Annotated in this window: 60 protein-coding genes and 1 riboswitch (2 of these 61 only partly in view); of the genes, 31 read left to right on the top strand and 29 right to left on the bottom strand. The window is 60.2% G+C overall.

The genetic code is table 11. The features are described from left to right. The 13 genes from FGKAn22_RS12360 to FGKAn22_RS12300 all read right to left on the bottom strand — a co-directional run. On the bottom strand, positions 1-425 hold the 5' portion of the coding sequence (locus FGKAn22_RS12360; protein ID WP_212785938.1) for a ubiquinone biosynthesis accessory factor UbiJ. It extends 148 nt beyond the left edge of the window; 425 of the gene's 573 nt are visible here — the first part of the coding sequence; the start codon lies at positions 423-425; its stop codon lies off the left edge, out of view. A 10-nt stretch (positions 426-435) separates the two neighbouring features. After that, positions 436-1,281, bottom strand: coding sequence for a Tim44 domain-containing protein (locus FGKAn22_RS12355; protein WP_212785937.1), 846 nt, complete (start codon positions 1,279-1,281; stop codon positions 436-438). Between the two features lie 53 nt (positions 1,282-1,334). Further along, on the bottom strand, positions 1,335-1,940 hold the full coding sequence (locus FGKAn22_RS12350) for an RluA family pseudouridine synthase (protein WP_212785936.1): 606 nt from the start codon (positions 1,938-1,940) through the stop codon (positions 1,335-1,337). Positions 1,941-1,962: 22 nt separating this feature from the next. Further along, positions 1,963-2,793, bottom strand: a complete 831-nt coding sequence (locus FGKAn22_RS12345; RefSeq protein ID WP_212785935.1) for an alkaline phosphatase family protein — start codon at positions 2,791-2,793, stop codon at positions 1,963-1,965. Beyond that, a complete protein-coding gene (locus tag FGKAn22_RS12340) occupies positions 2,790-2,987 on the bottom strand; it encodes a hypothetical protein (RefSeq protein ID WP_212785934.1) in 198 nt (65 codons plus the stop codon). The genes FGKAn22_RS12345 and FGKAn22_RS12340 overlap by 4 nt, the downstream gene beginning before the upstream one ends. An 11-nt stretch (positions 2,988-2,998) precedes the next feature. After that, on the bottom strand, positions 2,999-3,340 hold the full coding sequence (locus FGKAn22_RS12335) for a zinc ribbon domain-containing protein YjdM (protein ID WP_212785933.1): 342 nt from the start codon (positions 3,338-3,340) through the stop codon (positions 2,999-3,001). A gap of 186 nt (positions 3,341-3,526) precedes the next feature. Beyond that, positions 3,527-4,258 carry a bifunctional demethylmenaquinone methyltransferase/2-methoxy-6-polyprenyl-1,4-benzoquinol methylase UbiE gene (gene ubiE, locus FGKAn22_RS12330; protein ID WP_212785932.1) on the bottom strand — a complete coding sequence of 244 codons (732 nt, stop codon included), beginning with the start codon at positions 4,256-4,258 and terminating at the stop codon, positions 3,527-3,529. A gap of 91 nt (positions 4,259-4,349) precedes the next feature. Then, on the bottom strand, positions 4,350-4,712 hold the full coding sequence (locus FGKAn22_RS12325; RefSeq protein ID WP_212785931.1) for a gamma-butyrobetaine hydroxylase family protein: 363 nt from the start codon (positions 4,710-4,712) through the stop codon (positions 4,350-4,352). Further along, complete coding sequence (gene rfaE2 / locus FGKAn22_RS12320) at positions 4,709-5,194, bottom strand: D-glycero-beta-D-manno-heptose 1-phosphate adenylyltransferase (RefSeq protein ID WP_212785930.1); 486 nt, start codon at positions 5,192-5,194, stop codon at positions 4,709-4,711. Before rfaE2 ends, FGKAn22_RS12325 begins: the two co-directional genes overlap by 4 nt. Beyond that, positions 5,194-5,760, bottom strand: a complete 567-nt coding sequence (locus FGKAn22_RS12315) for a BON domain-containing protein (RefSeq protein ID WP_212785929.1) — start codon at positions 5,758-5,760, stop codon at positions 5,194-5,196. Before FGKAn22_RS12315 ends, rfaE2 begins: the two co-directional genes overlap by 1 nt. A 2-nt stretch (positions 5,761-5,762) precedes the next feature. Further along, positions 5,763-6,350, bottom strand: a complete 588-nt coding sequence (locus tag FGKAn22_RS12310; protein ID WP_212785928.1) for a phosphoheptose isomerase — start codon at positions 6,348-6,350, stop codon at positions 5,763-5,765. 160 nt (positions 6,351-6,510) lie between these two features. Beyond that, positions 6,511-6,852, bottom strand: a complete 342-nt coding sequence (locus tag FGKAn22_RS12305; RefSeq protein WP_212785927.1) for a YraN family protein — start codon at positions 6,850-6,852, stop codon at positions 6,511-6,513. After that, positions 6,849-7,985 carry a penicillin-binding protein activator gene (locus FGKAn22_RS12300; protein WP_212785926.1) on the bottom strand — a complete coding sequence of 379 codons (1,137 nt, stop codon included), beginning with the start codon at positions 7,983-7,985 and terminating at the stop codon, positions 6,849-6,851. The genes FGKAn22_RS12305 and FGKAn22_RS12300 overlap by 4 nt, the downstream gene beginning before the upstream one ends. On the opposite strand from FGKAn22_RS12300, the gene rsmI reads away from it, so the two are divergent. Next, a complete protein-coding gene (rsmI, locus tag FGKAn22_RS12295; protein WP_212785925.1) occupies positions 7,977-8,852 on the top strand; it encodes a 16S rRNA (cytidine(1402)-2'-O)-methyltransferase in 876 nt (291 codons plus the stop codon). The genes FGKAn22_RS12300 and rsmI overlap by 9 nt on opposite strands. A 52-nt stretch (positions 8,853-8,904) precedes the next feature. Here rsmI and FGKAn22_RS12290 read toward each other — a convergent pair whose 3' ends face one another. After that, positions 8,905-9,357 carry an RT0821/Lpp0805 family surface protein gene (locus FGKAn22_RS12290; protein ID WP_212785924.1) on the bottom strand — a complete coding sequence of 151 codons (453 nt, stop codon included), beginning with the start codon at positions 9,355-9,357 and terminating at the stop codon, positions 8,905-8,907. Positions 9,358-9,498: 141 nt separating this feature from the next. After that, positions 9,499-9,843, bottom strand: a complete 345-nt coding sequence (locus FGKAn22_RS12285; protein WP_212785923.1) for a DUF488 domain-containing protein — start codon at positions 9,841-9,843, stop codon at positions 9,499-9,501. A gap of 202 nt (positions 9,844-10,045) precedes the next feature. Here FGKAn22_RS12285 and FGKAn22_RS12280 point away from each other — a divergent pair, with 202 nt between their 5' ends. The 16 genes from FGKAn22_RS12280 to FGKAn22_RS12205 all read left to right on the top strand — a co-directional run bounded on the left by FGKAn22_RS12280 (position 10,046) and on the right by FGKAn22_RS12205 (position 25,913). After that, entirely contained in the window at positions 10,046-10,465 is a 420-nt protein-coding gene (locus FGKAn22_RS12280; protein ID WP_212785922.1) for a DUF2141 domain-containing protein, read from the top strand. A 7-nt stretch (positions 10,466-10,472) separates the two neighbouring features. Beyond that, on the top strand, positions 10,473-11,174 hold the full coding sequence (locus FGKAn22_RS12275; RefSeq protein WP_212785921.1) for an ABC transporter ATP-binding protein: 702 nt from the start codon (positions 10,473-10,475) through the stop codon (positions 11,172-11,174). Next, a complete protein-coding gene (locus tag FGKAn22_RS12270) occupies positions 11,171-12,433 on the top strand; it encodes an ABC transporter permease (protein WP_212785920.1) in 1,263 nt (420 codons plus the stop codon). Before FGKAn22_RS12275 ends, FGKAn22_RS12270 begins: the two co-directional genes overlap by 4 nt. A gap of 10 nt (positions 12,434-12,443) precedes the next feature. Next, positions 12,444-13,184 carry an outer membrane lipoprotein-sorting protein gene (locus FGKAn22_RS12265; RefSeq protein WP_212785919.1) on the top strand — a complete coding sequence of 247 codons (741 nt, stop codon included), beginning with the start codon at positions 12,444-12,446 and terminating at the stop codon, positions 13,182-13,184. Positions 13,185-13,198: 14 nt separating this feature from the next. Next, a complete protein-coding gene (locus tag FGKAn22_RS12260) occupies positions 13,199-14,386 on the top strand; it encodes a hypothetical protein (protein ID WP_212785918.1) in 1,188 nt (395 codons plus the stop codon). A 21-nt stretch (positions 14,387-14,407) separates the two neighbouring features. After that, complete coding sequence (locus FGKAn22_RS12255; RefSeq protein ID WP_212785917.1) at positions 14,408-15,403, top strand: sensor histidine kinase; 996 nt, start codon at positions 14,408-14,410, stop codon at positions 15,401-15,403. Continuing rightward, positions 15,400-16,140: a LytR/AlgR family response regulator transcription factor gene (locus FGKAn22_RS12250; protein WP_212785916.1), complete on the top strand. Its 741-nt coding sequence runs from the start codon at positions 15,400-15,402 to the stop codon at positions 16,138-16,140. Before FGKAn22_RS12255 ends, FGKAn22_RS12250 begins: the two co-directional genes overlap by 4 nt. Before the next feature lie 134 nt (positions 16,141-16,274). Next, positions 16,275-17,417, top strand: coding sequence for an efflux RND transporter periplasmic adaptor subunit (locus FGKAn22_RS12245; RefSeq protein ID WP_212785915.1), 1,143 nt, complete (start codon positions 16,275-16,277; stop codon positions 17,415-17,417). Positions 17,418-17,426: 9 nt separating this feature from the next. Then, on the top strand, positions 17,427-20,564 hold the full coding sequence (locus FGKAn22_RS12240) for an efflux RND transporter permease subunit (protein WP_212785914.1): 3,138 nt from the start codon (positions 17,427-17,429) through the stop codon (positions 20,562-20,564). Continuing rightward, entirely contained in the window at positions 20,557-21,957 is a 1,401-nt protein-coding gene (locus tag FGKAn22_RS12235; RefSeq protein WP_212785913.1) for an efflux transporter outer membrane subunit, read from the top strand. Before FGKAn22_RS12240 ends, FGKAn22_RS12235 begins: the two co-directional genes overlap by 8 nt. Further along, positions 21,954-22,580: a CerR family C-terminal domain-containing protein gene (locus FGKAn22_RS12230; protein WP_212785912.1), complete on the top strand. Its 627-nt coding sequence runs from the start codon at positions 21,954-21,956 to the stop codon at positions 22,578-22,580. Before FGKAn22_RS12235 ends, FGKAn22_RS12230 begins: the two co-directional genes overlap by 4 nt. A gap of 82 nt (positions 22,581-22,662) precedes the next feature. Continuing rightward, positions 22,663-23,175: a hypothetical protein gene (locus FGKAn22_RS12225; RefSeq protein WP_212785911.1), complete on the top strand. Its 513-nt coding sequence runs from the start codon at positions 22,663-22,665 to the stop codon at positions 23,173-23,175. Positions 23,176-23,245: 70 nt separating this feature from the next. Next, positions 23,246-24,280: a dihydroorotase gene (gene pyrC / locus FGKAn22_RS12220; RefSeq protein ID WP_212785910.1), complete on the top strand. Its 1,035-nt coding sequence runs from the start codon at positions 23,246-23,248 to the stop codon at positions 24,278-24,280. 50 nt (positions 24,281-24,330) lie between these two features. Then, entirely contained in the window at positions 24,331-24,810 is a 480-nt protein-coding gene (locus FGKAn22_RS12215; protein ID WP_212785909.1) for a chemotaxis protein CheX, read from the top strand. A gap of 10 nt (positions 24,811-24,820) precedes the next feature. Further along, positions 24,821-25,360 carry a gamma carbonic anhydrase family protein gene (locus FGKAn22_RS12210; protein ID WP_212785908.1) on the top strand — a complete coding sequence of 180 codons (540 nt, stop codon included), beginning with the start codon at positions 24,821-24,823 and terminating at the stop codon, positions 25,358-25,360. Between the two features lie 238 nt (positions 25,361-25,598). Beyond that, complete coding sequence (locus FGKAn22_RS12205; protein WP_212785907.1) at positions 25,599-25,913, top strand: DUF2288 domain-containing protein; 315 nt, start codon at positions 25,599-25,601, stop codon at positions 25,911-25,913. A 23-nt stretch (positions 25,914-25,936) separates the two neighbouring features. On the opposite strand, the gene FGKAn22_RS12200 is transcribed toward FGKAn22_RS12205, so the two are convergent. From FGKAn22_RS12200 to sixA, 5 genes are all read right to left on the bottom strand, one after another. Continuing rightward, a complete protein-coding gene (locus tag FGKAn22_RS12200) occupies positions 25,937-27,292 on the bottom strand; it encodes a leucine-rich repeat-containing protein kinase family protein (RefSeq protein WP_212785906.1) in 1,356 nt (451 codons plus the stop codon). Positions 27,293-27,428: 136 nt separating this feature from the next. Continuing rightward, the gene (locus FGKAn22_RS12195) at positions 27,429-28,256 is read right to left on the bottom strand and encodes an HDOD domain-containing protein (protein WP_212785905.1); all 828 of its coding nucleotides are present in this window, start codon (positions 28,254-28,256) and stop codon (positions 27,429-27,431) included. 191 nt (positions 28,257-28,447) lie between these two features. Further along, positions 28,448-29,410, bottom strand: a complete 963-nt coding sequence (locus FGKAn22_RS12190; protein ID WP_281411913.1) for a cytochrome-c peroxidase — start codon at positions 29,408-29,410, stop codon at positions 28,448-28,450. A 173-nt stretch (positions 29,411-29,583) separates the two neighbouring features. Then, the gene (pap, locus tag FGKAn22_RS12185) at positions 29,584-31,071 is read right to left on the bottom strand and encodes a polyphosphate:AMP phosphotransferase (protein WP_212785903.1); all 1,488 of its coding nucleotides are present in this window, start codon (positions 31,069-31,071) and stop codon (positions 29,584-29,586) included. 11 nt (positions 31,072-31,082) lie between these two features. Next, the gene (gene sixA, locus FGKAn22_RS12180; RefSeq protein WP_212785902.1) at positions 31,083-31,535 is read right to left on the bottom strand and encodes a phosphohistidine phosphatase SixA; all 453 of its coding nucleotides are present in this window, start codon (positions 31,533-31,535) and stop codon (positions 31,083-31,085) included. A gap of 82 nt (positions 31,536-31,617) precedes the next feature. On the opposite strand from sixA, the gene FGKAn22_RS12175 reads away from it, so the two are divergent. Further along, positions 31,618-31,965 (top strand): hypothetical protein, encoded by a 348-nt coding sequence (locus FGKAn22_RS12175; RefSeq protein ID WP_212785901.1) that lies wholly within the window; start codon positions 31,618-31,620, stop codon positions 31,963-31,965. Here the strand turns inward: FGKAn22_RS12175 and ppk1 are convergent. Both ppk1 and FGKAn22_RS12165 read right to left on the bottom strand, forming a co-directional pair. After that, positions 31,962-34,049 carry a polyphosphate kinase 1 gene (gene ppk1, locus FGKAn22_RS12170; RefSeq protein WP_212785900.1) on the bottom strand — a complete coding sequence of 696 codons (2,088 nt, stop codon included), beginning with the start codon at positions 34,047-34,049 and terminating at the stop codon, positions 31,962-31,964. The two genes, FGKAn22_RS12175 and ppk1, sit on opposite strands and share 4 nt — an antisense overlap. 11 nt (positions 34,050-34,060) lie before the next feature. Further along, positions 34,061-34,333: an oxidative damage protection protein gene (locus tag FGKAn22_RS12165; protein ID WP_212785899.1), complete on the bottom strand. Its 273-nt coding sequence runs from the start codon at positions 34,331-34,333 to the stop codon at positions 34,061-34,063. A gap of 250 nt (positions 34,334-34,583) precedes the next feature. On the opposite strand from FGKAn22_RS12165, the gene FGKAn22_RS12160 reads away from it, so the two are divergent. Beyond that, positions 34,584-36,752, top strand: a complete 2,169-nt coding sequence (locus FGKAn22_RS12160; RefSeq protein WP_246487410.1) for a TonB-dependent receptor — start codon at positions 34,584-34,586, stop codon at positions 36,750-36,752. 50 nt (positions 36,753-36,802) lie between these two features. Here FGKAn22_RS12160 and FGKAn22_RS12155 read toward each other — a convergent pair whose 3' ends face one another. The 5 genes from FGKAn22_RS12155 to thiC all read right to left on the bottom strand — a co-directional run bounded on the left by FGKAn22_RS12155 (position 36,803) and on the right by thiC (position 41,418). Then, positions 36,803-37,627 carry an undecaprenyl-diphosphate phosphatase gene (locus tag FGKAn22_RS12155; RefSeq protein ID WP_212785897.1) on the bottom strand — a complete coding sequence of 275 codons (825 nt, stop codon included), beginning with the start codon at positions 37,625-37,627 and terminating at the stop codon, positions 36,803-36,805. 38 nt (positions 37,628-37,665) lie between these two features. Continuing rightward, positions 37,666-37,863: a DUF1289 domain-containing protein gene (locus FGKAn22_RS12150; protein ID WP_212785896.1), complete on the bottom strand. Its 198-nt coding sequence runs from the start codon at positions 37,861-37,863 to the stop codon at positions 37,666-37,668. 37 nt (positions 37,864-37,900) lie between these two features. Further along, on the bottom strand, positions 37,901-39,184 hold the full coding sequence (locus FGKAn22_RS12145; protein WP_212787232.1) for a nucleotide sugar dehydrogenase: 1,284 nt from the start codon (positions 39,182-39,184) through the stop codon (positions 37,901-37,903). A 92-nt stretch (positions 39,185-39,276) separates the two neighbouring features. Continuing rightward, the gene (locus FGKAn22_RS12570) at positions 39,277-39,537 is read right to left on the bottom strand and encodes a YkgJ family cysteine cluster protein (RefSeq protein WP_246487503.1); all 261 of its coding nucleotides are present in this window, start codon (positions 39,535-39,537) and stop codon (positions 39,277-39,279) included. A gap of 9 nt (positions 39,538-39,546) precedes the next feature. Next, entirely contained in the window at positions 39,547-41,418 is a 1,872-nt protein-coding gene (thiC, locus tag FGKAn22_RS12140; RefSeq protein WP_212785895.1) for a phosphomethylpyrimidine synthase ThiC, read from the bottom strand. A gap of 23 nt (positions 41,419-41,441) precedes the next feature. Next, positions 41,442-41,535, bottom strand: a riboswitch (TPP riboswitch). Between the two features lie 111 nt (positions 41,536-41,646). Here thiC and FGKAn22_RS12135 point away from each other — a divergent pair. The 6 genes from FGKAn22_RS12135 to rfbD all read left to right on the top strand — a co-directional run bounded on the left by FGKAn22_RS12135 (position 41,647) and on the right by rfbD (position 47,175). After that, positions 41,647-42,300 (top strand): protein-L-isoaspartate O-methyltransferase family protein, encoded by a 654-nt coding sequence (locus FGKAn22_RS12135; protein WP_212785894.1) that lies wholly within the window; start codon positions 41,647-41,649, stop codon positions 42,298-42,300. Positions 42,301-42,372: 72 nt separating this feature from the next. Further along, a complete protein-coding gene (locus FGKAn22_RS12130) occupies positions 42,373-43,695 on the top strand; it encodes a TolC family outer membrane protein (protein ID WP_212785893.1) in 1,323 nt (440 codons plus the stop codon). Positions 43,696-43,797: 102 nt separating this feature from the next. Beyond that, on the top strand, positions 43,798-44,865 hold the full coding sequence (rfbB, locus tag FGKAn22_RS12125; RefSeq protein WP_212785892.1) for a dTDP-glucose 4,6-dehydratase: 1,068 nt from the start codon (positions 43,798-43,800) through the stop codon (positions 44,863-44,865). Beyond that, positions 44,862-45,743 carry a glucose-1-phosphate thymidylyltransferase RfbA gene (rfbA, locus tag FGKAn22_RS12120; protein ID WP_212785891.1) on the top strand — a complete coding sequence of 294 codons (882 nt, stop codon included), beginning with the start codon at positions 44,862-44,864 and terminating at the stop codon, positions 45,741-45,743. Before rfbB ends, rfbA begins: the two co-directional genes overlap by 4 nt. Continuing rightward, positions 45,740-46,282, top strand: a complete 543-nt coding sequence (gene rfbC / locus FGKAn22_RS12115; RefSeq protein WP_212785890.1) for a dTDP-4-dehydrorhamnose 3,5-epimerase — start codon at positions 45,740-45,742, stop codon at positions 46,280-46,282. Before rfbA ends, rfbC begins: the two co-directional genes overlap by 4 nt. After that, positions 46,279-47,175, top strand: a complete 897-nt coding sequence (gene rfbD / locus FGKAn22_RS12110; RefSeq protein WP_212785889.1) for a dTDP-4-dehydrorhamnose reductase — start codon at positions 46,279-46,281, stop codon at positions 47,173-47,175. The genes rfbC and rfbD overlap by 4 nt, the downstream gene beginning before the upstream one ends. A gap of 15 nt (positions 47,176-47,190) precedes the next feature. On the opposite strand, the gene waaA is transcribed toward rfbD, so the two are convergent. Beyond that, positions 47,191-48,462, bottom strand: a complete 1,272-nt coding sequence (gene waaA, locus FGKAn22_RS12105) for a lipid IV(A) 3-deoxy-D-manno-octulosonic acid transferase (protein ID WP_212785888.1) — start codon at positions 48,460-48,462, stop codon at positions 47,191-47,193. Then, a complete protein-coding gene (waaC, locus tag FGKAn22_RS12100; RefSeq protein ID WP_212785887.1) occupies positions 48,455-49,420 on the bottom strand; it encodes a lipopolysaccharide heptosyltransferase I in 966 nt (321 codons plus the stop codon). Before waaC ends, waaA begins: the two co-directional genes overlap by 8 nt. Before the next feature lie 417 nt (positions 49,421-49,837). Between waaC and pseB the strand changes: the two genes are divergently transcribed. The 6 genes in view from pseB to FGKAn22_RS12070 are tightly spaced (at most 26 nt apart) and all read left to right on the top strand, a layout consistent with a single transcriptional unit that may run on beyond the window. Continuing rightward, a complete protein-coding gene (pseB, locus tag FGKAn22_RS12095; protein ID WP_212785886.1) occupies positions 49,838-50,836 on the top strand; it encodes a UDP-N-acetylglucosamine 4,6-dehydratase (inverting) in 999 nt (332 codons plus the stop codon). A 5-nt stretch (positions 50,837-50,841) separates the two neighbouring features. Beyond that, positions 50,842-52,008, top strand: coding sequence for a UDP-4-amino-4,6-dideoxy-N-acetyl-beta-L-altrosamine transaminase (gene pseC, locus FGKAn22_RS12090; RefSeq protein ID WP_212787231.1), 1,167 nt, complete (start codon positions 50,842-50,844; stop codon positions 52,006-52,008). Next, on the top strand, positions 52,005-52,868 hold the full coding sequence (locus FGKAn22_RS12085; RefSeq protein ID WP_212785885.1) for an aldo/keto reductase: 864 nt from the start codon (positions 52,005-52,007) through the stop codon (positions 52,866-52,868). Before pseC ends, FGKAn22_RS12085 begins: the two co-directional genes overlap by 4 nt. A 26-nt stretch (positions 52,869-52,894) precedes the next feature. Beyond that, positions 52,895-53,773, top strand: coding sequence for a Gfo/Idh/MocA family oxidoreductase (locus tag FGKAn22_RS12080; RefSeq protein ID WP_212785884.1), 879 nt, complete (start codon positions 52,895-52,897; stop codon positions 53,771-53,773). Further along, the gene (locus FGKAn22_RS12075) at positions 53,760-54,557 is read left to right on the top strand and encodes a cytidylyltransferase domain-containing protein (protein ID WP_212785883.1); all 798 of its coding nucleotides are present in this window, start codon (positions 53,760-53,762) and stop codon (positions 54,555-54,557) included. The genes FGKAn22_RS12080 and FGKAn22_RS12075 overlap by 14 nt, the downstream gene beginning before the upstream one ends. Positions 54,558-54,579: 22 nt before the next feature. After that, positions 54,580-54,795: the 5' end (the start) of a glutamate-1-semialdehyde 2,1-aminomutase gene (locus FGKAn22_RS12070; RefSeq protein WP_212785882.1), read on the top strand. It continues 1,149 nt past the right edge of the window; the window shows 216 of its 1,365 coding nt (coding positions 1-216); it begins with the start codon at positions 54,580-54,582; its stop codon lies beyond the right edge, outside the window.

Genomic DNA, 54,795 nt, shown 5'->3' with positions numbered 1-54,795 from the left:
AGGTTCAGCGCTGCATCGCGTAACTGCTGCCGCTTGTGCTGCACGGTCTGCACGATGCGCTCGGCGGCGATGTCGCCGGTGACGCGGCTCAGGTCTTCAGCCGCATCCCAGCGCAGGTTGCGCGACAGGAAGAAGATCTCCGTGAGCAGTGCGGCATCGCCCTCGGTGCGGACCTCGGCATGCGCCTTCTCGTCGTGCAGCGCGAGGCGCGGCAGCAGGGTGGGCGGAATCATGCACACCGCATCCGCGCTGGTCGTGGCACCGGCGCTTTGCAGCATGCCGTCTGGAAGGATGGTGTAAGCGAAGGAGAACGGCGCGATGTCGAAGCGTGCCGTCCGGCCCGCGAAGCGCACCAGCCGCTGCTGCGCCCAGTTATTCTGCTGGAGCAGGTGGTTCAGCGCGGCGGCGGACGGCTGGGCGAACATGGCTCAGTGGTTAGTGCAGGGTGGTTTGCTGGATGCCGGCGAGCAGCCACACCGACTTGTCGTCGGCCAGGTTCTTCTGCACGTGCCAGATCTCGTCAAAGCTTTCCGGCGCGCCGTTATTCTCGCGCAGCTGGCCGGTCATGCGCACGCTGGCGATGGCTTGAGTGCCTTCGTTCGCCACTTCCAGCAGGACGGTGTCGATGGCGACCACGTCGGTCTTCTGGGCCGCGTCGCCGCGTTCCTGCATCTGCATCGAGATCTCGGCGAACATCTCCGGTGTGGTGTATTCGCGGATGTCGTTCAGGTCTTTGCGGTCGTTCGCGGCCTGCAGACGGATGAAGGTGGTCTTCGCGCCGCGCAGGAAACTCTCGACCGGGAAATCGGCGGGGATGTTGCCGGTTGCCGCTGCTGCCGGAGTGTCTGCGCCGCCGCTCAACGGTTGCGTTGCGGGTTGTTGTGTGCCGCCGTAAGGCGCGCCTGCACCGGCGTATTGCATCGCGGGTTGCTGCTTCTTGCGCAGCATCGAAACCAGGAACATCACCGCCACCACGGCGAGCACGATCATCAGGATCATGCCCATGCCTTCGCCCAGCCCGAAATGGGAGAGCAGCGCAGCCAGACCCACGCCGGCGGCCAGACCGGCCAGAGGGCCGAGCCACTTGTTGCCCTGCTTCGGCGGGGTCGCGCCCTGAACCGGTGCGGGAGCTGCGGCAGGTGCCTGCTGTGCCTGTTGCGGAGCCATCGAACGTTGTTTGCCGACGCTGCCACCGCCGCCGAAGCGCTTGGCCTCGGCCGTCGCGGCGAACAGGGACAAACAGGTCAGGGCAATGGTCAACAAGGTCAAAAAGCGTTTCATGCGATTCCTCTAGGGGTTAAAAACAAAACGGCTGGAAGTATAGCATCGGCTGCCTAAAACGGAGCTTCGCTCGCCAGAGACAACTGCTCTCCGCTGAGTGGGTGCACAAAGTCCAGCGAACAGGCGTGCAGCAACAGGCGCGGGGCGCTGGCAGCGTCGCCGTAAAATACATCGCCCAGGATCGGATGGCCGATGGCCGCCATGTGTATGCGCAACTGATGCGTGCGGCCGGTGACGGGTTCGAGTTCGATTCGCGTAGTGTCATTGTCGTGGTTTAGCAATCGATACCGCGTAAGCGAGGGCTTCCCCAGATCGTGGTCGACCTTCTGCAACGGCCGGTTGGGCCAGTCGCAGATCAGCGGAAGGTCTATCTCGCCGGCTTCCTGTTCCACCCGTCCGGCCACCACCGCCACGTAGCGTTTTGAGACCAGGCGATCCTGGAACAGCAATGAAAGCTCGCGCTGCATCTTTGCGCCGCGCGCGAACAGGATCAGGCCGGAAGTCGCCATGTCCAGCCGATGCACGATGAGCGCGTCGGGGAATTCCTTCTGGATGCGTGCGGACAGGCAATCCTGCTTGTCCTCACCACGCCCGGGCACGGCCAGCAGCCCGGCGGGTTTATTCGCCACCAGCAGCGCTTCGTCGAGGTGTATCAACATCCTTTTGGGCTTGAGCTTTGTGTCAGGGTTTCTTGGCGGATGCGCGCCAGATGCCTGCGATCGGCTTTGCACGCGCACTTTCGCCGAGATATGGCAGGCCATACATCCCGGATATCGTGCGCAGCACGGTGTAATGGTCGATGCGCCGTGCGGACGTGCCGGGTTTGACCATCGCGCCAACGAAGATGGTGGCGACGCGATTGCCATTCCAGCCGTTGTCCTCGTCCCACGTCACGATCAGCAGGCTGTTGTGCGTCATCGCCCATTGCGCATATGGCCTGATGTTCTGCGCCAGCCAGGCGTCCCCCTCGGCGATACTGCCATCGTGCATGTCGTGCCGCTGGTCGGGCACCACCAGTGCGACGGCCGGCAATTGCGAGTAGTCCTGCGGAAATGCGCTGAACGGCTGGTTGTATGCGGCCAGCTCCTTCCAGTTCGCCGCCGGGTTGTGTTTGCGCCAGTATGCGCCATGGATGCAGCCATCGAACCCCGCTTCCGGCATGGACTCGGCATAGCTGATGAAGCTCAATCCCTTGGCGAGCAACACACCGGCGAGGTTGTCGCCCTGCAGCTCCAGCGGGCAGGCATTGCTGCCGATGCCGCGCGTGGAGCCGGAGAACAGCGCGAGGTAATTGGGCTGGCTGGGATGCGTGACGCCGTACGACTCGGTGAACAACACGCCGCCCCGGGCGAGCTCATTGATGTAAGGCGCATCGAGGTTCTCGATGATCTGCGAGTACGCCTTGTTCTCCATCACCACAATGACGACGTGATCGGGGCGCGGCAGCGGATCGGCAACCGCACTTGTAGCCAGTGGCGCGAACAGCAAGGCGAACAGGGCGAACATTCTCATTCGGAAGGGTTCTCCTTACTGACATCGGGCGCGGCATCGCCGTCTGCCGGCGGCTTCTTCGGACGGTTCTTGCTGTCGTCCGCGAAACGGAAACGCCCGGACAGCACGCAACCTTTCATGCCGATGTCGCACGGCTTGTTCAGCACCTTCTGGCACTTGCCGCCGACTTCGTGCGGACAACCCCAGCCGCTCATCTTCTAATCCGTTAAGCCTTCTTCACGAACTCGGTCTTCAGCTGCATCGCGCCGATGCCGTCGATCTTGCAGTCGATGTCGTGATCGCCATCGATCAGGCGGATGTTCTTCACCTTGGTGCCCACCTTCACGACGGAAGACGAACCCTTGATCTTCAGGTCCTTGATCACCGTAACGGTGTCGCCGTCTACCAGCACGTTGCCGAAGGCGTCCTTAAACACCTTCGCCTGCTCGCCGGCCTCGGCGGGCGCGTCCTTGGACCACTCGTGCGCGCACTCGGGGCAGACGTAGTTGCTGCCGTCTTCGTAGGTGAATTCGGAACCGCATTTAGGACATTTTGGCAAACCGCTCATGGTGACTCCTGTGATTATTAGTAATGGTGAAAATTCTGGAAAAGACAGTGGGGAGGGTAAAGAGTTTCGATACCCGATGATAATTTCAATGGGTATCGCGTCACTGGGTTAATTTCTCGCGAGGCTTGCTTCGTAGAGAGTTGCGTAGCGTCAATTGCACCTCCTTCGAGGTGAGCAATTATGGCATTACAGTTTATATCCCCGATGTACCGCCACCACGCCGCCCGTCATGTTGAAGTATTCGACGCGCTCCAGGCCGGCGTCGATCATCATCTGTTTCAGCTCTTCCTGTCCCGGATGCATGCGGATGGATTCGGCGAGGTAGCGGTAACTGTCGGCATCCCCGGCGATGAGCTGGCCCATCTTCGGCAGCAGCTTGAACGAATACAGGTCGTAGACCTTTTCCAGCGGCTTGGCGACCTTGGAGAATTCCAGCACGATGACGCGGCCCCCCGGCTTGAGTACGCGCTTCATCTCGCGCAGCGCGGCGTCCTTGTGGGTGACGTTGCGCAGGCCGAAGGCGATGCTGACGCAGTCGAAGTAGTTGTCAGGGAAGGGAAGGTGCTCGGCGTCGCATTGCGTGGTGGGAGTGGCGATGCCCTCGTCGAGCAGGCGGTCTCGGCCCACGCGCAGCATGGCGTTGTTGATGTCGGTGAGCACGACTTGGCCGCTTGGGCCGACTTCCTTGAGGAACAGGCGCGAGAGGTCGGCCGAGCCGCCCGCCACGTCGAGCACTCGCTGCCCGGTGCGCACCCCGCTGACGCTGATCGCGAAGCGCTTCCAGATGCGGTGCAGGCCGACCGACATCAGGTCGTTCATGATGTCGTATTTGCTCGCGACGGAAGTGAATACGCCCGCGACGCGCTTGGCCTTGTCTTTTTCGTCTACGGTTTCAAAACCGAAGTGGGTTTCTGCCATTTTTTTGCTCCATTGATCCATTCGGGCTGAGGTACGAAGCCCCAGTGAATTCGGGTGTTCGTGGTTCGATACCTCGCCACGAACGGTGTTTTTATCTTGCCGGTTCGCGCGATGCGTCCGCTTTTTCCAGACGGCTCAGGTAATTCTGCCAGAGTATCTCCTGGTCGCGCCCGAGGCCGTACAGGTAGTCCCAGGAATACAGCCCCGAATCGTGGCCGTCGTCGAACGTGATCTTGATCGCGTATTGGCCGACTGGCTCGATGCCGCTGATGCCGACGTTGCGCTTGCCGACCTGCAGCACTTCCTGTCCTTCGCCGTGGCCGCGCACTTCGGCGGAGGGCGAATACACGCGCAGGAATTCGGCCGGCAGCGTGTAGCGTGCGCCATCGTCGAACGCGACTTCCAGCGTCTTCGACTTCTGGTGCAGGGTGATTTCGGTCGGAGTGGCGGTCATAGCGAGCGTATCTTCTTCAGCAAAGATGTTGTCGAGCGTTCATGCAGGAACGGGATGCTGTGCACCTGGCCGTCCCAAGCCAGCACTTCCTTGCTGCCGACGATGTTCTCCGGCTTCCAGTCGCCGCCCTTAACCAGCACATCGGGTTTGCAGGCGAGGATGAGGTTCAGCGGTGTGTCCTCGTCGAATGTCACGACCAGACTGACCGACTCCAGCGCGGCAAGCACTTCCATGCGGTCGTCCTGCGGGTTGATCGGGCGGTCGCCGCCCTTGCCCTGTCGCTTCACCGAAGCGTCGCTGTTGACGCCGACGATCAGTGCGGCGCCAAGCGCGCGCGCCTGCGCGAGGTAGGTGACGTGGCCGCGGTGCAGCACGTCGAAGCAGCCGTTGGTGAACACCAGCGGACGCGGCAGCAGCGCGGCCCGCTCGGCGAAGTTCTCGGGCCGGCAGAGCTTATGTTCGAAGGCGGGACCTGGATACATCAATCGAGGTATTCGAACAGGCGCACCACGCGCTGCACGCCGCCGGTGGTGCTGGCGACTTCGGTGGCGGCATCGGCTTCGGCGTGCTTGACGATGCCCATCAGGAACACCGTGCCGTTTTCGGTGATGACCTTGACGTGGTCGGCATTGAAGCGCTTGTCCTGTACGAAACGCAGCTTCACGTCCGAGGTGACCAGGCTGTCGCTGCTGCGCGAGGTTAGCGAGCTGACGCCGGAGACCGCCAGTTCGTTGTTGACGTTGCGCACGTTCTCGATACCCGCGACCAGCTTGCCGATCTCGGCCTTCACCGTTTCGCTCGGCACTTCGCCGCTGATCAGGACGTTGCGGTTGAAGCTGGTGACGTTCACGTGCACTTTGTCCTTGTAGATCTTGCCGATGCGGTCGAATGCCTTGGTCTCGATCGCCTCGTCCTCGACGTAGGCGCCACTGGTGCGCCTGTCCTGGGCCATCATCACGCCCGCGCCGACTCCGGCGGCGACCACGGGAAAGCAGCCTTGCAGCGAACCCGCCAGCAGCGTCAGCAACAACAGGGAAACAATCCGCATCCTCATTCTCCTAACAATAAGTAATCGATCACATCGCAAAGGCAATGCAGGGCAAGCAAATGGACTTCCTGGATGCGCGCGGTGCTCTTCGCATCCACGCAGATCAACACGTCGTTGGCGTGCAGCGCGCGCGCCATCTCTCCGCCGTCGCGCCCGGTCAGGGCGACCACGCGCATGTTGCGCTCGTGCGCGGCGTGGATCGCGGCGACCACGTTGGGCGAATTTCCGCTGGTGGAGATCGCCAGCAAACTGTCGCCGGGCAGGCCGAGCGCGCGCACTTGCTTGGAGTACACCTGGTTGAAGTCGTAGTCGTTGGCGATGGAGGTGAGCACCGAACTGTCGGTGGTCAGCGCGACCGCGGCCAAGCCGGGGCGCTCCTTCTCGAAACGGTTCAGCAGCTCCGCTGCGAAATGCTGCGCATCGGCCGCCGAGCCGCCGTTGCCGCAACACAGGATCTTGCCGTCATTGGCGACGCAGTCGAAGAACAGTTGCGCACCCTCTGCGATGGGTTGCGCCAGTTCGTCCTTGACCTTGAGCTTGAGTTCGGCGCTGTCCTTGAAGTGCTTGATGATGCGTTTGCTGATATCCATAAAATCCATTTTCCGGGCGAATCGCGGTGTCGCGTGCTCGCTCATTCCTCGTCTATCTTTGAGATATGCCTCGTCATTTGCTGCGCGGCTCCTTGCGCTTCATCCCGCAAAATGGATTTTAGACGCCCGCAATTTGTAATGAGCGCGAATATTAACCCAATCAGGTTTCGAACGCATTTCGGAGCCACTGCGCGTTGCGTCCCTGCGCATCATCCATCAGCAGGGCATCGAAGCGGCACGGCGGAAGTCGGGGGAGGCTTGCGAGATATTGCTGCGCGGTGCGGATGAGACGCTGCTGCTTGTGCGCATCGATGCTGGCCGCCGCGCCGCCGAAATCGCCGTTGCGCCGCAGGCGCACCTCGACGAACACCAGCGTCGCGCCGTCCCGCATGATCAGGTCGATCTCGCCGAAGCGGCTGCGGTAGTTGCTCTCGACCGGCTTGAGCCCCTGCCGCTGCAGGTATTGCGCCGCCCATTGTTCGGCCAGCGCGCCGTCGTTCATTGCGGGGGAGCAGCCTCGGGAACGGCCGAAGTCGGTACCAGGCCGGGGAACATCGGCGCAATGGGGACGACCGGTGCGTCGGGAAGCTGCGCATGCCCTTGCACGAACACCGCGGGGATCGCCGTGCGCAGGAAGGTGTGGCCATCGAGATCGATATGCCCGCTCACCCCGTCCAGCGGCATGGAAATCTCGGCTTTTTTGGCAATCAGCAACTGGACCAGGCGGAAGGCGTCGATGCCCAGCGCGTAGAAGCGCTCATGGTCAGCGGGCAGCGGGGGGGCGGCGCGCGGATAGCTCATCACCGCCGCATGGTCTGGTTCCAGCAGCCAGGGCATGTCGACGAAGCGGATGCCGTCCAGATCGTAATTGATGAGCGTCTCGGTGTTGCCGACGAAGATCTGCGAGGTGGCGTAGATGGGCAGCCTGTTCGGGAGGTAAGGGCGGATCTGCCGTGCCGTTGCCGCATCGGCGGCGAGGAACACCAGGGTGTCCGGCTTGACGGCGACATCGGCGAACACCACCGGGTCGCTGTTGAATTCGATCTCGCGCAGGATCGCGCCACCGTCCGTGACCCACTTCTCTTCGAAGGCGAACTGCAAGCGCTTGGCCAGTTGCGTGTGGGTGGTGATGACGATGACCTGGTGCAGGTTCTGGCGCTTGGCCAGATTCGCGATCTCTCGAGCTTCCGCTTCCACCGCCATGCCGAAGAAATACAGTTGCGGCGCGGCAGCCTGATCGGCCACGTTCAGCGCCAGCGTCGGGACGATAAGGTCTTTTTCTGCGGCCAGCGTGTTGACGCCCTTGCGTGTCAGCGGCCCGACCACGGCTCGCGCGCCGTTGGCGATGGCGCGGCGGTACATCGTCACGATGTCGTTGCCCTCGTCGAAACAGCCATACACGCGCACGGGCAGACTCTGCGGATTGGTGATCTCCACGCCTGCCGCGGCGAGGAAGCCCTGCTGCACCGCATCGGCGGCGGGGCCGAAAGTGGCGGACTTCAGCGGCAGCAACAGTGCGATGTGCGGTGCGGGTTTTTCGTCTCCTGGCGGCAGTGGCGGCTCGGTGGCGCAAGCAAAACCGCTCACGTATAGTGCGAGCAAAGCCGAAAACCAGAGGAATACGCGTTGCATCATTCACATCCACAAAAATTGGAAGCCGCATTATATGTAGTTGCCACCCCGATTGGGAATTTGCGCGACATCACCTTGCGCGCGCTGGAGGTGCTGGGCGCGGCGGACGTGATCGCGGCGGAGGACACGCGCAACACCGCGCACCTGCTGTCTCACCACGGCATCAGCGCGAACCGGCTGATGGCGGTGCACCAGCACAACGAGCGCGGCGCGGCTGAAAAGATCGTCGCGCTGTTGCAATCCGGGCAGAGCGTGGCCTTCGTCAGCGATGCGGGCACGCCCGCGGTCAGCGATCCCGGCGCGTTGCTGGTGCAGGCCGTGCTGGAGGCGGGGCTGCGAGTCGTTCCCATTCCCGGCGCGAGTGCGGCGGTCTCGGCGCTGTCGGCCTCCGGCCTGAACAGCCCGCATTTCCTGTTCTACGGCTTCCTGCCCAACAAGGCAGCCGCGCGCCGCAGCGCGCTGCAACCTTTGGCAGAGCATCCCTACACATTGGTGTTCTACGAAGCTCCACACCGCATTCTCGAATGCGTGGCCGACCTGCAAGCCGTGTTTGGCGCGGAGCGCGAGATCGTCTTTGCGCGCGAGGTTACCAAGCTGTTCGAGAGCATCCATCGTTGTGCATTGGGCGCGGCGCTGGACTGGCTGAACCGCGACCCGAACAACCAGCGCGGCGAGTTCGTGCTGCTGGTCTCGGGTGCCGTGCCGCAGGAGGGCTTGTCGGCCGAAAGCCGCACCACGCTGTCGCTGCTGCTCGAAGAGTTGCCGCTCAAGCAGGCGGCTCAGCTGGCCGCTAAGATCACCGGTGCCAACCGCAGCGAGCTGTATCAGCTCGCGCTGCAAATGAAAAAAACAACCGAAGAAAATGACTAGGGGGAGCCTCGCGGCCCCCCCCGGTTTGCGCCTCAAATGGGCCTGGTAGAGCTTAGTTGATCACCTTCCATGAGCCGTTCGGCTGGCGGCAGGCGGTTCCATAAGCCTTTTCCTTCTTGCCGTTGACCGTGACGGTGGTCTGGTACTCGCGACAGTTTTCGCCGCTGGCGGATTGGTAGGTACTGGTCGGCGTTGCGGAAACATCGGCACCCGTGTTCGGGTTATGCCAGGTGCTGGACTGATGGTCGCGGTTGTATTCCAGCGCGGACTCGGCCTTGCGATTATCGTTCTCGTCCATATAACGCCCCATCTCGCTACCCACGTAGGCTCCGAGCAGCGTTCCGGCGATGATGGCGGCGGTTCGTCCTGATCCTTGTCCAACCTGGTTCCCCAGCACCCCGCCCAAAACGCCGCCTACGACGGCGCCGCCCTGCTCCTTAGTCTGGCAGGCAGACATGGTTACTGCCAGGATCGCGATGAAAAGCATGGTCAGAAATTTTTTCATGATGACACCTCCTGTATGAACTTCGTTGGTTCCGTATGTGAATGCTGTGTCGGCCTATAGGCGGCAATTAGCGCAGTCCCGATCATAGAAAGTTTCTATCCAGAAAGATATTCGTGTAATTGCGTATTTTTCCGTGGAACGTCAGGGCTGGAGATACTCCAGCAGGGCCTGCGCGTTGCTGTGCTCGGTATCTTTGGCCGCATAAAGGAGCGTAGCGCTTCCCTTGCCGAGAGCGGCCCGCAGTTCGGCGACAACCTCCGGGTGCCGGTCGAGTTCCGCGAAGTAACGGCGCCGGAATTCCGGCCACCGCTCGGGCTCGTGCGCGTACCACTGCCGCAGTTCGGTTGAGGGCGCGACGTCCTTGAGCCAGAGATCTATGGCTGCCTTGTCCCGGCCCAGGCCGCGCGGCCACAGGCGGTCCACGAGAATCCGGGTGCCGTCGGCTTTTTCGGGCGCGTCGTAGGCGCGCTTGATGTGCAGTTTCATGGCGGTGGCTGGAGGTTGTTTCGGCTCCACCTTAAATGGAATCGATGTCCGGGAAAATACGCAGAAAGCCGTAGTGGGGTCTGCGAATATTCCGGTGTCACAAGCGGTTCGCTCCCTGTTTCATGCGGTTCGTCGCATTATTCTCCCGTTGAAGGATGGGGACGCCTAGAGTGTGAGCTATCCGATAACCACTGGAGAACCCATGAAGCGGCTGGCTATCCTTGCCATGTTACTGATTGCGACCTATACCCAGGCAGGAGAACTCAAACTGGAGCTTTATGGCCAGGGGCTGGCCGGCAGCCAGATACGGGTAGCGGTCTATTCCGCCAATGCGCCGGAACAATTTCCCCGCGGCGAGAAGTTTTATCGTGGCACGGCAAGCGAGGCCTCGAGCGACCGGCTGATCGTATTGTTGCCCGATCTGCCGTCGGGGAGATATGCCGTGGCAGTCTATGCCGACAACAACCGGAACGGCAGGCTGGACAGGAACTTCCTGGGCGTGCCTACCGAAATCTACGGTTTTTCCAACAATGCGCGCGGCCGGTTCGGGCCGCCCGGTTTTGCCGAGGCTGCATTCGAGCTGGGCGATGGCACGGTTGCGCAATCCATTCATTTGAAGTGAGGCCGATATGATCGAAAGCCATCCTCCCATACTCAGATTGCGCAACATCCGCCGCCGCTTCCTGCTGGGCGAGACCACCATCGATGCGTTGCACGGCATCTCGCTGGACATCCATGCGGGCGAGTTCCTTGCGGTGTGGGGGCCGTCCGGCAGCGGCAAATCCACCTTGATGAACATCATCGGCCTGATCGACTCGCCGACCGAGGGCGAGGTGCATTTCGACGAGCAGGACACGTGCGGCTTGGCGGACGACGAGCTCACCGATTTCCGCGGACAGAAGATCGGCTTCGTGTTCCAGAACTTCAATCTCGTGCCGGTGCTTTCCGCGCTGGAGAACGTGATGCTGCCCTTGCAGATACAGGGAGTGGCCGAACATGAAGCGCGTAATCGCGCGTCAGCGGCTCTGGTGGATGTGGGACTGGAGAGATTCATGAAGTCGTTGCCCGACAAACTTTCCGGCGGCCAGCGCCAGCGTGTCGCTATCGCACGGGCGCTGGTAGTCGAACCCAAGCTGGTCATCGCCGACGAACCGACGGCGAACCTGGACTCCGAAAACAGCCGCATGGTGGTGGACCTGATGCGCGAGATGAATCGCGCACGCAAGGTGACTTTCGTTTTTACCACACACGACCAGCGCCTCCTTGATCATGTGGACCGGAAGATCCTGCTGCGCGACGGCAACATCGTGAGCGATGAGGTGACGGTATGAGGAACCTGTTCAAACTTGCCCTGCGCGGACTTCTGCGCAACCGCCGCCGTTCCCTGGTGACGCTGTTGGCCATCGCCTTCGGTTTTTCCGCCATCGCGTTGTTCGCCGGTTACACACACAACGTCTACGACGGGATGGCGCGCGGAGCCGTACACAGCGAGATGCTGGGGCACCTGACCCTGAACAAGCGCGGCATGCGCAAGGAAGGCAAGCTCGACCCCGAGCGTTACCTGCTCACCGCGAATGAGGTGGCGACCATCACCAGACTGCTGAAGGACGAACCGCATGTGGTGTTGGTTGCGCCGCGACTGGCGCTGAGCGGCCTGGTTAGCAACGGGCGCGCCAGCACCATCTTCATCGCTGAAGGCATAGCCCCGTCCGCGATGGAATACCTGCAGAAGGACGTGTTGACCGAGCGCGAAAAGAAGAGCGGTTTGTACGACAACTTCAAGAAGAAGCTCGATCCAGCGCATTCCGAAGTGGTGGCGCTGAGCGAAGGGCTGGTCGAGATGCTGCATCTCTCCGGCGGTGAACAGGCGCAGGTGCTGGTGAATACCCTGACCGGGCAGGCCAACGCGCTCGACGTTACCGTGGGGCATACCTTCAATACCGGCAATGCGGGCAGCAACGACAAATTCGCCTTCGTGTCGCTGGCGTTGGCGCAATCGCTGCTGGATGCCGAAGGGCGTGCGGATCGACTGACCATCCTGCTCGATGATATGGCGCAGACCGAAGCGATGCGCACCCGTCTGAGCGAAAAACTGCACGCTGCCGGATTCGATGTCGAGATCATGACCTGGCAGGAGCTTTCGGATTTCTACAACCAGGTACACGGGATGTTCGACATGATCTTCGGTTTCATCTTTTCCATCGTGTTGACCGTGGTGGTAATGAGCGTGGCGAACTCGATGGGCATGACCGTGGTCGAGCGAACCCGAGAGATCGGAACCCTGCGCGCCATCGGCCTGAAGCGCAGCGGCGTGGTGCGCCTGTTCACCACCGAATCGATGCTGCTCACGCTGATCGGCTGCACCGTCGGGTTGCTCATCACGCTGGGCGTGCGCTGGGGCATCAATGTCGCCAATATTTCCTATGTGCCGCCCAATAGCGCCAGCCCGGTTCCCTTGCTGGTGGACATGGACTACGGACGGGTGCTGTTCACCTTTGCCCTGATGGGCACGGTAGGAACGCTGGCAGCTTATCTGCCCGCCAGACGTGCGGCCAGGCAGGCAATCATCGATGCGCTGGGACATGTATGAAGGAATCCCAATGAAATCTATTCTGAGAAACCTGCTCGCGGTGCTGCTGTTCAGCGTCAGCCTTTCCGCTTTCGCCGCGCCGGACGCGCAATCCCTGCTGCAGCACGCCGACCGCGCGCGCGGGGGCGGCTTGCCGGGCATCGTCTGGGAAATCAGGCTGGTGTCGCGTGACGGTGCCAAGGTGTCCGACGAGCAGCGCCTGGAAGTGCGCGCGGTGGACGATGCCAGCGTGGCCGAGACGCTGGAGCCGGTGCGCTTCAAGGGCTCGAAGCTGTTGCAGGTCGGGCGCAACATGTGGCTGACCCGTCCCGGCCTGTCCAAGCCCATTCCCATCTCGCCGCGCAAGCGCATGAGCGGACAGGCTTCCAACGGCGATATCGCCGCCACCAATTACGCGGGCGATTACGAGGCGCAACTGGCAGGGGAGGAGACAGTGGACGGCGAAGCATGCCACGTTCTGGAACTCACGGCGAAACACAAGCGCGCCACCTACGACCGCGTGCGCTACTGGGTGTCGGCCAGGCGCGAGGTCGGCGTCAAGGCCGAGTTCTATTCGCTATCCGGAAAGCTGCTGAAGACCGCGCGTTTCGATTACGGCAATACCATCGAATACGAAGGGAAGCGCATCCCCTTTGTTAGCCGCATGACCATCCGCGACGCGTTGATCGATGCCGAAACGACGATGGATTTCGGCACGGTAAAGGTACGCAAGATTCCCGCTGCCGAATTCGATTTGGGGCAGATGCAATGAGGGTGGGGGTCGCCATGCTGCTTCTGCTCCTGGTGCCGGCGGCATCCGCAGAAGAGCCAGAATGGCGTACTACGTGGGACGGCACACTGTATGGCTACGCGAACAGCACGAGCCTGCGCGGCGACAGCGTGCTCAATCCGGGTAACCGGATCGCTCGTCTGCCGCAGAACAGTGCCACCGCTGAAGGGCGCTTCAACCTCAAGGCCGGGAACGACACCCTGCGCGTGACCCTGCGCCCGGTCCTGCTGGCGCAGGACAATCGCAACGCTTTCGGCAGTCAGCGTCAGAACGAGGCTTACCTCAGCCAGTGGCAGGTGCGGCTGCGCGCTTCGGAAGCGTGGAGCGTGGCTGCCGGACGAGAGGTGCTGAACTGGGGGCCGGCACAATTCCGCTCGCCCTCCAGCCCGTTCTATTTCGATAACGGGCGCAGCAATCCGATGCGCGAACTGTCGGGCGTGGATGCGCTGAAACTTTCCTGGACACCGGACATGGAACGCACACTAGCGCTGGTACGCATCACCGGCTCCGGTCATGTCGCGCAGGATATCAGGCGCAACAGCTGGCTGCTGAAAGCAGACCGGCGCGGCGGCGACTGGGTGGGCGGACTGGCGCTGGCGCACACGCCGGGGCAGGGCGCGTTCCTCGGCGCGCACGGCCAGTTCACCGCCAGCGATGCGTTGCTGCTGTATGCCGAAGCCTCATCTTCCAGCCGCGCCGCTGCGCTGCAATCGCCTGCCGATGTTGCGTTGCCGTTCAGCATCGCCGCAAGATCGCCGCGCCGGACGGATGTGCTGGCTGGCGCAGCCTGGACCTTCGACAACGGACAGTCGCTCAACACCGAGTATCTGCATACTGGCCACGGCTATCGCGCGGCGGAGGAAGGCGCATACTTTGCGCGTGCCGCAGCCTCGCCGCTATGGGCCGGACAGGCACTGGCCTACTCGCCGCCGTTGCTGGGGCGCGACTACCTGCATCTGGTGTGGCAAAGCAACCTGATGGAGACCGGTGGCTACTGGCGCGCGATGGCGACGCACAGCTTCACCGATAACGGCAACGAGCTGTCCGGCTACGGCGAAATCGCGCTGACCGGGCACGTCACGGCTTTTGCGCTGGCCATATTGCCGATGGACGGCGCGCGTCAGGAATTCTCCAGCCTGCTCCGGCGCAGCGTGACCGCCGGGTTGAAGATTGCCCTGCCATGACCCTGAAGCCATAATCCTTCCATGCGACACAACCTCTTCATTTCCACCATCATCTCGCTGCTGTTCAACACAGCCATCGCCGGACTGTTGACCCTCATCAGCTTCGAGGAAAGCTTCTGGATCAATCTGGTGTTCTCGCAGTGCATCGGGTTGTCCATCTATGGCATCAACGCCACGCTGATGTGCCGCATCGCCGACAGGCGCCGCCGCTGGTTGGTACTGGCGCTGACTTTCCCCGGCAGCATCGTGTTCGGCATCACACTGGCATCATGGATCACCGGCGTCGGTGACTGGAGCGACCCGCGTGCCTGGGTATCGGTGGTGATCGGCCTGTTCTTCGGCGGCATCGGTGGCATCACCTATTTTCTCAGCGAGCGCATCGAACGACTGGATGCCGAGGTGAAACAGCACCAGTTGATCAGGAGCGAGACCGAGAAGCGCGAACTGGAAGCGCAGCTGAAACTGCTGCAGGCGCAGATCGAGCCACACTTCCTGTTCAACACGCTTGCCAATGTCGGCAGCCTGATTGAAACCGATCCGGCGCTCGCGAAAAAATTGCTGGAACGCCTCAACGATTGGCTGCGCGTGGCTCTGGCGCGGGCGCGCAGCGAGACCGCCACGCTGGGCGACGAGCTGGACATGCTGGAGAACTATTTGCAGATATTGAGGGTACGGTTCGGCGAACGGTTGCGCTGGCAGATCGATGCCGAAGACGCAGCGCGGAAGGCACCGTTCCCGCCCATGCTTCTGCAGCCGCTGGTGGAAAATGCGGTGCGCCACGGTATCGAACCTAAGCTGGGGGGCGGAGAGGTCGTCATCCGTGCCGGCACTGCGGACGGCAAGTTACGCATTCAGGTCTGCGACAGCGGTACAGGGCTGGGCGGAGAACCGGGAGCGGGCGCCGGCTTGAGCAACGTGCGGGCGCGGTTGGCTGCGTTGTATGGCAGTGGCGGGCGGTTTGCGCTTGAAGGCAATGCCGGTGGAGGCGTGACCGCTGTGCTGGAGATCCCGCGATGAAGGCCATCATCGCCGATGACGAACTCCATCTGGCGGACGATCTGCGACGCCGTTTGCTGCGGCTATGGCCCGAACTGGAGATCGCTGCCGTCGTACATGATGGACTGGCTGCTGCAGCAGCGTTGGCGGAAATCAGGCCCGATATCGCCTTTCTCGATATCCGCATGCCTGGCCTGAGCGGGCTGGAAGCAGCGCGTGAGGTGCCGCCCAATTGCCGCGTGGTCTTCGTCACAGCGTATGACGAACATGCCGTGGCGGCCTTTGAGCAGGCGGCGGCGGATTACCTGCTCAAGCCGGCCAGCGATGAACGCCTCGCACGTTGTGTGGAGCGGCTGAAGCGGCATATCCAGGCGGCGCCGGACGAGTTGCTGGTGCGCTTGCAGAAATTGCTCGCCGCGCCCGGCAAGCCGGAGCCGTTGCGCTGGGTGCGCGCGCAGGTGGGGCAGGCGGTGCGGCTGGTGGGGGTGGAGGAAGTTTGCTATTTCCAGTCCGCCGACAAATACACGGCAGTGTTCACGCGCGATGCCGAACTGCTGCTGCGCACGCCGATCAAGGAATTGACGGGGCAACTCGATCCCGCGGAATTCTGGCAAGTGCATCGCGGCACGGTGGTGAACGTGCGGCAGGTCGTTGCCGCGCATCACAATGCGCTGGGGCGGGTGACGCTCACCCTGCGCGATCGTCCCGAAACGCTGGCGGTGAGCCGCAGCTACGCCCATCTCTTCCGGCAGATGTGATCCCTGATATTGCATGAGTTGTTGCATTTCAAACAAGCGTTTGATACGCTTGTTTCTCGTTTGCCGTCGGATAACCATCATCGCCGGGCGCGCCCGGTAAGCATCGCAATCGCACAATCATTTCGAGGTTCTTCATGAATACCCTTGCCAAATCATTTGTTCCAACCCTCTTGCTGATCGCGCTGCTGACAGGCTGCGGCGGCAAGGACAAGGCCGCTGCGCAAGGAGCACCGGGCGCGGGGATGCCGCCGCCCGAGGTGGACGTGATCACGGTGGCGACAGGGAACGCGACGCTCACGCAGGATCTGCCTGGACGCCTGCAGGCTTACCGCACGGCACAGGTGCGCGCGCGTGTCGAGGGCGTGGTGGAGAAGCGGCTGTTCCAGGAGGGTAGCGAGGTGAAGGCGGGCCAGTCGCTGTACCACATCGATGCGCGCACCTACCGCGCGGTGGCGGAAGCGGCAAAGGCCGACCTGGCGAGCGCGCGGCAGACCGTCGAACGCTACAAACCGCTGCTTGAGATCAAGGCGGTGAGTCTGCAGGAATACGACCTCGCGGTGGCCAAGGCCAAGCAGGCCGAGGCCGCACTGATCCGCGCCGAGGAAGATCTGGACAATGCTTCCGTGCCGGCGCCCATCGCGGGGCATATCGGCCGTGCCGCGGTGACCGAGGGTGCGCTGGTCGGCAAGGGCGAAGCCACGCTGCTGGCGACCGTCGAGCAGCTCGATCCGATCTATGCCAACTTTACCCAGTCCGGCAGCGATTTGCTGCGCCTGAGGCAGGCCGTGGCCGGCGGAAAACTGAAGCGCGCCGATTCGGTCAAGGTTGAGCTGGTGCTGGAAGACGGCAGCGTCCATGCGCAGCCGGGCAAGATATTCTTCACCGACATGGCGGTCGATCCGGCCACCGGCGCAGTGTCGTTGCGCGCCGAATTCCCCAATCCCAAGCGTGAGCTGCTGCCGGGCATGTTCGTGCGCATCCGTTTCCCCGAGGCGATGGCGGAGAACGTCATCCGCGTGCCGCAGCGAGCGGTGCAGGGCGGGGCGCAGGGCCAGTTCGTGATGGTGGTCGGGCCTGAGAGCAAGGCGACGCCGCAGCCGGTGAAGACCGGCGGCATGTCGGGCACCGACTTCATCATCGCCGAAGGGCTGAAGGGCGGCGAGCAGGTCATCGTCAACGGCCTGCAGAAAGCGCGTCCGGGCACGCCGGTGAAGCCGGTGCCTCTGGCCGAGGTGAAAGCACTGAAGATGGAAGACAAACTGTCTTCTTCCAAGTAGGGCCGCGCCATGTTCGCCAAATTCTTTATCGACCGTCCCATCTTCGCCTGGGTCATCGCCCTCATCATCCTGCTCGCAGGCGTACTGGCTTTGCGGAGCCTGCCGGTCTCGCAGTACCCGGCGGTCGCGCCGCCGGCGTTGTCGGTGACCGTTACTTATCCGGGCGCGTCGGCGCAGGTCGTCGAAGAGACCGTGATCGCCCTACTCGAACAGGAGATGAACGGCATCGACAACCTGCTGTACATGGAGTCGGCGGGGGAGCTGGGCAGGGGTAGCATCACGCTGACCTTCCAGACCGGAACCGATCTCAACTTCGCCTCGGTGGAAACGCAGAACCGAATCAAGCGCGTCGAGGCGCGCTTGCCTGAGGAAGTGCGGCGCCTGGGCATCACCGTGGCGAAATCGGCGCGCAATTACGTGATGATCGTCGCGATGATCTCGCCGGACAAGACGTACGACAACGTCGCGCTGGGCAGTTATGCCGCGGCCAACGTGCTCGACAGTATCCGCCGCGTGCCCGGCGTGGGCGAGGCGATGCTGTTCGGCACGGAGTATTCGATGCGCCTGTGGCTCAAGCCGGAAAAGCTGCAAGGCTACGGCTTGTCGCCCGCCGACGTGTCGCGTGCGGTGCGCGCGCAGAACTCGCAGCTGGCCACCGGCGAACTGGGCCAGCTCCCGAACGCGCCGGGTCAACAACTCAACGCGGTGATCGTCACCAAGAGCCGGCTGTCCAGCCCGGAGGAATTCGGCAACATCATCGTGCGCACCAACCCCGACGGTTCGTCGCTGCGCGTGAAGGACGTGGCGCGCGTCGAGCTGGGCGCACAGGACTATTCGACCAGCACCCGCGTCAACGGCCAACCGGCGGCGGGTATCGCCATCCGCCTGACGCCGGATGCCAATGCGCTGGAAACCGTCAAGGCGGTCAAGTCGCGCATGACGGAGCTGGCGAAGTTCTTCCCCAAGGGCGTCGACTGGGTGGTGCCGTATGAGACCTCGCAGTTCATCGATATCTCCATCAAGGAAGTGGTGAAGAGCCTGGTCGAGGCGCTGGTGCTGGTGTTCCTGGTGATGTACCTGTTCCTTGGCAACCTGCGTGCGACCGTCATTCCCACCATCGTCATTCCCGTGGCGCTGGTCGGCGCGCTGGTCGGCCTGTACCTGCTGGGCTATTCGATCAACGTGCTGACGCTGTTCGCCATGGTGCTGGCAATCGGCATCGTGGTGGACGACGCCATCGTGGTGGTGGAGAACGTCGAACGCATCATGACCACGGAGAACCTGCCGCCGCGCGAGGCGACGCGCAAGGCGATGGACCAGATCGTCGGCGCGATCATCGCGATTACGCTGGTGCTGTCGGCGGTGTTCATCCCGATGGCGTTCTTCTCGGGCTCGACCGGCGCGATCTACCGCCAGTTCGCCGTCACGCTGGTGCTGACCATGGCGTTCTCCGCGCTGATGGCGCTGACGCTGACCCCGGCTTTGTGCGCGACGCTGCTCAAACATCAGGCGGGTAAGGACGATCTGCTGCCTGCAACCGGCTTCCTCGGCTGGTTCAACCGCATGTTCATGAACACCACGCAGCGTTACACCGGCAGCGTGGCGAAGATCGTCAAGAAGACGGGTCGCTACCTGCTGGTCTACGCGGTGATCCTGCTCGCGGTGGGCGGGCTGTTCGCCAAGCTGCCGGGCAGCTTCCTGCCCGAAGAGGACCAGGGCTACTTCATCAGCGTGATCCAGTTGCCGGCGGGCGCGACGCAGGAGCGAACCCTGGAAGTGCTGTCGCAGGTCGAACAGTTCTACCTCAAGCAGCCCGAAGTCGAGCGCGTGGTCGGCGTCGCGGGCTTCTCGTTCTTCGGGCGCGGCCAGAACGCGGCGATCACCTTCGTGCGCCTCAAGGGCTGGGATGAGCGCAAGGCGGCAGACAGTTCTTCGACTGCATTGGTGCGCAAGGCCAACATGGCGATGTTCCGCATCAAGCAGGCGATGATCTTCGCGATCAATCCGCCGCCCATTCCCGAACTCGCGGCGGTGGGCGGCTTCGACTTCCGACTGCAGGACCGTGCCGGCCTGGGGCGCGAGAAGCTGCTCGAGGCGCGCAACATGGCCCTCGGCATGGCGATGCAGAACCCGGCGTTGACCGGCGTGCGTCCCGAAGGTCAGGAGGCCGGACCGCAGCTGTTCCTCGACATCGATCGCCTGAAGGCCGAGACGCTGGGCGTGTCCATCACCGACCTGAACGAGACCCTGCAATCGCTGCTGGGTGCGGCGTACATCAACGACTTCGTGCGCCAGGGGCGCGTGCTGCGCGTGCAGATGCAGGCGGAAGCGGACACGCGCCGCACGCCCGAGGACATCCTCAAGGTATCGGTGCGCAACAACCAGGGCGGCATGGTGCCGCTGTCCGAACTGGCCACCGCGAAGTGGATCGCAGGTTCGCCCAAGCTCGACCGTTACAACGGCCTGCCGGCGATGAAGATCTCCGGCAGCCCCGCGCCCGGCCACAGCACCGGCGAGGCGATGGCGGCGATGCAGCAGATCGCGGCGAAGCTGCCGCCGGGCTTCGGCTTCGAATGGTCCGGCACCTCGCGCGAGGAGATACAGTCCGGCGCGCAGGCGCCGCTGCTGTTCGCCGTGTCGCTGATCGTGGTGTTCCTGTGCCTCGCCGCGCTGTACGAGAGCTGGTCGATCCCGTTCGCGGTGATGCTGGTGGTGCCGCTGGGCGTGTTCGGCGCGGTGCTGGCCGTCACGTTGCGCGGCCTGCCCAACGACGTGTATTTCAAGGTCGGCCTGATCGCGATCATCGGCCTGTCGTCGAAGAACGCGATCCTGATCATCGAGTTCGCGCGCAAGTTGCAGGACGAGGGCATGGGGCTGATCGAGGCGACGCTGGAAGCCTGCCGCCTGCGCTTCCGCCCGATCCTGATGACCTCCATCGCGTTCATTGCCGGCGTGTTGCCGCTGGCCATTTCCACTGGCGCGGGCGCGCAGAGCCGCCACGCCATCGGCACCGGCGTGATGGGCGGCATGCTCGCCGCCACGCTGCTCGCCGTGTTCCTGGTGCCGGTGTTCTTCGTGGTGGTGCGCCGCATCTTCCCGGGCCATGCGCGCAAACACGTCGAGCATGAGGAGAGTCACCATGAGTAAGAAATTCGCAATTGCCGCCATTACACTGGCGCTGGCAGGATGTTCGCTGGCGCCGACCTACGAACGTCCCGGCGTACCCGTTGCTGCCGCCTGGCCTGCGAACGCCAAGGCGGGTGGTGCGCGCAAGGTCGCGGATACCGGCATCGCTCAGTACTATCCCGATCCGCGCCTGCAGGCACTGATCGCCGCCTCGCTGGAGCATAACCGCGACCTGCGCATTGCCACGGCGCGCATCGCCGAGGCGCGCGGGCAATACGGTATCCAGAAAGCCGACCGTCTGCCCAATGTCAGCGCGAACGCGGGGCGCAGCGCTTCGTCGTCGCCCGCCAGCACCTCGTTCACTGGACGTCAGTTCAAGTCGCAGCGTTATGACGTGAGCCTGGGCCTGCTGGCGTTCGAGCTGGATTTCTGGGGGCGTGTCGCCAGCCTGAGCGAAGCGGCCAAGGCGAGCTACCTCGCCACCGAGTCGGCGCAGCGCGCATTCCGCCTGTCGCTGATCGCCGATGTGGCGAACGCCTACCTGTCGGCGATCGAGCTGCGCGAGCGAGTCCAGCTTGCCGCATCGACCGCGAAGACCCGCGCCGAATTCAGGGAGCTGACCTCGCGACGCCGCGACGTGGGCGTGGCGGGAGATCTCGATTTCCTGGCGGCGGAGGGGGCCTATCAGGCCGCAGTGGCCGAGCAGGCCAGCCTTGAGCAGCAGCAGGCCGCCGCAGAAAATCTGCTCGACGTGCTGGTCGGCCAGCCGGTGGCGCAGATGAAAAACCTGCCCGCCGGGCGCAGCCTGGCGGAGCAGGGTATCGCGCCCGACCTGATCGCGGGCTTGCCCGCCGAGGTGCTGCTGCAGCGTCCCGATGTGCTCGCCGCCGAGCAGCAGCTGATCGCGGCGAACGCGAACATCGGCGCGGCGCGCGCGGCGTTCCTGCCGCGTATCACGCTGACCGGCAGCGTCGGCACCGCCAGTCGCACACTCGCGGGACTGTTCGGTCCGGGCAGCGATGCGTGGAGCTTCCAGCCCTCGCTCACTCAGCCGCTGTTCGATGCGGGGCGCAACTCCGCCAGTCTCGATGTGGCAGAGGCGCGCAAGGTGATCGCCGTCGCGGAATATGAAAAAGCCATCCAGCAGGCATTCCGCGAAGTGGCCGACGTGCTGAACGCGCGCGAGAATCTTGCCAAGCAGCTTGCCGCGCAGGAAGCGAACGCACAGGCGCAGAGCCTGCGCCTCAAGCTGGTCGAGGCGCGCTACAAGGCGGATATCGCCAACTACCTCGAACTGCTGGACGCACAGCGCGATTCGTTCTCGGCGCAGCAGGGGGCGGTGCAGGTGCGGCGAGCCCTCCTGTCCAACGCGGCACAGCTCTACAAGGCGCTGGCCGGGCAGGCGGCGCAATGACGCGCGGTGCCGCGAGCGAACAGACCCGCGAGCGCCTGCTGAGCGCGGCGCGCGAGGTGTTCTCGGAATTCGGCTTCCAGGGCGCGACGGTGCGCGAGATATGCCGCCGTGCAGAGGCCAACGTCGCGGCGGTGAACTATCACTTCGGCAGCAAGGACGGTCTGCTGGCCGAGGCTCTGCATTTCGAGTCGCTGCGGATGCTGCAGGAGTCCAATGCCAAGGTGGACGCCAGCCCCGAGGTGCGCCTGGGCCTGTTCATCCGCGACTTCATGCATATGCTGCTGGACGAGAAGAACCCGTCGTCGCAATGCCGCATCATGGCGCGCGAATTGGCCGATCCCACGCCCGCACTGGACAAGATCGTGCGCGAGGCCATCGCACCGCTGCACGATTTCCTCGCCAAACTGGTGCGCGAGATCGTCGGCGGCAAGGTGAGCGAAGCCGAGCTGCATCGCTGCGTGCACAGCATCCTCGGGCAATGCTCGTACTATCGCCAGTCCCACCCGGTGCTGCGTCGCCTCCATCCCGACCTGAGCTACGATGGCAAGGAGATCGACGACATTGCGCGGCACATCGCCGACTTCTCGCTGAATGGGCTCAAGTACCTCGGCCGGCAGGCCTGACCTTCCGTTCAAAGACCTCCAGGCCGAAACGACAGGCGAAGTCTATTGACTCACCACGCCAGTGCGGGCGAAACTGCTTCGCATGACCCGCCCCTTGTTCTATCGCTCCGTATTGATCGCGCTCGCCTTTGCGCTATCGGCGTGCGCCTCGGACGAGCAGACGCGGGTGACCGACGCGGCCACATCGCCGTTGAGCGACCTGAATCTGGTTCGCACGAAAATACCGCCGGTGCTGCTTGAGGCGCGTAAGCAGCCTTATGCGATCCCGGCAGAAGCGACTTGCGAGGATCTGGTTGCCAAGGTGCACGAACTCGATGTCGTGCTGGGACCGGACTTCGATGCCGCGCCATCCGGCCACGAGACCGGTCTCGTCGAGCAGGGAACGAACGAGGCCAAGAATATGGCCATCGGCGCCCTGCGCAGCACCTCGGAGAACATCATCCCGTTCCGGGGATGGGTGCGCAGACTCTCCGGTGCGGAGCGCCATTCGCAAGAGGTGGCTGCCGCCATCGTGGCCGGCACGGTCCGCCGCGCTTTCATCAAGGGACTCATGGTCGCTAAGCCATCGTGCGGCACGGCGCTGACTTCGCGCTGAGCGGGGATCGAGCGAAAGCAGCCCTCGCCGTTTGGTACAATTCCGCCCATTCATCCAGCCGGAAACCATCATGCAGCAACTCACCCTTACCCGTCCCGACGACTGGCACCTGCACTTGCGCGACGGCGCGCTGATGCAGTCTGTACTACCGGACACCGCACGGCAGTTCGCCCGCGCCATCGTCATGCCCAATCTGCGCCCGCCGGTGACAACAACGGAACAGGCGCTGGAATACCGTGCGCGCATCCTCGCCGTGTTGCCCCAGGGCATGAAGTTCGAGCCGCTGATGACGCTGTACCTGACCGACAACACCAGTGCGGAGGAAATCCGCAAGGCCAAGGCCAGCGGCGCGGTCCACGCAGTGAAGTTGTATCCCGCGGGTGCGACCACCAACTCCGATGCGGGAGTGACCGATCTGCGCAAGACCTACGCCGCGCTGGAAGAGATGCAACGCTGCGGCATGCCGCTGCTGGTACACGGCGAGGCGACCGATGCGGCCATCGACATCTTCGACCGCGAGGCGGTGTTCATCGAGCGCGTGATGCAGCCCCTGCTGAAGGACATGCCGAACCTGCGCGTGGTATTCGAGCACATCACCACGAAGGATGCCGCGCAATTCGTGATGAGTGCGCCGGATAACATCGCCGCCACGCTCACGCCGCAGCATCTGCTATACAACCGCAACGCGATGCTGGTCGGCGGCATCCGCCCGCACTTCTACTGTCTGCCGATACTCAAGCGCGAGACGCACCGCGAGGCGCTGGTGAAAGCTGCCACGAGCGGCAGCAGGAAATTCTTCCTCGGCACCGACAGCGCCCCGCACGCACAGCACACCAAGGAGAACGCTTGCGGCTGCGCCGGTTGTTACTCCGCGCATAGCGCCATCGAGCTGTATGCCGAGGTGTTCGAAGCCGCGGGCGCGCTCGACAAGCTGGAAGGCTTCGCCAGCTTCCACGGCGCGGACTACTACGGCCTGCCGCGCAACAAAGAGACCATCACGTTGTGCAAGGAAGAATGGCAAGTACCCGCATCGGTGGAGTTCGGCGAGCATCGCCTCGTGCCGTTAAGGGCGGGCGAGACGATGAAATGGAAGCTCGTGGGGTGATGATGGGACAGGTGAACGTGGCAGAAGGAAGAAAACCTCAGGCTCCATCCATGACGGATGGCAGCCATATGGACATCCTCATGATCCATGCCTTGCTGGATTCGCTGTTCACGATCTTTGCCACCATGGTGAGGTTGAGGGTACAACCCGGGATTCCGGAGCCGAAACAAGGCAAGGCGGCCAAAGGAGTGGTCTCTGCGCTTATCGGAATGAAGGGCGAGGGCGCCTGCGGCAGCGTCGCGCTGTCGCTCCCGCTGCCGGCGATACGCGAGATCTCCCGCAACCTGCTGGGCCACGAGATCGCCAGTGCCGATAACGAGGCTGCGGACCTCGCCGGAGAGCTGGTCAATATGCTGGTGGGCGGTGCCAAGCGCATCCTGTCCGAGCAGGGGCATGATTTCGACATGCAGACCCCGCAATTGCTGCTGGGAGAGGGGCACGAGATCGTTCACCACTATCCCGGTCAAACCGTGCTGCTGCCGGTCAATATCGGGCAGAGCGAGTTCTATATCGAGTTGAATTTTGTCTGAGCGAACCATCATGCCTTTATCTTCTTACCTTAACACCTCGCCCATCCTTGGCGAGCAGGTCTATCTCCATCCCTCCTGCCAGGTCATCGGCGATGTGAAGATCGGCGACGACAGTTCCGTGTGGTGCAACACCGTGCTGCGCGGTGACGTGAACCGTATCGTGATCGGGCGCGGCACCAACATTCAGGACCTGACCATGGGCCATGTGTCGCACAAGACGCCGGACAAGCCCGAAGGCTCGCCGCTGATCGTGGGGGACTACGTGACGGTGGGGCATTCGGTGATCCTGCACGGCTGTACCATCGGTAACGAGTGCCTGATCGGCATGGGCTCCATCATCATGGACGATGTGGTCGTTCCCGACCATGTGATGATAGGCGCGGGCAGCCTGGTGTCGCCGGGCAAGGTGCTGGAGGGCGGGATGCTCTACATGGGGCGTCCGGCCAAGGCGGTGCGTCCTCTCACGAAGGAAGAGATCGCCTACCTGAAATATTCGGCCGAGCACTACATGCGACTGAAGAACAACTATCTGAAAGAACCGTCAAGATAAAACGCTTGTAGGAGCGGGCCCTAATGAAGTTACTAGCCATCTCACTAAGCCAGCAAGCTGGCAAGTGATTGGTTATGCCCGCGATCAATTCGAATGTTGCGGGCAGGGCCCGCTCCTACGCGAACCAATAGTCTTTCGAGAATTGGAATGGGTTGCGTAACAGGGTCACAGGGTGCCTGCGCGGACAATCGATAAACCTGGTGGGCAATTCATTGCCCCCTATCAACCGGAAGTTGAAATGAGCACAGACAACAAAGAAGAAATCTATCGCGCCAAGATGAACCTGGAGACTTCGCGCATTGCGTGGAAGGAGCTACAGCGCTTCTTCGCCAGCGGCTCGGCGGTGGCGGTTTCAGCGGAACTCGATCTGGTCGAGGTGGCGTTCCAGATATCCGAGGACAACAAAGCGCAGGTCGCGCAGTGGATGTCCGCGGGCCAGGTCGGGTGGGTGTCGGACGAGCAGGCGCTGGCGTGGTACGAGTCGGATGCCGACGTGTGGGCGGTGGTGGTCAGCCCCTACGTGCTGGTGCAATCGGCGGAAAAACTCCAGTAAGTGGCCTTGGCGGGCAATGCTGCCTATCCTGGCAGAGCATTGCGCAGCGACATCAAGGTGTCCCGTATCTCGCCGAATAACGGCCGCGCATCGACATCCGGCAGGTCACAACGCTGCTGCAGGGTGCGGAGCTCTGTGACGATGTGCCGGGCTTCGGCGAGTGTGCTGCAGCGGTCGAGCAGCTCCTCAAGCAGGCAACCAAATGCGCGTGCTTCAATGCGTTGCAGCGCGGCGGCGAGTCGCCCGTCCCGTTGCTGAATGCCAGACGATGCCGGAATAAACGAAGCCGCGCCGAAGTCGCCCAGCAGGCAGTCGCCTTGCGGATTCCACAGGATGTTGTGCGCGTACAGGTCGCCGTGCATCACGCCCTGCGCATGCAGATGCTCCGCCACCGCGGCGACTTCATGTGCGATGTTCAATGCGGTCTCAAGGGTGAATTCAGTTTCCGCCGGATAGATGTCACGTGTACAGGACTCGAGGCTGGGCGGCCCGGCCAAGTTGCGGAAGCTCGGGTCTATCAGGGACATCACCAGCCCCGGTGTGCCATCCGGATGATTGCTGATCTTGCCCACGACCGGAATCAGGCCCGAGTGTGCGCCGGCCGCGATGCAGGCGGCTTTTTCGCTGCGCGGCAGGCCGTCGCTGGTCAGCGCCCCCTTGAAAACCTTGACCGCCACGGGCGACATCCCGTGAGCCGATTGCAGGTTGGCCCGATAGATCACGCCGGACGCGCCCTCGCCCAATTGATGCTGTAACTCCAGTGACTTCCAGTCGACGTGCGTGATCGGCTGCTTTGCCATCGCTGCAACTTCGCCGGCATCGCTGAAGGGATTCCCCGCATAGGCCAGCCATGCGAGACGTGGCAACGAGAGCAGCCAGCCGGGCAAATGGGCAAAGCGGTTCGCGGCGATGCGCAGCAATTCCAGCCGGTCGCAGGCAGCCATCTCGTCGGGCAGACGATGCAGGCGGTTCCCTGACAGCATGAGCTTTTGCAGGCGCGTGCATGAGCCGAGTCGCGCGGGCAGTTCGGTGACCTGATTGTCGGTGAGGATCAGCCAGCGCAGCCGGTCCGGCAATGCTGCAGCAGGAACGCTGCCGATCTGGTTGGCCTTGAAGCCTACCATGTCCAGATTAGGGCACTGCCCCAGTACTTCCGGCAGATGGGTAAAGCGGTTATCCGAGCAGAAGATCACGCGCAGCTTGTGCAGCTTCGGCAAGTCGTCGGGCAAGCTTGATAGCGCATTGCCGGAGAGATTGAGAATCTCCAGCGTATCGGCAATCTCGAAGATTTCTTCGGGGAAGCTGGTCAGTCCGCAGGACAGGTCAAGACGTTTGATGCCGGCCAGTTTCCCGGCACGCAGCGATTGGAGTGTGTGCATGGGGGCAACTATAGCGAAACTCGAACCATGGTGGTTCGCTTAACATTCGCTGTTCTCAGGATCAAGGCAGTCAATCGGGTCGATGGATAAATATGGTGAAAGGGAAGGCGCCGGCGATATGTAACCGGCGAGTGAATTACTCGCCGTTCAGGAAGCCCAGCATATCGTCTTTCAACTCCCAGAATTCTCCCTCAGACAGTCCGAGGCAGGCGAGCACGTCGTTCTTTACCTGTTCCCATTCCAGGTTCTTCTGGCACAGATGTTCGTCCACGATCAGCTCCGCCATGTAAACGATGCCGATCAGGCGGCCGACATTCTCGCTGATGGAAGAGAAAATGGTGCTGTCGTGATGGTGCAGGATGGCCTGACAGATATGCTGTGGCAGATACCACGAGCGCGCCAGCATGTTGCCGACGACTGCGTGCGTGGTCGAGAAATGTTCATTCTCCACTTCGTGGATATCCTTGCCTTGATTGCTCTCGGCCATGACGGTTTCGCGGTAGGTCGGGAAATGCTGCATCAGCACGGGGATCCCGCAATCGTGGAATAGCGTGGCTGCATAGGCATCGTCCTGGGAGATGTCTGGGAGTTTCCGCGCAAGCCTGGCGGCGACTGCAGCGGACACCGCGGAACGCTCCCAGAACTTGGTGAATTTCTGGGCGTCACCTCCCATGCTCTGGCTCAGCGCCGCGTTGGTCAGGAGGTTGATGGTGGTCTTCAAGCCAAGGAAGGAGATTGCCTGCGATACCGACGTGATCTTGCAGCGGATCCCGCTGAGCGGCGAATTGGCCAGTTTCAGCAGCGCGGCGGTCATGGCAGCATCCTGTTTGACTGAGTTCGCTATCTTTTCCACATCGGCATTCGGCTGACGCGCAGTCTTCATGACTCCATGCAGCAGGGCCGGACAAGGCGGGATCTTCACGTTTCCCAGCACTTTATTGAAATCTTCGGGCGTTACTTCCATCCAACCTTCTCCTGTTATTTTTGTCTTGGCGGGCTTGTCCTGCGCGCTTCCGGATGTAACCGGCTTCTCTCCTGAAGCATTGTGCCATCCTAGCCTCAGTTTGAGAACGTGAACATATGCCGAATTATCTAGATAACTCGAACTAGTGCAGTGGAAAAGAAACGGGGGCTCGAGGCCCCCGAGATGTTGCTTTAGTTGAATGGTTGCGGACGCGGAGTCTTGTCGGATGACGGCGGCAGGAGCGGCAACTGGAACGATGGCTGCTTTCCGGTCAGTGTTTTCAGGAAGGCGACGATCTTGCTGTTCTCTTCGTCGGTAAATTGCTTGCCCAACTGGAGGCGTCCCATGGTGTTGACCGCGTCTTTCAGTGTGGCAGCTTCGCCGTCATGGAAGTACGGATAGGTCAGTTCGACGTTGCGCAGTGTCGGCACTTTGAAGTAGAAACGGTCGGCATCCTTGCCCGTCACCGCGATGCGTCCTTCGGCGGGATTGGTGGTCTTGTACGGTTCGACTACGCCGAACTTCTGGAACGAGTTGCCACCGACGGCAGGGCCGTTGTGACAGGCGGTGCAGCCGCTATCCTTGAACAGTTTGTAGCCGGCGAGTTCCTCCTTGTTCAGCGCCTTCTTGTCCCCCTTCAGCCACTTGTCGAAACGGGAGTCGGGCGTCACCAGAGTCTCCTCGAAGGCGGCGATGGCCTTGGTCACCTTGTCGATATCAACCTTGTCGGAACCAAATGCGCTCTTGAATTCTGCTACATATGCAGGAATGGACTGGAGCACGTCGACAGCGAGTTCATGTGTGAACGCCATCTCGCCGGGGTTGGCGATCGGGCCGCCGGCCTGAGCCTTGAGGTCCGCCGCACGCCCATCCCAGAACTGGGCGAGGTTCATGCTGGAGTTGAGCACCGTAGGCGCATTGATCGGGCCTTGATGCCAGTTGTGTCCGACAGAGGTCTTGAGGTTGTCGGTGCCACCCATGGAAAGGTTGTGGCAGGAATTGCAGGAAATGAACCCGGATTTCGACAAACGGGGGTCGAAGTAAAGTTTCTTGCCGAGTTCGACGACTGCGGCATTCTGGGGCTTGGCCTTGACGACGGGCTGGATCGGCTCGTTACTGCTGGCGGCCTGCGCCAAACCGGTGCCGGCAACCATGGTTGTCAATCCAATGGTCAGTGACAGTAGGCGATGTCTGGTCATGTTATTTTCCTTTCTTGGTTAGTGACTAGCTGCATCCGAGATGCCGCCGGATCCCGGCGGGGGAAACTGACTTGCTTTACTGCAAAAGCAGGAAAGTTAGAAAATAAAAGCCGGAGAGAGTTCCTTGATTATTTCTTTTTCATCTCCGCTTCGATCTGCTGGCACAGCGTCTTCAGGATCTTGATGCGCGCGAAATTCTTGTCGTTTGCCTCGACCAGGGTCCACGGTGCCAACTCGGTGCTGGTGCGGTCCACCATGTCACACACGGCGGCTTCGTAGTCGTCCCATTTTTCGCGATTGCGCCAATCTTCGTCGGTGATCTTGAAGCGCTTGAAACCGATCTTTTCGCGCTCCTTGAAGCGCTTGAGTTGTTCGTCCTTGCTGATGGAGAGCCAGAATTTAACCACCACGATCCTGTGACGCACCATTTGTGCCTCAAAGTCGTTGATCTCGCTGTAGGCGCGCATCCAGTCGGTTTCGGAGCAGTACTTTTCGACGCGCTCCACAAGCACGCGGCCATACCACGAGCGGTCGAAGATGGTCAGCCTGCCGCGGCGTGGAATGTGCCGCCAGAAGCGCCACAGATAGGGCTGGGCACGCTCTTCCTCGGTGGGCGCGGCGATCGGCACGATGTTGTAGTGTCGGGCATCCAGTGCGCTGGCGACACGCCGGATGGCGCCTCCTTTGCCCGCCGCGTCGTTGCCTTCGAACAGGGCAATGACGGTGATGTCACTGAATTTCGGGTCGCGGGTCAGTATCGCCAGCTTACCCTGATATTTTTCCAGTTCGGTGAGGTATTTCTTCTTGCTGAGAATCTGGCTCAGATCCAGGGTTTTCAGCACGTTGAGCCGGTCGATCGAGGGCAGCGGCGGCGGGGCGGATACCTCGGTGATCTTCTGGCCGGCCTCATCGATGCGCTTGCGTATCGCATCGAGAATGACTTTCCCTACGGTCAGGCTGCGGTAGTTCGGGTCATAGCCTTCTACGATGGTCCATGGCGCTTCGGCGGTGCTGGTATGGCGGATCACGCTTTCGTTCACGGCGCTGAATTTGTCGTATAGCTCGTAGTGTTCCCAATCCCGCTTGGTAACGCGCCAGCGGGTCTTGGGATCTTTCTCCAGCATCTTGAGGCGTTTCTGCTGTTTTTCCTTGGACAGGTGCATCCAGAATTTGAGTATCAGTGCACCTTCCTCCACCAGCATGGTTTCCAGTCGCCTGGCTCGTTCGAGGCTCTGGTCCAATTCGGGGGTCTTGGCATGGCCAAGCACCCGGTTGAGTATCGGCCAGGTGTACCAGGAACCGAGGAAGATGCCGATCTTGCCCTTGGGCGGCAGGGCGCGCCAGAAGCGCCACATCATCGGCCGGTCCAGCTCCTCATCGGAGGGTTCGCCCATGCCGTGAGTTTCCAGGAAACGCGGGTCCATCCATTCGTTGAGCAGGTTGACGGTCTCTCCACGTCCGGCGCCATCCACGCCGCCGACCAGGATGATGACCGGAAACTTTGCCAGTTTGGACAGATCCATCTGCGCTTCCAGCAGCGCCTCGCGCAGCTTGGGCACTTCCTTGTCGTAAGTGGCCTTGTCGATCTTGTGTCCGAGCTCGGCGGATTCAAACATGGCGTTCTCCCTTACAAAAATTCCGGCGAAATGACGAGGCGCAGGGTGACCTGCGGCTGCTCTTCGCGCTCGCGGTAGCTGAACCACCACAGCGCGCCTTTCTTCAGGCTTAGCGAATAATCATCGCTGCCGAGCAGCTGAGCTGCGACTTCGCCCAGTGTCGGCTGGTGACCGACCACCAGCACCGTACCACCCGCGTCCGGCCAGCGAGCGGCTTGCAAGATCGCGTGCGCCGAAGCGCCGGGGCCGATGGTGGGGGCGAGGGTGAAATGGTCGGTGAGGGCAGCAACGGTCTGCAGTGTGCGGGTGGCCGGGCTGACCAGGATGCGCGCATCACGCGGCATGTGCTGGCGCAGGAAGGCGGCGGTCTTTTCGGCTTGCTTGACGCCTTTGGAGGTGAGTTTGCGTTCGAGGTCGGGCGCGCCGTCCTCTGCTTCCGCATGCCGCCACAGGATCAGATCCACTTTGGTCTCCCGAAAATTACAGTTTGCCAGCTTGCATATAGCGTATACACTGTTTTTGTCACTTTACTCTGGGGTACATGACATGACAACCAAGAAGTCCGCTGCAACCGCAACAACCACGAAGAAACCTGCCGCGAAGAAACCGGTGGCAAAGGCAGTAGCCAAGCCTGTGCGCGCCGCTTCCAAGCCGGAGGCCAAGAAAGCGAAGCAGAAGGTGAAGGTGGTGCGCGACAGCTTCACCATGCCGGAGAACGAATACCGGAAGATCGCCGAGATCAAGGAAGCTTGCCTCAAGGCCGGGCTGCCGGTGAAGAAGAGTGAAGTGCTGCGCGCGGGCCTGCAAGTTCTGGCCGGGTTGAGCGCCGCGCAATTGAAGCGAGCGCTGGGCGGCCTTGAGAAGATCAAGACCGGCCGTCCGAAAAAGCACTAATTGCCGGTCTTGTCCGGCAGGGCGGCGAGCTGCTTGAGCAGCCCCTCCTGCGCGCAGGTGCGTGTTGCACGGCGTGTGGCCTTGCGGCGGTAATGGCCGTCGCCGTCCATATCCCATGCCTGGCAGTTGTCCTGCAGGTAGGCCTTTAGCCCTTCGTCTAGAACGCGTTTCTTGAGCTTCTTGTCGAGCACAGGAAAGCACACCTCAATGCGGCGGAAGAAGTTGCGGTCCATCCAGTCCGCACTAGCCAGATAGACGTCGTGCCTCAGGTCGTTGCAGAAATAAAAGATGCGCGAGTGCTCGAGGAAACGCCCGATCACCGAGCGCACGCGGATGTTCTCCGATAGCCCTTTGACACCGGGGCGAAGCGCGCACACGCCGCGCACGATCAGGTCGATCTTCACACCCGCCTGCGAGGCTTCGTAAAGCGCGCCTATGGTTTCCGGTTCGAGCAGCGCGTTCATCTTGGCGATGATGTGCGCACGCTTGCCCTCCCTGGCAAGGCGGGTCTCGTTCTGGATGGCGCGCAGGATTTCGCTGTGCAACGTGAACGGTGATTGCCAAAGGTGGTTGAGCTTGCGTGCCTTGCCGAGGCTGGTGAGCTGGCTGAACACCTCGTTCACGTCGGCGCAGACCTCCTCGTTACAGGTGAACAGGCCGAAGTCGGTGTACAGTCGCGCGGTGCGCGGGTGGTAGTTGCCGGTGCCGAGGTGCACATAGCGGCGCAGTTTGCCTTCCTCGCGGCGCACCACCATCAGCATCTTGGCGTGGGTCTTGTGGCCGACCACGCCGTACACCACGTGCGCGCCGACCTGTTCCAGGCGGTTCGCCCAATTGATGTTGGCCTCTTCGTCGAAGCGCGCCAGCAGTTCCACCACAACCGTCACTTCCTTGCCGCGCTGCGCCGCGCCGATCAGCGCTTCCATCAGGGCGGAATCCACGCCGGTGCGGTACACGGTCTGCTTGATCGCCACCACATCCGGGTCGCTGGTGGCCTGCTGGATGAAGTCGATCACCGGCTTGAACGACTGGAAGGGGTGGTGCAGCAGCACGTCGCCCTTGCGGATCGCCTTGAACATGTCCGCCCCCTTCTTCTGCAGCCCGGTCGGGATGCTGGGCATGAACGGCGTGAATTTCAGGTCGTCACGCGCCACCAGGCCCGGGATCTCCATCAGGCGTACTAGGTTCACCGGCCCGTGCACGCGGTACAGGTCTTCCGGCGCGAGGTTGAATTCCCTCATCAGCAGTTCGGCCACCTGCGGCGAGCAGTTGTCGGCGATCTCCAGGCGCACCGCGTCGCCGAAATGGCGGTGCGGCAATTCGCCCTGCAGGCTGAGGCGCAGGTTCTTCACCTCTTCTTCGTCCACGAACAGGTCGCTGTTGCGCGTCACGCGGAACTGGTAGCAGCCCAGCACTTCCATGCCCGCGAACAGTTCTCCGACATGCGCGTGCAGGATGGAAGACAGGAACACGAAGCCGTGCTCGCAGCCGCTGATCTCCGGCGGCATCAGGATGGTGCGCGGCAGCACGCGCGGCGCCTGCACGATGGCGCGTGCCGAGTTGCGCCCGAAGGCATCCTTGCCCTGCAGCTCGACGGCGAAGTTCAGGCTCTTGTTGTGCACGCGGGGGAAGGGATGCGCAGGGTCGAGACCGATGGGCGTCAGCACCGGCATCACTTCGCGGAAGAAGAAGTCCTTCACCCAGGCCTGCTGTGCCTCGTTCCAGTGTGTGCGGCGGATAAATTTGATGCCCTGTGAGGCGAGCGCGGGGACGAGGTCGGTGTTGAACAGCTGGTATTGCCGCTCGATCAGGCGGTGGGCCTGATCGCGCACCAGCTTGAGCGTCTGTTTGGCGGTCATGCCGTCCACGCTGGCGACGACGCTGCCCAGCTTGATCTGTTCCTTCAGGCCTGCGACCCGGATCTCGAAGAATTCGTCGAGGTTGCTGCTGACGATACACAGGTATTTCAGCCGCTCCAGCAGCGGGATGGTGGTGTCCTCGGCCTGCGCGAGCACGCGCTGGTTGAACTCGAGCTGGCCGAGTTCACGGTTGAGGAACTGCTGTGGGGAGAATTTTCTGGCCAAAGCGCGAATCGTCAATTTTTCGGCGGCACGAAACCCTGCGGCATCTGCGAGCCCTCGCCGAAGAAGTAGTTCTCCATCTGCGCGGCCAGGTATCTGCGGGCCTCCGCATCGGCGAGGTTCAGCCGGTTCTCGTTCACCAGCATGGTCTGGAAGCGGATCCAGCCCTGCCAGGCTTCCTTGGAAACGTTGTCGAAGATCCGCTGGCCCAGCGGGCCGGGGTAGGGTGCACGATCCAGTCCTTCCGCTTCGCGGCCCAGTTTCACACAGTGAACCATTCTTGTCATGTTCGGGAATCTCCATGGGTTGTGATTATGTTGCACGATTATGACACCGAGATGACATCTTTGCGCGCGCCATGTTGTGCCGCCCAAGCAAATACGCGGGTGCGACAATATGACGCATTCCCAGACAAATGCGCCGCGCCGATAATCACGGCGCATTTTTACAGGGAGAAGAACAATGCAGTTGAAGCGTATAACCGTTTGTGTCGCGCTGGCGTTCGCGCCGGGGGCGTTTGCCGCCGAGACGGCCACCATGCCGGAAGTCGAAGTGACGGCAGAAAAACTGCAACCTCTGCCAGCCTTGAGCGACTCCGCTCTCGGCGGAGGAAATATTAACCATCTGCGCGCATCCACCAGCGATACGGCAAAACTGCTTGAGGATCAGCCCGGGATTAGTCTTTATGGCGCTGGCGGCGTTTCCAGCCTGCCCGTGATTCACGGAATGGCGGACGACCGCGTGCGCGTCAAGGTCGATGGCATGGACTTTATTGCCTCCTGCCCGAACCATATGAACTCGCCGCTTTCCTCTATTGACCCAACCAATGTCGGCACCGTCAAGGTATATGCCGGTATCACACCGGTGAGCGTCGGCGGTGATAGCATCGGCGGCTCCATCGTCGTCGATTCGCCTGCACCGGTGTTCGCTGCCCCCGGTCAAGGTAGCCTTACCAAGGGTGAGATTGGCGCGTTCTACCGCAGCAACGGCAATGCGAAAGGCGGCAACCTTTCCGCCACCTATGCCACCGAGTCCATCAATCTGACTTACTCCGGCGCGACCGCAGAATCGAACAACTACAAAGCGGGGGGTAATTTCAAGACAAGAACAGATACCGGCGTTACCGGACATACTCTCCCGCTCAATGAAGTCGGTTCGACGGCGTACAAGACCAGGAATCACACTCTCGGTTTCGCGATGAAAGGTGGCAATCACATCGTTGAAGCCAAACTGGGCTTGCAGGACATCCCTTATGAGCTTTACCCGAACCAGCGCATGGACATGATGGGCAATACCCAGCGCAGTTTCAATCTGCGTTATGTCGGCCAACTTGATTGGGGTGCGCTGGAGGCACGGGCATATCACGACAAGGTCGATCACTTCATGGAATTCGGCCCTGACAAAAAATTCCTGTATACCGCTGGCAATTCGACCCAGGGCATGCCGATGAACACCCAAGGCAGGACGACGGGTGTCACCGCCAAGGCCAGCATCGTCCTGACCGAGCAGGATTTCCTGCGCGTCGGCGGCGAATACCAGAATTATCGCCTTGATGACTGGTGGCCGGCCGTAGTTGGCAGCGCGGGAATGGGCCCCAATCCTTTCTGGAACATCAACAACGGCAAGCGCGACCGCACGGCACTGTTCGGCGAATGGGAAAAGAACCTGGGTCAGCAATGGCTGACGCTGCTTGGCCTGCGCTATGAGCGGGTGAACACGAATGCCGGCCAGGTTCACGGTTACAACTTAGCCACGTTCCCGACGGCGGGAGCGGGGGGGATGATGAACCAAACCAGAGATGCCGTCAGTTTCAACAACGCCAACCGCGATAAAACCGACAACAACTGGGATATGAGCGCCTTGGCGCGTTACACGGCGAATGCCAATAACGACATCGAATTCGGCTTTGCCCGCAAGGTACGTTCGCCGAACCTTTATGAACGCTACACCTGGTCCACTGCGAACATGATGTCGATCATGAACAATTTTGTCGGCGACGGAAACGGCTATATCGGCGACGTCAATCTGAGACCGGAAAAGGCGCATACACTCTCTGCTACCTTCGATTGGCACGCGACCGACCGGGATTGGGAGTTCAAGGCCACACCCTATTACACACGGGTCACCGACTACATCGATGCCGTGCAATGGAATGGTGCCACCAATGCCGCGCGCGCTCCGTTGCTGACAAACCAGTTCGTCGTGCTCAAATACGCAAACCAGTCGGCACGGCTCTATGGCCTCGATCTCTCTGGCCATATGCCACTGGCCAAGAACGGCATGGGCGAACTCGGCCTCAAGGGCTTGCTCACCTACACCAACGGCAAGAACCGCAACACGGGTGATGATCTCTACAACATCATGCCGCTCAATGCCAAGCTCACGTTTACACAGAAACTTGGGGGCTGGGACAACGGCATCGAGCTCGTGGCTGCAAAGGCCAAGAACCAGCTTTCCGATGCGCGCAACGAAATCAGGACGCCGGGCTATGGCCTTGTTAATTTGCGTGCTACCTATTCATGGAAGCAGGCACGCATCGACTTCGGAGTCGAGAACCTGTTCGACAAGCTATATGCCCTGCCGCTCGGCGGTGCCTATGCCGGGCAGGGAACGACCATGGCGATCAACCCCGTCGATATGCCTTGGGGTATCCCCGTTCCCGGCATCGGGCGTTCACTTTATGCCGGTGCGACAGTTAAATTTTAAACCGAGTTGTAATTGGATCGAAAAAGCCGCCGGAAACCCCGGCGGTTTTTTTATGGATGCGACCAGCTTACTGCACCTGTGTAGGCAGTGAGCAGGACGATCACGCCGAATACGATGCGGTACCAGGCGAACACCACGAAGGTGTGGTTGGAGATGAAGCGGATGAAGCTCTTCACCGCCCACATCGCGGCGAGGAACGAGGCGATGAAGCCGACGGCGAACACCGGCAGGTCGGAGGCATGCAGCAGCGCCCAGTTCTTGTAGAGGTCGTAGGCCGTGGCGGCGAACATGGTGGGGATGGCGAGAAAGAAGGAGAACTCCGCCGCCGTCTTGCGGCTCAATCCGAAGATCATCCCGCCCATGATGGTCGCACCCGAGCGCGAGGTGCCGGGAATCATCGCGACGGCCTGCGCGAAGCCTACCTTGAGCGCATCCGGCCAGCGCATCTCGTCCACCGAATTGACGCGCGGATGGTAGGCGCGCTTCTCCACGTAGAGGATGACGAAGCCGCCCACGATCAGCGCGGTGGCGACGGTGATCGGGTTGAACAGCAACGCCTTGATCGTGGAATGGAACATGAATCCCAGCACTGCGGCGGGCAGGAAGCCGACGAACAGCATGGCGGCGAAACGCTGCGACGGCGCATCGCCCGGCAAACCGATCACCATTTTGGTCAGGCGCTCGCGATAGTCCCAGCACACGGCGAGAATGGCCGCAAGCTGGATGACGATCTTGAATACCTTGCTGGTCTCGTCGTTGTAGTCGAGCAGGTCGCCGAGGATGATGAGGTGGCCGGTGGAAGAGATCGGCAGGAATTCGGTCAGTCCTTCGACGATGCCGAGGATGGCGGCCTTGAGCAGCAGTGCGATGTCCATAGTTTCGTCATTCCCGCGCAGGCGGGAATCCAGAGTATTTAACGGGTTTGTTGTTCGGTTGCGATGCGCAGATTCACGGCGCGGCGTTCTTCGTCGCTCATTCCCACCCAGCGCGTGATCTCGTCGAAGGTGCGCAGGCAACTGCGACAGATATCGTCGCCCAGCACCGTGGTGCAATATCCGACGCAGGGTGAATCAGCGGTGATTGGGGCGGGATGGGCAGGGAGGCGTTGCATGGCGCGATTATACCGGTGGCAGGATTGCGTTATTGAACTACATGCGCCATAAACGGAACCCTGCACTCCTGATCGCAATGGGATCGAAAGCGGATTTGATGTCGACTACCACGCCGTTGCGTTTGATGTGCTTGAGAATTTCAGGCAAGGGCATATGCAGATACTCGTGATGTTTTACGGCTAAGACAACGGCATCCGCCTCGTCCGGCAGATCATCCCACGAGCACAGCGAAATGCCGTATTCATGCAGCGCCTTGGCGGGATCGGCGATCGGATCATGCACGGCTACCTCACACTCGAAATCCTCAAGTTCCCGGACCAGGTCGGCTACCCTTGAATTGCGCAGATCGGAGCAATTCTCCTTGAACGTCAGGCCCAGTACGATAACCTTGGCTCCCTTGATCGAAGAGCCTGCATGGACCATTTGCTTGATAGTCTGTTTTGCCACATGGGAAGCCATGTCGTCGTTGATCCGGCGCCCGGCAAGAATCACTTGCGGGTGGTAACCCATCATTGCCGCCTTGTGTGTCAGGTAATATGGATCCACCCCGATGCAGTGCCCACCCACCAATCCGGGACGGAACGGCAAAAAATTCCACTTCGTGCCGGCGGCCTGTAAAACCTCCAGCGTATCGATCCCGAGTTTTCCGAAAATAATGGACAACTCGTTCATCAATGCGATATTCAGATCGCGTTGTGTATTTTCAATAACCTTGGCCGCTTCGGCCACCTTGATTGAAGTGGCCCGATGCACGCCCGCCTGGATGACGGATTCATAAAGCCGGGACACCTTTTCCAGCGTTTCGTCGTTGTCCCCCGAAACTACCTTGGTGACCATGGCGATGGTGCGTTCCTTGTCGCCGGGATTGACGCGTTCCGGCGAATAGCCGACATGGAAATCCTGTTTCCATTTCAGGCCGGATTCTTTTTCCAGCACGGGAATGCAGATTTCCTCGGTGGCTCCCGGGTAGACCGTCGATTCGTAGATAACGACCGCGCCCCGTTTCATGTATTGGCCTACCGTGGCGCTCGAGGAGATGAGCGGGGAGAAATCCGGCTGATTGGCTTTATCAACCGGGGTGGGCACTGCCACGACGATAAAGTCGGCGGCAGACAACTCCGCTGGATCGGTTGTGACACGAAGCTTTGTGGCCGCTTTCAGGTCGTCTGTGGCAATTTCGCCCGCCGGATCGATGAATTTCCGGTAGCTGTTGACCTTGCTCTCGGACAAGTCGTAACCGACGGTGTTGAATCTCTTGCCAAACTCGACGGCCAACGGCAGCCCGACATACCCAAGTCCCACGACTGCGATGGTTTCCAACTCACTCATCAACTTCACTCCTTCACTGGCCACGGCAGATCAAATTTACACATTGATGCGGAAGACGGGGGATGGATATTAATTCGGTTTAATTATACGGAGGGTCGCGTTGCTTGCTCCAATTTGGTCAACCACATCAGTGCCTGCTCGCGCGATGCACAGCACATTTCCGTCGAGGGCTGCAGACCGGTGCAAAATGCGGGCCGTTCGGGCTGACCGAATGCGGCGCAGCGTTCATCAGCCACGAGTTGAACGCAGCGCACGCCGGCGGGTTTGCCCTGCGGCATGCCCGGCAGAGGCGAGTTAATGGAGGGCGCGATGCAGCAAGCGCCACAGCCCTCCCTGCAAGTCACCGTCATGCTTTATGCCTTGTGATAAACCTGCGCGCCCTGCTTCACAAACTCCACCGACTTCACTTCCATCCCCTTCTGTAGCGCGGCCTGTTCGTCCACGCCCTGCGCGGCGGCGAAGTCGCGCACGTCCTGGCTGATCTTCATCGAGCAGAACTGCGGGCCGCACATGGAGCAGAAGTGCGCGATCTTGGCGGAATCCTTGGGCAGGGTCTCGTCGTGGAATTCGCGCGCGCGGTCGGGGTCGAGGCCGATGTTGAACTGGTCCTCCCAGCGGAATTCGAAGCGCGCCTTGCTCATGGCGTTGTCGCGGATCTGCGCGCCGGGGTGGCCCTTGGCGAGGTCGGCGGCGTGGGCGGCGATCTTGTAGGTGATGATGCCTTCCTTCACGTCGGCCTTGTTGGGCAGGCCGAGGTGTTCCTTGGGAGTCACGTAGCAAAGCATGGCGGTGCCGAACCAGCCGATCATCGCTGCGCCGATGGCGGAAGTGATGTGGTCGTAACCGGGGGCGATGTCCTGCGTGAGCGGGCCGAGCGTGTAGAAGGGCGCCTCGTGGCACCACTTAAGCTGCAGGTCCATGTTCTCCTTGATCATGTGCATGGGCACATGGCCGGGGCCTTCGATCATCACCTGCACGTCGTGCTTCCACGCGATCTGCGTGAGTTCGCCCAGCGTCTTCAGTTCGCCGAGTTGCGCTTCGTCGTTGGCGTCGTAGACCGAGCCGGGACGCAAACCATCACCCAGGCTGAAGGTCACGTCGTAGGCCTTCATGATCTCGCAGATCTCTTCGAAGTGCGTGTAGAGGAAGTTTTCCTTGTGGTGGGCCAGGCACCACTTCGCCATGATGGAGCCGCCGCGCGAGACGATGCCGGTCATGCGCTTCGCGGTCATCGGGATGTAGCGCAGCAGCACCCCGGCGTGGATGGTGAAGTAGTCCACGCCCTGTTCAGCCTGCTCGATCAGGGTGTCCTTGAAGATTTCCCAGGTCAGGTCTTCGGCCTTGCCGTTAACCTTTTCCAGCGCCTGATAGATCGGCACGGTGCCGATGGGCACGGGCGAGTTGCGGATGATCCACTCGCGCGTCTCGTGGATGTTCTTGCCGGTGGACAGGTCCATCACCGTGTCGCCGCCCCAGCGTATGGCCCAGGTCATCTTTTCCACTTCTTCCTGGATGCTGGAACCGAGCGCGGAGTTGCCGATGTTGGCGTTGATCTTCACCAGGAAGTTGCGGCCGATGATCATCGGTTCGACTTCTGGGTGGTTGATGTTGGCGGTGATGACGGCGCGGCCGGCGGCGACCTCAGAGCGCACGAACTCGGGCGTGATCTCCTTGGGCATGGCTTTGCCGAAGTTTTCGCCCGGATGCTGTTGCAGCATCATTTCGGAAAGCCCTTCGCGGCGCTGGTTTTCGCGGATCGCGATGTATTCCATCTCCGGCGTGATGATGCCCTGACGCGCGTAATGCATCTGGGTCACGTTCTTGCCGGGCTTGGCCTTGCGCGGGGTGTGCTTCAGGTTGAAGCGCATGTCGGCCAGCGCCGGGTCGTTCAGGCGCTGTTGGCCGTATTCGGAAGTCAGGCGTGGCAGCGCTTCGGTGTCGTCGCGTTCGGCGATCCACGGAGCGCGCAGTTCTTCGAGGCCGGAGCGGATGTCGATCTTCACTGCCGGGTCGGTGTAGGGGCCGGAGCAGTCGTAGACATAGATCGGCGGGTTCTTCTCGATACCGTTGCTGGTATGCGTGTCGGTCAAGGTGATCTCGCGCATCGGCACGCGGATGTCGGGGCGAGAGCCCTGGACATAGACCTTGCGCGAATTTGGCAACGGCTTGACCGCGGCCTCGTCAACGTGCGCGGTCTGGGCGATGAATTGGGGATTGGCGTTCATGGTGGCGCTCCTAAATTGCAGAAAGCACCGGAAGGATGCTTCCCTACGACGGCATGATCCGTACAGGTTCAAAGGGTATATCTCACTGCCTTGATTGGCAGACCCCCAGCGAGGAACGCAAGGTACTGGAAAGGCAGGGCAAAAGCAAGTTGAGCCGGCAGGGGGGTGTTGTTATACTGCCCGGACGACAGCAACACCATAATGAATACGAAGCTTCAGGAGAGGGAGATGCAAAACGTGGAACAAGCGCGCTTTAACATGATCGAGCAGCAGATTCGCCCGTGGGAGGTTCTGGACGGACGGGTGCTGGAATTGCTCAAGCATGTGCGCCGCGAGCAGTTCGTGCCGGCGGGGGTGAAGGACCTGGCCTTTGCCGATATGGAGATTCCGCTGGGTCATGGCGCCGCGATGTGGCAGCCCAAGCTTGAGGCGCGTGCTGTCCAGGAATTGCATCTCACCCGCAACGACAAGGTGCTGGAAGTGGGCACCGGCAGCGGTTACCTGACGGCGCTGTTGTCCGCTTTGGCAGGGCATGTGACGTCGGTCGAGATCGTGCCGGAACTGAGCGCCATGGCGAAACAGAATCTGGCGGCCTATCATCGCGACAACGTCACCCTTGAGGTGGGCGATGCGGCGCGCGGTTGGGGCGAAGCGAGCTACGATGTGATCGTATTGACAGGTTCCACGCCGGTGTTGCCGGAGGCGTTCCAGAACAGCCTGAACATCGGCGGCCGCCTGTTCGTCATCGTCGGCGAAGCGCCGCTGATGGAAGCGAAGCTGATCACTCGCGTTGCGCCGGACACCTTCGAGACTGTCAACGTCCTGGAAACCTGCGTCGCGCCGTTGCAGAATGCGGCACAACCTCGGCGGTTCGTGTTCTGACCGCCGGGATTGCGCAACGCAGCCCCAGGCTGTAGTATTAGCAAAATCTAATATAGAGGTTGCGCAAGACCGATGAGACTAAAACCCTATCTCCTGGCGACTTTGCTTGCCGCTGCCGGTTCGGCGCAAGCGGCTGACCTGCTGGAAACCTTCCATGCCGCGCAGGCGAACGATCCGGTGTTTGCCGCGGCGCGTGCCGCACGCCAGGCCGGGCTGGAGAAGCTTCCGCAGGGGCGTTCCCTCTTGTTGCCTAATCTTAACCTTGGCGCGAACAGCACGCTCAACGACCAGACTGTGCAGTATCGCGGTGCATTCCCCTTTCCAGGGGGCAATCAGCGCTATAACTCCCACGGCTACAACGTGAATCTGACGCAACCGCTGTTCCGCCAGCAGAACTGGCTGGCATACACCGAATCCGAGCTGCAGGTAGCCCAGGCGGAAGCGCAATTCCTGCTTGCCGAGCAGGATCTGATTCTGCGCGTCGCCCAGGCCTATTTCGACGTACTGATCGCGCAGGACAGCGTGCGGCTCGCCGAGGCGCAAAAGACCGCCATTGCCGAGCAACTGGAACAGGCCAAGCGCAACTTCGAAGTGGGCAGCGCCACCATCACCGACACGCACGAGGCGCAGGCGCGCTACGACCTCACCAGCGCGCAGGAGATCGCCGCGCAGAACGACCTTGAGATCAAGCGCCGTGCCTTGCAGCAACTGCTCAACGCCATGCCCAAGGAACTCAAGCCGCTCGGCAAGGAGTTCAAACTTGAGGCACCCCAACCTGCCGACATGGAGAAATGGGTGGGCGACGCGGAATCGAACAATCCGCAGCTCGCCATCGCGAAGGCCGCGGCTGAGATCGCCGACAAGGAAGTTGCGCGCAACCGTGGCGGGCACTATCCGACTGTGGATTTGGTGGCGAACTATTCAAAAACCTATGCCAATGGCGGAACCTTCGGCGTGGGTAGCGATGTCACCGGCAAGAGTGTGGGGGTTCAGCTGAATGTGCCCCTGTTTCAGGGGGGCGTAGTGAATTCCCGCTGGCGCGAAGCAGAGGCCAATCGCGACCGTGCGAAGGAAGAGCTGGAGAATGCCCGTCGCACCGTCGCCACCCAGACCCGCCAGGCTTATCTCGGCGTAGTCAGCGGCATCGCCCAAGTCAAGGCGTTGCAGCAGGCGCTGACCTCCAGTGAAAGCGTGCTGGAGGCCAGCAAGCTGGGACAGGAAGTCGGAGTCCGCACCAACCTCGACGTGCTGAACGCCCAGCAGCAACTGTATGCCACCCGCCGCGACCTGTACCAGGCCGAATACAACTACCTTGTCAGCCATCTGCGTTTGAAAGCCGCGGCGGGGTCGCTGGGCGAGGAGGATGTGGACAGGGTCAACCGGGCGCTGCACTGAGTTTGACGCAGGTTCTCGAATTTGCGTGGTAGCGTGATTCAGTAGTAAATACTGTGTTCTGTTTATTCGAGCACTACACCTCTGAGTCTATAATCACGGCCCATGAAAAAAATTCTTGTAACAGGCGGGGCGGGATTCATCGGTTCGGCATTGGTGCGTCATATCATCGGCAATACGTCTGATAGCGTCGTCAATCTCGACAAACTCACTTACGCGGGGAACCTGCAGTCGCTGGTTTCGGTGGCGGACGATCCGCGTTACTGTTTCGAGCACGTGGACATCTGCGATGCATCCGAAGTGGCCCGGGTATTCGAACAGCACCAGCCTGATGCGGTGATGCACTTGGCGGCGGAATCTCATGTCGACCGCTCCATCAGCGGCCCGGCGGCCTTCATCCAGACCAATATCGTCGGTACTTACACCCTGCTGGAAGCGGCACGTAGTTACTGGGGCGGACTGGAGGGCAGCAAGAAAGCGGATTTCCGTTTTCATCACATCTCCACCGACGAGGTATACGGCAGCCTGGGCGAGGAAGGCTTCTTCACTGAAGAAACCGCCTACGAGCCGAATTCGCCCTACTCCGCGAGCAAGGCATCTTCAGACCACCTCGTGCGCGCGTGGCACCATACCTACGGCTTGCCGGTGGTGACGACCAACTGTTCCAATAACTACGGCCCTTACCATTTTCCCGAAAAGCTCATCCCGCTGGTTATCCTGAATGCGGTGAACGGCAAGCCGCTGCCCATCTATGGCAAGGGCGACAACATCCGCGATTGGCTGTATGTAGAAGACCATGCGCGCGCTCTCTATCTGGTGATGAACCGGGGCAGACTGGGCGAGACCTACAACATCGGCGGCTGGAACGAAAAGACCAACCTTGAAGTGGTGCAATCCATTTGCGCGATACTCGACGAGTTGCGCCCGGCGGGTGCTCCGCATGCGAACCTGATCACTTACGTCAAGGATCGTCCCGGGCATGATCACCGCTACGCCATCAATGCCGGCAAGATCGAACACGAGTTGGACTGGAAGCCGCTGGAAACCTTCGAGACCGGGCTGCGCAAGACCGTTGAATGGTATCTGGCCAACAGCGGCTGGGTGCAAGGCGTTATCAGCGGCGAATACCAGAATTGGCTGCAGCAGAACTATACCGAAAGGAGCACTGCATGAAAGGCATCATCCTCGCGGGCGGCTCCGGCACTCGCCTGTACCCTGTCACCCAGGCCGTATCCAAGCAACTGCTGCCGATCTACGACAAACCGATGATCTACTATCCGCTCAGTACCTTGATGCTGGCTGGGATCCGCGACGTTCTGGTCATCTCCACTCCGCAGGACCTTCCCCGCTTCGAGCAGTTGCTGGGCGACGGCAGCCAGTGGGGGATAAACCTGTCCTATGCGGTGCAGCCATCGCCAGACGGCTTGGCGCAGGCCTTCCTGATCGGCGAGAGCTTCATCGGCGGTGACAGTTGCGCACTGGTGTTGGGTGACAACATCTTCTACGGCGGGGGATTCGAGTCTTTGCTCGGAGCAGCTGCTGCCAAAAAAGAGGGCGGAACGGTCTTCGCCTATCGGGTGAATGACCCGGAACGCTACGGTGTGGTCGAGTTCGATGGAAAGGGTAAAGCGATCAGCCTCGAAGAAAAGCCCGCTAAGCCCAAGTCCCACTATGCGGTGACCGGGCTCTACTTCTACGACAACGACGTGGTGCAGATCGCCAAAACGATCAAGCCCTCGGCGCGGGGCGAGCTGGAGATAACCGACGTAAACCGGATGTATCTCGACAGCGGCAAACTTACAGTGGAAATCATGGGGCGCGGTTTCGCATGGCTGGATACCGGAACCCATCAATCACTGATCGAAGCATCCAATTTCATCCAGACCATCGAACACCGCCAAGGATTGAAGATCGCCTGTCTGGAAGAAGTCGCTTATCGCAAGGGTTTTATCGATGCCGGACAGCTCGAAAAGCTGGCGCAGCCCTTGAGCAAGAACGGATATGGCAGATATCTGCTGCAAATCCTGCGGGAAACTGGCCCCGGTTTATGAAGATATTGCCGACAAGATTGCCGGGCGTCCTGGTGCTCGAACCCAAGGTGTTCGGCGACAGCCGGGGCTTCTTCTTCGAGAGCTTCAACCGCCGCGTGTTTGCCGAGGCCACAGGGATGGAACTCGATTTCGTGCAGGACAACCATTCACGCTCCGCGAAAGGTGTACTGCGCGGCTTGCATTACCAGATCAAACAACCGCAGGGCAAGCTGGTGCGAGTGGTGCGCGGCGCAGTCTTCGATGTGGCGGTCGATCTTCGCAGATCCTCGCCGACTTTTGGCCAATGGGCTGGTACCGAATTGAGCGAAGACAACCAGCGCCAGTTGTGGATACCGCCCGGCTTTGCCCACGGATTCGTGGTGCTGTCCGAGAGTGCGGATTTTCTATACAAGACCACCGACTATTACGCGCCCGAGCATGAACGCTGCGTCATCTGGAACGATCCGGATATCGGCATCGACTGGCCGCTCCGGAATCCCCTGCTTTCGGGCAAGGACCAGGCCGGGCGGGCTTTCACCGAAGCGGAGGTGTTTGCATGAAATTGCTGGTGACGGGAGCGTCCGGACAGGTCGGATGGGAGTTGGCACGAAGCCTCATGCCGTTGGGCGAGGTGGTCGCTGTCGGCAGTGCGGAGTGCAACCTTGCCCAACCGCAGAACATTCAGTCCCTGCTTGAACGTGTTCGTCCCGACGTCATCGTCAATGCCGCCGCATACACCGCCGTGGACAAGGCCGAAGCGGACGAGCAGCAGGCGACGTTCGTCAACGGCACCGCGGCCGGTGTGCTGGCCGAGTGGGCGAAAAAATCGAACGCTCTTTTGGTTCACTACTCCACCGACTATGTGTTCGACGGCAACAAGGCCACGGCTTATACCGAGGCGGACGAGCCTTGCCCGGTCAGCGCCTACGGACGCAGCAAGCTGGCCGGCGAACTGGCGATCGGGCAGAGCGGTTGCGATCACCTCATCCTGCGCACCTCCTGGGTATTCGCCTCGCGCGGCCGCAACTTCGTCAGGACGATGTTGCGCCTTGCGCAGGAGCGACAAGAACTTAGCGTGGTGGATGACCAGATCGGTGCGCCGACCTGGGCGCGCAACATCGCCGACGCGACGGCGCACATCATCCGGCAAGCGCAGAAGGAACGCCAGCAGGCCTGCTTTGCCTCAGGCATCTTCAACCTGACTTCGGCAGGCGAGACGAGTTGGCACGGTTTCACCCGCGCCATTCTGGATGGTGCCGCAGAGCGCGGGTTGTTGAGTGCAGAGCGGCTGCCGCAATTGCGTCCCATCCCGACGGAAGCCTATCCATTGCCGGCGCCCCGTCCGAAGAATTCACGGCTTGCCGGCGGCAGACTGCGCGAGCGTTTTGGCGTCGCCCTGCCGGATTGGCAGAATGCCTTGGCCCGCTGTCTGGACGAATTTCCCAAGCCTTGAGTGATTAGGGTAAGTTCAGGAAGACCGGTGCTTGATGTGGGCTTTAGCAAGCCGGATCGCGTTCACTGTTGCTCCCCCGTGTTTTTGACTGAATTTCTTTCCGGCCAGCCCCATTTCTGCCTGCTGAGGCGTTGAGTTCAGCAATTCTTTGGCGGCTGCCGCCAATTCGTGCGCGGTTTGGATTTCTATCGCGGCGCGCTCGGCGATCGCCTGCTTGGCTGCCTCGGCGAAATTAAAGGTATGCGGCCCGATCAGTACCGGTTTGCCGACGGAGCAGGCCTCGATCAGATTTTGCCCGCCGTACGGCAGCAGGCTGCCGCCTATGAAGGCGACATCGCATGCCGCGTAGTAGGCGAACATCTCGCCCATGCTGTCGCCCAGCACCGCCTGGGTGTCTGCTGCGACCGGTCGGCCTTCGCTTCTGCGCTGAAATCGCAGACTATGCTTTTTTAGCAGTGCTGCGACTTCGTCGAAGCGTTGCGGATGGCGCGGCACGATAACCAGCAACAGCCCCGGCAGGTCGACCTGTGTCAGCGCATCCATCAATAACGCCTCTTCGCCTTCGCGTGTGCTGGCAGCCAGCAGGACTTTACGGTCTTCGCCGAATTGCGCGCGCAACTGTTTGCCCAGTTCCAGCATGGCGGATGGCGGCTCGATGTCGAATTTGAGGTTGCCCATCACCGATACATTGCTTGCGCCGAGCTGAGACAGGCGTTTGGCGTCATCGGCGGTTTGGGCGGAGATGGCGGCCAGCTCGCCAAGCGCCGTGCGGGTAAGTCTGGCGAAGCGCGCATACCCCCGCGCCGATTTCTCCGACATGCGCGCGTTCAACAGTAGCAGCGGCGTGCCTGCTTCATGGCTGGCATGGATCAGGTTGAACCATATCTCTGTCTCAAGCAGGATGCCCAGCTGGGGTTTGAAATGGCGCAGGAAGCGTCGCGCCGCGAATGGGTAGTCGTAGGGCAGGTAAACCCGCAGCACATCGTCGCCATATAACTGTTCGCTGGCGGCTCGCCCGGTCGGGGTGATATGGGTAAGGAGGAGTTGGTAATCCGGATATTTCTCGCGCAGCCGTTTGATCAGGGTGGCCGCAGCACGGGTTTCTCCGACCGAGACGGTATGCAGCCAGATGACCGGCTTGCCGCTGGGCCGGGAATAAAAACCAAAGCGCTCACCGATATGTTGCAGATATTCCGGCTGCTTGCGTCCGCGCCAGAGCAGGTGGAAGAAGATGTAGGGCAGCAGCAACCACAGCCCCAGGGTATAGAAGATGCGCGGCTTAAACATGAACGCCTAGATTCGCGAGTTTCTCGATGACGGCATTCACCGTGGGGGGGGCATGCTTGCCGCCGAGATTGACCGCGCGCGAGCCGGCATAAAGTCCGGTCAGGCCGGGATCGGTTGCAGTATATATGCCCACGGTAGGCACATCCAACGCGGCAGCGAGGTGACTCAGACCGGTGTCTACGCCGATCACCGTGCGCGCCTTGCCCAGCAATGCGGCGGCTTCGTTGAGATTCATGCGGGGCGCACAGACTGCACTCGGGATGGCGGCGCACAAACGCTCACTGCGAGCCTTCTCTTTTTCACTTCCCCAGGGCAATACTGCGCGCAAGCCGGAGCTATGCAGGCGTTTGCCCAGTGTGATCCAGTTCTGCTCATCCCACAGTTTGTCATCGCGGCTGGTGGCATGCAGCAGCACGGCATAAGGAGTGTCCGGCAGCCAGGGCAGAACAAGATCCGGGGTGCGGATGCCATAGTCCGGCGCACCGTCGGCGGTGTAGCCCAGAACGGAGGCGGCCAGTTGCCGGTTGCGTTCGACGGCGTGCAGATCCTCGGCAATGGCGCAGGTGCGGTCGTAGAACAGGCTGGCCAGCGGTTCGCGGGCGCTGCCCCAGGCGTGGCCGCAATGTTCTGCGCGCACGCAGCGGGTGATGAGCGCGCTCTTGAGCAGTCCCTGGGTGTCGAGCGCAAGATCGTAAGGCCGGGTTTGCAATTTCCGGCAGAAGGCCTGGATCTCGCTTCGCGAGCGCCACCAGGACTTGCGCCAGCGTCGCATGGCGACGGGAATGACATGTCCCACGCCGGGATGCAGCGCGGGCAGGGCAGCAAAGCTCTCTTCCACGACCCAGTCGATACGTGCATCGGGAAGGTGTTTGCGAATGTCCGTCACAACCGGGAGATTGTGTAGAACGTCGCCCAGCGAGGACGTTTTGATCAGAACGATGTGCGGCGCGTTTTGCATGCAAAAGGTTTCAGACAGAAACGAGGCCGCCATGATACACGAGCGGGAATCTTGGCTTGACAGTCTTGGGCGCCAACTGTTGCAATGCGCGCCGTTCAGTAGCTGAACGCCCTCTTGATGCTCGACGAAGCCACTCATTACAATTCACTCAACATATTCTCCCGAACTTCCGCGCAAAGAGATTTGGTGAAAAAACTGCGCGTTAGCTTTGGCAAGGTCAACTACTGCCCGAATGTCCTTATCGAAAAAGGCTGCCCTGAAGAGAGACGGCAAATGGCGGGAGAAAGGGCTTGGGGTTGCCCCCCGTAAAACCAATATCACCGTCAAATTAAGCAATAGGGGTATAAAGCAGATTGAGACTTAAGCTAGAATTAGCGTTTGCTGACCTATTGCCCCCGAAACGCAAGGAACAAATTAATGCTTAATAACTCATCTATCCTCATTACCGGCGGTACCGGTTCTTTTGGTCATACTTTCGTACCAATGACCTTGGCCAAATACAATCCACGTCGGCTGGTGATTTTCTCGCGCGACGAGATGAAGCAGTGGGAAATGGCTAAACTTTACGGGAATGATGAGCGGGTACGTTTCTTTATCGGCGATGTGCGCGACAAGGACCGCTTGGCGAGGGCACTCAGGGGGATTGATTATGTCGTGCATGCGGCCGCCACCAAAATTGTTCCGACGGCCGAATATAATCCGTTCGAGTGTGTGAAGACCAATATCAATGGGGCCATGAACCTGATTGACGCCTGTATAGACCAAGGTGTGAAGCGCGTCGTTGCCCTTTCGACGGACAAGGCCAGTAGTCCGGCCAACCTCTATGGGGCAACCAAGCTCGCGTCGGATAAGCTATTTATCGCTGGCAACTCTTACAGCGGTGCGCAAGATACCAGGTTTGCAGTTGTGCGTTACGGCAATGTGATGGGTTCTCGTGGTTCAGTCATTCCGTTTTTTATCTCGCAGGCAGACAAGGCGGCCTTACCTATAACTGATACACGTATGACCCGCTTTATGATTACTCTTGAAGAAGGTGTTGAGTTGGTTTGGCACGCCTTTGACGACATGATGGGCGGCGAGATATACGTCAAAAAAATCCCCTCCATGAAGGTCACGGATGTAGCTCGCGCCATAGCGCCGAATGCACAGCATGAGATTGTGGGGATTCGTCCTGGCGAAAAGCTTCATGAGCAAATGATCGGCACGGAAGATGCCCCTCACACATATGAATTTGAGAGTTATTACAAAATATTGCCGGCCATCCACAACTGGAGCCAAGATCCTCTGCGTATTAACGGGGGAGTACTTGTTCGCCCGGAATTTACCTACTCGTCGGACAACAATGCCGAATGGATGAGTATCGAAATGCTTCGTGAATGGATTGAGACCAACCGCGAAAAGATCGGCAACATTTGACCATCATGATCCCTATCCCCTATGGCAGACAAGAAATAACGCAAGCCGACATCGATGCGGTGATTGATGTTCTCCGCTCGGACTTTCTGACGCAAGGGCCGGCTGTTACGACATTTGAGCGAACTGTCACCGCCTATTGCGGCGCTCAGCATGCCGTGGCTGTCAATAGCGCCACTTCGGCCTTGCACATCGCGTGCTTGGGCCTGGGGCTCGGGCCTGGTGATTGGTTATGGACAAGCCCTATCACTTTTGTTGCCAGTGCCAACTGCGGCTTGTATTGTGGAGCACGGGTTGACTTTGTGGATATCGATCCCCGCACCTACAATTTGAGCGTGGATTGCCTTGCCGAAAAATTGGCTCAGGCGGAAAAGGCCGGAAAGCTGCCCAAGGTTGTGGTTCCGGTACACATGTGCGGCCAGTCTTGTGATATGGCTGCCATCTATTCACTGAGCCAGCAGTATGGCTTCAAGATTATCGAGGATGCCTCGCACGCCATCGGCGGCAAGTACAAGGGCGAACCTATCGGCAACTGCCGCTACAGTGACATAACCATATTCAGCTTTCATCCCGTAAAAATCATCACCACGGGTGAGGGGGGGATGGCGCTCACCAATGATTCCGCATTGGCAGATCGCATGCAACGATATCGCAGTCATGGCATTACCAGCGATTCTCGGATAATGCAGCCCAGGCCCGCCAATGAAATCTGGAATTACCAACAAGTCCACTTGGGCTACAACTATCGTATGACCGACATCCAGGCTGCCTTGGGCGTGAGTCAGATGGCCAGATTGGATGCCTATGTCGAACAGCGCCATCATATCGCCGAGCGCTATGACGCTGAACTGGTGGACTTGCCGTTACAGACCCCATGGCAGCACCCTGAAAGTTATTCCAGTTATCATTTGTATCCGATCCGCTTGAAACTGGAAAAAAGCGCCAAAAGTCAGCGTCAGGTCTACGATGAGCTGCGCGCGGCCGGTATCTTGGTAAATCTCCATTACATTCCCGTTTATCGTCAGCCGTATTACGAGATGATGGGATTTAGGGCGGGTTATTGTCCGGAGTCTGAGCGCTACCACGCCGAAGAGATCAGTATCCCTATGTTCCCAACTCTGACGAAGTCGGATCAAAGCAAAATCATTGATGTCCTGCATGAGGTGCTTGCGTGAGGCTGGCGCTGGGTACCGCACAGTTTGGTTTGAGTTATGGTGTCGCAAACTCAATTGGTCAAGTGTCGGGTTCCGCTGCTGCCGAAATCCTGGAAAAAGCGAGAGGTGCCGGCATCGATACCTTGGATACCGCTATTGCATATGGTGATAGTGAAGCTCGGCTTGGGCAGATTGGCGTGTCGGGTTGGAAAGTGGTCAGCAAACTCCCGCCTTTGCCAAGTGATGTCGTCGATGTGGATTCATGGCTAGAGGGGCAACTGGTTGGCTCCAGGAAGCGCCTTAACATCGATCGGCTTGATGCTTTGCTGTTACATAGGCCTGCCGATTTGCTTGGTAAGCATGGTGCAGCCTACTGTAACGCCCTGCGCGATATGAGGGATAGAGGTTTTGTAAGTGCGGTTGGTTTCTCAATTTATACGCCGGCAGAGCTGGATCAGCTTTGGGGCGTATTCAAACCGGACCTCGTCCAGGCGCCTTTCAACATTCTTGACCGGAGACTTGTCGATTCAGGATGGCTGTATCGAATGCACCAAGAAGGTGTTCGTGTGCATACGCGCTCTGCTTTTCTGCAAGGTTTGTTGCTCATGCAATCAGACGGACGCCCCGCGTGGTTCAAACCGTGGAAATCGCTACTTGACCACTGGTTGTCGGAGTGTCTCGACATGGGTAAGTCGCCGCTTGAGGTGGCTTTGGGTTTCGTCTTGTCATATCCAGAAATCGAACGAGTGGTAGTCGGTGTTGATTCACTGACGCAGTTCAATGCCATTGTTGCTGCGGCACATTTGCGCTTAGATCGATTTCCAGATGTCGGCAGCGACGATCTTGAGCTCATTGATCCGACGCGCTGGAGGATAAACTAGTCATGTTGCGGCTTGGCGTACTCGGAATGAGTAAAGGTAACGGGCATCCATATTCCTGGTCTGCCATTTTTAACGGCTACGATATGGAGGCAATGCAGCAATGTGGCTTTCCGGTCATTCCTGACTATCTGTCGAAACAACGCTACCCGGAAGACTTCATTTCAAATGCCCAGGTAAGCCATATCTGGACACAGTCACTGGAACAGTCCAAGCATATTGCCAAAGCCTCACGGATCGAGCACGTGGTGGCCAGGCCGGAAGAAATGATTGGCCAGATTGATGGCGTACTGTTGGCGAGGGACGACGCAGAGAACCATCTTGAATTTGCACGCCCATTTTTGAAAGCCGGGCTTCCGGTTTATATAGACAAGCCCATGGCGCTATCCGTATCAGACGCCGAGGCACTGTTTGCTCTGGAGCAGTACCCTGGCCAGATTTTTTCTTGTTCGGCCCTGCGTTTTGCCTCTGAATTGCTGTTGTCGGATCAAGACCGGATTGATATAGGCGAAATTTCTCATGTGACCGGCTTGGTGCCAAATAGCTGGGATAAATACATTATTCATGCCATAGATCCGATTTTAGAGAACTTAGGGCCGCAGGGTAATATTGAAAAATATTCATGTATCAAGTCCCAAGATCGTACCGCAGTGAGTTTACGATGGGAATCAGGGGTGACCTGTAACCTCACGTCCCTGGGGGCGCTGCCAACAGGTATTGAAATTCAATTCTTCGGGAGAGCTGGCAGTAAGAAGCTTGTCTTTAGGGATTCTTTTTCAGCCTTCAAGAAAGCGCTGGTTAGATTTGTTGATGATTCTGTAGAACACCCCAAAAGTCACCGAGATCGAATTATGGCGGCAATTGATGTCGTAGAAAAAGGTGCGCTAAACAATTATGAATCAAAGTAATACGGTTATCATTGTCCAAGCTCGAATGACTTCGAGTCGCTTGCCTGGCAAGGTGTTATACAAAATTTCAGATACAACGATGCTGGGTGTATTGGTCAATAGATTGCGCAAAGTCGAGAGCAAGTGTTCCCTTGTTGTGGCAACTAGCAGCGATAAATCCGATGATTTGATAGAGGCGGAATGCAATCGCATCGGCGTTGATGTGTTCCGTGGCGATCTTAATGATGTAACGGGTCGGTACTATCATGCTGCCAAATTGTATAACGCTGATATTGTCGTGAGGATTACGGCAGACTGTCCATTAATAGACCCCAAAATAGTGGATTACGCCATCGATACTTATCTATCAGTTCATAAGACGAATGAATTAGTCACGAACCGGCTCCCTCTTTCCTTTCCGGATGGAATGGATGTTGATGTTTTTTCGTTCGAGAGTCTTTCTGATGCGTTTTTAAATGCAAAAACCGCTCATCAAAGGGAGCATGTAATCCCCTATTTTTTTGAGGAGCATAGAAATATTTTAAATTTTGAGTGCCCCCAGCAATATTTTCTCAAAATACGCCTTACCTTGGATTACAAGGAAGATTTCGATGTAATTTCGAAAGTGTATAAAATGTTAGGGCCCGAGCTCACACTGGAAAATATTATTGAACTCTATGAGGGGGCCGGCGATGTGTTCCGCGATAATCAGCAATACATACCCGCTCATTATTATGATAGCTACAATAATGCAGGCCCCTTTCTAAAAAGGGTTAGTGTTGCACCATCGATATTTCACAGATAGTACACAACTCAGAGGCATCAACATGAATTCCGACCAGATTAACAAGAGATTCCATCAAATTGTTCCGGGTGGCAGCCATACCTATAGCAAAGGCGATGACCAGTTCCCAGCTAATGCCCCAAAAATCATGTCCCACGCGAAGGGAGCTGAGTGCTGGGATATTGAAGGAAAACGTTTTATCGATTGGGCCATGGGCAATCGTGTGATGATTCTTGGCCATGCGTTTGATGAGGTAGAC

This window comes from Ferrigenium kumadai (assembly GCF_018324385.1).
In the GTDB taxonomy this organism is placed as follows: Bacteria; Pseudomonadota; Gammaproteobacteria; order Burkholderiales; family Gallionellaceae; genus Gallionella; species Gallionella kumadai.
This window is presented reverse-complemented; position numbering and strand designations above follow the sequence as displayed.

What these genes read in the sequence shown, in the direction of transcription:
- FGKAn22_RS12315 (WP_212785929.1), bottom strand. Translation starts at nt 5,760, where the DNA reads ATGCGGATTGTTTCCCTGTTGTTGCTGACGCTGCTGGCGGGTTCGCTG.
- thiC (WP_212785895.1), bottom strand. Translation starts at nt 41,418, where the DNA reads ATGAACGCCAATCCCCAATTCATCGCCCAGACCGCGCACGTTGACGAG.
- FGKAn22_RS12275 (WP_212785921.1), top strand. Translation starts at nt 10,473, where the DNA reads ATGATCGAAAGCCATCCTCCCATACTCAGATTGCGCAACATCCGCCGC.
- pseC (WP_212787231.1), top strand. Translation starts at nt 50,842, where the DNA reads ATGATCCCTATCCCCTATGGCAGACAAGAAATAACGCAAGCCGACATC.
- rfbB (WP_212785892.1), top strand. Translation starts at nt 43,798, where the DNA reads ATGAAAAAAATTCTTGTAACAGGCGGGGCGGGATTCATCGGTTCGGCA.
- FGKAn22_RS12155 (WP_212785897.1), bottom strand. Translation starts at nt 37,627, where the DNA reads ATGGACATCGCACTGCTGCTCAAGGCCGCCATCCTCGGCATCGTCGAA.
- FGKAn22_RS12200 (WP_212785906.1), bottom strand. Translation starts at nt 27,292, where the DNA reads ATGCACACACTCCAATCGCTGCGTGCCGGGAAACTGGCCGGCATCAAA.
- FGKAn22_RS12340 (WP_212785934.1), bottom strand. Translation starts at nt 2,987, where the DNA reads ATGAGCGGCTGGGGTTGTCCGCACGAAGTCGGCGGCAAGTGCCAGAAG.
- FGKAn22_RS12210 (WP_212785908.1), top strand. Translation starts at nt 24,821, where the DNA reads ATGCCTTTATCTTCTTACCTTAACACCTCGCCCATCCTTGGCGAGCAG.
- FGKAn22_RS12130 (WP_212785893.1), top strand. Translation starts at nt 42,373, where the DNA reads ATGAGACTAAAACCCTATCTCCTGGCGACTTTGCTTGCCGCTGCCGGT.
- FGKAn22_RS12135 (WP_212785894.1), top strand. Translation starts at nt 41,647, where the DNA reads ATGCAAAACGTGGAACAAGCGCGCTTTAACATGATCGAGCAGCAGATT.
- FGKAn22_RS12255 (WP_212785917.1), top strand. Translation starts at nt 14,408, where the DNA reads ATGCGACACAACCTCTTCATTTCCACCATCATCTCGCTGCTGTTCAAC.
- FGKAn22_RS12310 (WP_212785928.1), bottom strand. Translation starts at nt 6,350, where the DNA reads ATGGATATCAGCAAACGCATCATCAAGCACTTCAAGGACAGCGCCGAA.
- FGKAn22_RS12075 (WP_212785883.1), top strand. Translation starts at nt 53,760, where the DNA reads ATGAATCAAAGTAATACGGTTATCATTGTCCAAGCTCGAATGACTTCG.
- FGKAn22_RS12235 (WP_212785913.1), top strand. Translation starts at nt 20,557, where the DNA reads ATGAGTAAGAAATTCGCAATTGCCGCCATTACACTGGCGCTGGCAGGA.
- FGKAn22_RS12300 (WP_212785926.1), bottom strand. Translation starts at nt 7,985, where the DNA reads ATGATGCAACGCGTATTCCTCTGGTTTTCGGCTTTGCTCGCACTATAC.
- FGKAn22_RS12080 (WP_212785884.1), top strand. Translation starts at nt 52,895, where the DNA reads ATGAGTAAAGGTAACGGGCATCCATATTCCTGGTCTGCCATTTTTAAC.
- FGKAn22_RS12355 (WP_212785937.1), bottom strand. Translation starts at nt 1,281, where the DNA reads ATGAAACGCTTTTTGACCTTGTTGACCATTGCCCTGACCTGTTTGTCC.
- FGKAn22_RS12205 (WP_212785907.1), top strand. Translation starts at nt 25,599, where the DNA reads ATGAGCACAGACAACAAAGAAGAAATCTATCGCGCCAAGATGAACCTG.
- FGKAn22_RS12350 (WP_212785936.1), bottom strand. Translation starts at nt 1,940, where the DNA reads ATGTTGATACACCTCGACGAAGCGCTGCTGGTGGCGAATAAACCCGCC.
- FGKAn22_RS12285 (WP_212785923.1), bottom strand. Translation starts at nt 9,843, where the DNA reads ATGAAACTGCACATCAAGCGCGCCTACGACGCGCCCGAAAAAGCCGAC.
- FGKAn22_RS12215 (WP_212785909.1), top strand. Translation starts at nt 24,331, where the DNA reads ATGACGGATGGCAGCCATATGGACATCCTCATGATCCATGCCTTGCTG.
- waaC (WP_212785887.1), bottom strand. Translation starts at nt 49,420, where the DNA reads ATGCAAAACGCGCCGCACATCGTTCTGATCAAAACGTCCTCGCTGGGC.
- ubiE (WP_212785932.1), bottom strand. Translation starts at nt 4,258, where the DNA reads ATGGCAGAAACCCACTTCGGTTTTGAAACCGTAGACGAAAAAGACAAG.
- waaA (WP_212785888.1), bottom strand. Translation starts at nt 48,462, where the DNA reads ATGTTTAAGCCGCGCATCTTCTATACCCTGGGGCTGTGGTTGCTGCTG.
- FGKAn22_RS12270 (WP_212785920.1), top strand. Translation starts at nt 11,171, where the DNA reads ATGAGGAACCTGTTCAAACTTGCCCTGCGCGGACTTCTGCGCAACCGC.
- rfaE2 (WP_212785930.1), bottom strand. Translation starts at nt 5,194, where the DNA reads ATGTATCCAGGTCCCGCCTTCGAACATAAGCTCTGCCGGCCCGAGAAC.
- FGKAn22_RS12280 (WP_212785922.1), top strand. Translation starts at nt 10,046, where the DNA reads ATGAAGCGGCTGGCTATCCTTGCCATGTTACTGATTGCGACCTATACC.
- FGKAn22_RS12265 (WP_212785919.1), top strand. Translation starts at nt 12,444, where the DNA reads ATGAAATCTATTCTGAGAAACCTGCTCGCGGTGCTGCTGTTCAGCGTC.
- pap (WP_212785903.1), bottom strand. Translation starts at nt 31,071, where the DNA reads ATGTTTGAATCCGCCGAGCTCGGACACAAGATCGACAAGGCCACTTAC.
- rfbA (WP_212785891.1), top strand. Translation starts at nt 44,862, where the DNA reads ATGAAAGGCATCATCCTCGCGGGCGGCTCCGGCACTCGCCTGTACCCT.
- FGKAn22_RS12175 (WP_212785901.1), top strand. Translation starts at nt 31,618, where the DNA reads ATGACAACCAAGAAGTCCGCTGCAACCGCAACAACCACGAAGAAACCT.
- FGKAn22_RS12195 (WP_212785905.1), bottom strand. Translation starts at nt 28,256, where the DNA reads ATGGAAGTAACGCCCGAAGATTTCAATAAAGTGCTGGGAAACGTGAAG.
- pseB (WP_212785886.1), top strand. Translation starts at nt 49,838, where the DNA reads ATGCTTAATAACTCATCTATCCTCATTACCGGCGGTACCGGTTCTTTT.
- FGKAn22_RS12190 (WP_281411913.1), bottom strand. Translation starts at nt 29,410, where the DNA reads ATGGTTGCCGGCACCGGTTTGGCGCAGGCCGCCAGCAGTAACGAGCCG.
- FGKAn22_RS12325 (WP_212785931.1), bottom strand. Translation starts at nt 4,712, where the DNA reads ATGACCGCCACTCCGACCGAAATCACCCTGCACCAGAAGTCGAAGACG.
- FGKAn22_RS12150 (WP_212785896.1), bottom strand. Translation starts at nt 37,863, where the DNA reads ATGCAACGCCTCCCTGCCCATCCCGCCCCAATCACCGCTGATTCACCC.
- FGKAn22_RS12165 (WP_212785899.1), bottom strand. Translation starts at nt 34,333, where the DNA reads ATGACAAGAATGGTTCACTGTGTGAAACTGGGCCGCGAAGCGGAAGGA.
- FGKAn22_RS12305 (WP_212785927.1), bottom strand. Translation starts at nt 6,852, where the DNA reads ATGAACGACGGCGCGCTGGCCGAACAATGGGCGGCGCAATACCTGCAG.
- FGKAn22_RS12260 (WP_212785918.1), top strand. Translation starts at nt 13,199, where the DNA reads ATGCTGCTTCTGCTCCTGGTGCCGGCGGCATCCGCAGAAGAGCCAGAA.
- FGKAn22_RS12160 (WP_246487410.1), top strand. Translation starts at nt 34,584, where the DNA reads ATGCCGGAAGTCGAAGTGACGGCAGAAAAACTGCAACCTCTGCCAGCC.
- rfbC (WP_212785890.1), top strand. Translation starts at nt 45,740, where the DNA reads ATGAAGATATTGCCGACAAGATTGCCGGGCGTCCTGGTGCTCGAACCC.
- pyrC (WP_212785910.1), top strand. Translation starts at nt 23,246, where the DNA reads ATGCAGCAACTCACCCTTACCCGTCCCGACGACTGGCACCTGCACTTG.
- FGKAn22_RS12240 (WP_212785914.1), top strand. Translation starts at nt 17,427, where the DNA reads ATGTTCGCCAAATTCTTTATCGACCGTCCCATCTTCGCCTGGGTCATC.
- FGKAn22_RS12345 (WP_212785935.1), bottom strand. Translation starts at nt 2,793, where the DNA reads ATGAGAATGTTCGCCCTGTTCGCCTTGCTGTTCGCGCCACTGGCTACA.
- FGKAn22_RS12250 (WP_212785916.1), top strand. Translation starts at nt 15,400, where the DNA reads ATGAAGGCCATCATCGCCGATGACGAACTCCATCTGGCGGACGATCTG.
- FGKAn22_RS12230 (WP_212785912.1), top strand. Translation starts at nt 21,954, where the DNA reads ATGACGCGCGGTGCCGCGAGCGAACAGACCCGCGAGCGCCTGCTGAGC.
- FGKAn22_RS12290 (WP_212785924.1), bottom strand. Translation starts at nt 9,357, where the DNA reads ATGAAAAAATTTCTGACCATGCTTTTCATCGCGATCCTGGCAGTAACC.
- FGKAn22_RS12225 (WP_212785911.1), top strand. Translation starts at nt 22,663, where the DNA reads ATGACCCGCCCCTTGTTCTATCGCTCCGTATTGATCGCGCTCGCCTTT.
- rfbD (WP_212785889.1), top strand. Translation starts at nt 46,279, where the DNA reads ATGAAATTGCTGGTGACGGGAGCGTCCGGACAGGTCGGATGGGAGTTG.
- FGKAn22_RS12245 (WP_212785915.1), top strand. Translation starts at nt 16,275, where the DNA reads ATGAATACCCTTGCCAAATCATTTGTTCCAACCCTCTTGCTGATCGCG.
- FGKAn22_RS12335 (WP_212785933.1), bottom strand. Translation starts at nt 3,340, where the DNA reads ATGAGCGGTTTGCCAAAATGTCCTAAATGCGGTTCCGAATTCACCTAC.